Source organism: Pseudomonas frederiksbergensis, assembly GCF_017114915.1.
GTDB lineage: Bacteria > Pseudomonadota > Gammaproteobacteria > Pseudomonadales > Pseudomonadaceae > Aquipseudomonas > Aquipseudomonas frederiksbergensis_I.
The window spans coordinates 1-57,671 of sequence record NZ_JAAUOE010000019.1; the positions used below are offsets into that span (position 1 = coordinate 1).

General features: G+C 60.0%; 51 protein-coding genes (1 of these 51 running past the window's edge). 23 read left to right on the forward strand and 28 right to left on the reverse strand.

Going from position 1 to position 57,671, the window contains the following annotated elements:
• Together HCU66_RS15075 and HCU66_RS15080 are read left to right on the forward strand one after the other, a co-directional pair.
• Positions 1-486 (forward strand): cbb3-type cytochrome c oxidase subunit I (locus HCU66_RS15075; protein ID WP_205889228.1); only part of this gene is annotated, 486 nt, incomplete at its 5' end.
• Positions 487-501: 15 nt separating this feature from the next.
• Complete coding sequence (locus HCU66_RS15080; protein WP_205889229.1) at positions 502-723, forward strand: cbb3-type cytochrome c oxidase subunit 3; 222 nt, start codon at positions 502-504, stop codon at positions 721-723.
• Positions 724-861: 138 nt separating this feature from the next.
• On the opposite strand, the gene HCU66_RS15085 is transcribed toward HCU66_RS15080, so the two are convergent.
• Positions 862-1,356 (reverse strand): hypothetical protein, encoded by a 495-nt coding sequence (locus HCU66_RS15085; protein WP_205889230.1) that lies wholly within the window; start codon positions 1,354-1,356, stop codon positions 862-864.
• Positions 1,357-1,456: 100 nt separating this feature from the next.
• Positions 1,457-1,975 (reverse strand): GNAT family N-acetyltransferase, encoded by a 519-nt coding sequence (locus tag HCU66_RS15090; protein WP_205889231.1) that lies wholly within the window; start codon positions 1,973-1,975, stop codon positions 1,457-1,459.
• Positions 1,976-2,176: 201 nt separating this feature from the next.
• On the opposite strand from HCU66_RS15090, the gene HCU66_RS15095 reads away from it, so the two are divergent.
• The 3 genes from HCU66_RS15095 (at position 2,177) to HCU66_RS15105 (ending at position 3,525) form a co-directional block, all read left to right on the forward strand.
• Complete coding sequence (locus HCU66_RS15095; protein ID WP_205889232.1) at positions 2,177-2,506, forward strand: Ig-like domain-containing protein; 330 nt, start codon at positions 2,177-2,179, stop codon at positions 2,504-2,506.
• Between the two features lie 471 nt (positions 2,507-2,977).
• On the forward strand, positions 2,978-3,262 hold the full coding sequence (locus HCU66_RS15100) for a DUF3077 domain-containing protein (protein ID WP_205889233.1): 285 nt from the start codon (positions 2,978-2,980) through the stop codon (positions 3,260-3,262).
• The gene (locus HCU66_RS15105; RefSeq protein WP_205889234.1) at positions 3,259-3,525 is read left to right on the forward strand and encodes a short-chain dehydrogenase; all 267 of its coding nucleotides are present in this window, start codon (positions 3,259-3,261) and stop codon (positions 3,523-3,525) included. The genes HCU66_RS15100 and HCU66_RS15105 overlap by 4 nt, the downstream gene beginning before the upstream one ends.
• 123 nt (positions 3,526-3,648) lie before the next feature.
• On the opposite strand, the gene HCU66_RS15110 is transcribed toward HCU66_RS15105, so the two are convergent.
• Together HCU66_RS15110 and HCU66_RS15115 are read right to left on the reverse strand one after the other, a co-directional pair.
• A complete protein-coding gene (locus HCU66_RS15110; protein ID WP_205889235.1) occupies positions 3,649-4,626 on the reverse strand; it encodes a LysR family transcriptional regulator in 978 nt (325 codons plus the stop codon).
• Positions 4,627-4,723: 97 nt separating this feature from the next.
• The gene (locus HCU66_RS15115) at positions 4,724-5,164 is read right to left on the reverse strand and encodes a carboxymuconolactone decarboxylase family protein (protein WP_205889236.1); all 441 of its coding nucleotides are present in this window, start codon (positions 5,162-5,164) and stop codon (positions 4,724-4,726) included.
• Positions 5,165-5,369: 205 nt separating this feature from the next.
• Between HCU66_RS15115 and pdxR the strand changes: the two genes are divergently transcribed.
• From pdxR to HCU66_RS15135, 4 genes are all read left to right on the forward strand, one after another.
• Positions 5,370-6,803 (forward strand): MocR-like pyridoxine biosynthesis transcription factor PdxR, encoded by a 1,434-nt coding sequence (pdxR, locus tag HCU66_RS15120; protein WP_205889237.1) that lies wholly within the window; start codon positions 5,370-5,372, stop codon positions 6,801-6,803.
• A gap of 123 nt (positions 6,804-6,926) precedes the next feature.
• The gene (locus HCU66_RS15125; RefSeq protein ID WP_205889238.1) at positions 6,927-7,220 is read left to right on the forward strand and encodes a putative quinol monooxygenase; all 294 of its coding nucleotides are present in this window, start codon (positions 6,927-6,929) and stop codon (positions 7,218-7,220) included.
• Positions 7,221-7,462: 242 nt separating this feature from the next.
• The gene (locus HCU66_RS15130; RefSeq protein WP_205889239.1) at positions 7,463-7,882 is read left to right on the forward strand and encodes a cupin domain-containing protein; all 420 of its coding nucleotides are present in this window, start codon (positions 7,463-7,465) and stop codon (positions 7,880-7,882) included.
• A gap of 224 nt (positions 7,883-8,106) precedes the next feature.
• Entirely contained in the window at positions 8,107-8,772 is a 666-nt protein-coding gene (locus HCU66_RS15135; protein ID WP_205889240.1) for a GIN domain-containing protein, read from the forward strand.
• A 28-nt stretch (positions 8,773-8,800) separates the two neighbouring features.
• Here the strand turns inward: HCU66_RS15135 and HCU66_RS15140 are convergent, their stop codons facing one another.
• Genes HCU66_RS15140 through HCU66_RS15160 form a run of 5 tightly spaced genes read right to left on the reverse strand, consistent with a single transcriptional unit; the run spans position 8,801 to position 16,111 of the window.
• Positions 8,801-10,174 (reverse strand): sensor histidine kinase, encoded by a 1,374-nt coding sequence (locus HCU66_RS15140; RefSeq protein ID WP_205889241.1) that lies wholly within the window; start codon positions 10,172-10,174, stop codon positions 8,801-8,803.
• Positions 10,167-11,579 (reverse strand): sigma-54-dependent transcriptional regulator, encoded by a 1,413-nt coding sequence (locus HCU66_RS15145; RefSeq protein WP_205889242.1) that lies wholly within the window; start codon positions 11,577-11,579, stop codon positions 10,167-10,169. Before HCU66_RS15145 ends, HCU66_RS15140 begins: the two co-directional genes overlap by 8 nt.
• A 48-nt stretch (positions 11,580-11,627) precedes the next feature.
• A complete protein-coding gene (locus tag HCU66_RS15150) occupies positions 11,628-14,057 on the reverse strand; it encodes an ADOP family duplicated permease (RefSeq protein WP_205889243.1) in 2,430 nt (809 codons plus the stop codon).
• A gap of 1 nt (position 14,058) precedes the next feature.
• Entirely contained in the window at positions 14,059-14,778 is a 720-nt protein-coding gene (locus HCU66_RS15155; RefSeq protein ID WP_205889244.1) for an ABC transporter ATP-binding protein, read from the reverse strand.
• Positions 14,779-14,821: 43 nt separating this feature from the next.
• Complete coding sequence (locus tag HCU66_RS15160) at positions 14,822-16,111, reverse strand: efflux RND transporter periplasmic adaptor subunit (RefSeq protein WP_338136427.1); 1,290 nt, start codon at positions 16,109-16,111, stop codon at positions 14,822-14,824.
• A gap of 394 nt (positions 16,112-16,505) precedes the next feature.
• On the opposite strand from HCU66_RS15160, the gene HCU66_RS15165 reads away from it, so the two are divergent.
• The gene (locus HCU66_RS15165; RefSeq protein WP_205889246.1) at positions 16,506-17,069 is read left to right on the forward strand and encodes a helix-turn-helix transcriptional regulator; all 564 of its coding nucleotides are present in this window, start codon (positions 16,506-16,508) and stop codon (positions 17,067-17,069) included.
• A 95-nt stretch (positions 17,070-17,164) separates the two neighbouring features.
• Here the strand turns inward: HCU66_RS15165 and HCU66_RS15170 are convergent, their stop codons facing one another.
• Positions 17,165-22,072, reverse strand: a complete 4,908-nt coding sequence (locus HCU66_RS15170) for an NAD-glutamate dehydrogenase (RefSeq protein WP_205889247.1) — start codon at positions 22,070-22,072, stop codon at positions 17,165-17,167.
• Between the two features lie 514 nt (positions 22,073-22,586).
• Here HCU66_RS15170 and HCU66_RS15175 point away from each other — a divergent pair.
• From HCU66_RS15175 to HCU66_RS15220, 10 genes are all read left to right on the forward strand, one after another.
• Positions 22,587-22,940 carry a hypothetical protein gene (locus HCU66_RS15175; protein ID WP_205889248.1) on the forward strand — a complete coding sequence of 118 codons (354 nt, stop codon included), beginning with the start codon at positions 22,587-22,589 and terminating at the stop codon, positions 22,938-22,940.
• A 270-nt stretch (positions 22,941-23,210) separates the two neighbouring features.
• The gene (locus HCU66_RS15180) at positions 23,211-24,170 is read left to right on the forward strand and encodes an AAA family ATPase (RefSeq protein WP_205889249.1); all 960 of its coding nucleotides are present in this window, start codon (positions 23,211-23,213) and stop codon (positions 24,168-24,170) included.
• 5 nt (positions 24,171-24,175) lie between these two features.
• Positions 24,176-25,120, forward strand: a complete 945-nt coding sequence (locus HCU66_RS15185; RefSeq protein WP_205889250.1) for a DUF58 domain-containing protein — start codon at positions 24,176-24,178, stop codon at positions 25,118-25,120.
• Positions 25,117-25,611 (forward strand): DUF4381 domain-containing protein, encoded by a 495-nt coding sequence (locus HCU66_RS15190; RefSeq protein ID WP_205889251.1) that lies wholly within the window; start codon positions 25,117-25,119, stop codon positions 25,609-25,611. The genes HCU66_RS15185 and HCU66_RS15190 overlap by 4 nt, the downstream gene beginning before the upstream one ends.
• Positions 25,604-26,698, forward strand: coding sequence for a vWA domain-containing protein (locus HCU66_RS15195; RefSeq protein ID WP_205889252.1), 1,095 nt, complete (start codon positions 25,604-25,606; stop codon positions 26,696-26,698). Before HCU66_RS15190 ends, HCU66_RS15195 begins: the two co-directional genes overlap by 8 nt.
• Positions 26,695-28,431: a tetratricopeptide repeat protein gene (locus HCU66_RS15200; protein ID WP_205889253.1), complete on the forward strand. Its 1,737-nt coding sequence runs from the start codon at positions 26,695-26,697 to the stop codon at positions 28,429-28,431. Before HCU66_RS15195 ends, HCU66_RS15200 begins: the two co-directional genes overlap by 4 nt.
• Positions 28,428-30,068: a BatD family protein gene (locus HCU66_RS15205; protein WP_205889254.1), complete on the forward strand. Its 1,641-nt coding sequence runs from the start codon at positions 28,428-28,430 to the stop codon at positions 30,066-30,068. The genes HCU66_RS15200 and HCU66_RS15205 overlap by 4 nt, the downstream gene beginning before the upstream one ends.
• Positions 30,069-30,348: 280 nt before the next feature.
• Positions 30,349-31,593, forward strand: coding sequence for an exonuclease SbcCD subunit D C-terminal domain-containing protein (locus tag HCU66_RS15210; protein ID WP_205889255.1), 1,245 nt, complete (start codon positions 30,349-30,351; stop codon positions 31,591-31,593).
• On the forward strand, positions 31,590-35,231 hold the full coding sequence (locus tag HCU66_RS15215; RefSeq protein WP_205889256.1) for an AAA family ATPase: 3,642 nt from the start codon (positions 31,590-31,592) through the stop codon (positions 35,229-35,231). Before HCU66_RS15210 ends, HCU66_RS15215 begins: the two co-directional genes overlap by 4 nt.
• A complete protein-coding gene (locus HCU66_RS15220; RefSeq protein ID WP_205889257.1) occupies positions 35,228-35,833 on the forward strand; it encodes a glutathione S-transferase in 606 nt (201 codons plus the stop codon). Before HCU66_RS15215 ends, HCU66_RS15220 begins: the two co-directional genes overlap by 4 nt.
• 175 nt (positions 35,834-36,008) lie before the next feature.
• Here the strand turns inward: HCU66_RS15220 and HCU66_RS15225 are convergent, their stop codons facing one another.
• The 9 genes from HCU66_RS15225 to HCU66_RS15260 all read right to left on the reverse strand — a co-directional run bounded on the left by HCU66_RS15225 (position 36,009) and on the right by HCU66_RS15260 (position 42,926).
• Positions 36,009-36,266: a hypothetical protein gene (locus HCU66_RS15225; protein ID WP_205889258.1), complete on the reverse strand. Its 258-nt coding sequence runs from the start codon at positions 36,264-36,266 to the stop codon at positions 36,009-36,011.
• The gene (locus HCU66_RS15230) at positions 36,263-36,475 is read right to left on the reverse strand and encodes a hypothetical protein (RefSeq protein ID WP_205889259.1); all 213 of its coding nucleotides are present in this window, start codon (positions 36,473-36,475) and stop codon (positions 36,263-36,265) included. Before HCU66_RS15230 ends, HCU66_RS15225 begins: the two co-directional genes overlap by 4 nt.
• Before the next feature lie 115 nt (positions 36,476-36,590).
• A complete protein-coding gene (locus HCU66_RS27315; protein WP_277397061.1) occupies positions 36,591-36,716 on the reverse strand; it encodes a hypothetical protein in 126 nt (41 codons plus the stop codon).
• 206 nt (positions 36,717-36,922) lie between these two features.
• Entirely contained in the window at positions 36,923-37,102 is a 180-nt protein-coding gene (locus HCU66_RS15235; RefSeq protein ID WP_019650041.1) for a hypothetical protein, read from the reverse strand.
• A gap of 155 nt (positions 37,103-37,257) precedes the next feature.
• Complete coding sequence (locus tag HCU66_RS15240) at positions 37,258-38,427, reverse strand: lactonase family protein (RefSeq protein WP_205889310.1); 1,170 nt, start codon at positions 38,425-38,427, stop codon at positions 37,258-37,260.
• A complete protein-coding gene (locus HCU66_RS15245; protein ID WP_205889260.1) occupies positions 38,420-38,716 on the reverse strand; it encodes a DUF5629 family protein in 297 nt (98 codons plus the stop codon). The genes HCU66_RS15240 and HCU66_RS15245 overlap by 8 nt, the downstream gene beginning before the upstream one ends.
• 252 nt (positions 38,717-38,968) lie before the next feature.
• Positions 38,969-40,549: an aldehyde dehydrogenase (NADP(+)) gene (locus HCU66_RS15250; RefSeq protein ID WP_205889261.1), complete on the reverse strand. Its 1,581-nt coding sequence runs from the start codon at positions 40,547-40,549 to the stop codon at positions 38,969-38,971.
• A gap of 10 nt (positions 40,550-40,559) precedes the next feature.
• Positions 40,560-41,552 carry an AraD1 family protein gene (araD1, locus tag HCU66_RS15255; RefSeq protein WP_205889262.1) on the reverse strand — a complete coding sequence of 331 codons (993 nt, stop codon included), beginning with the start codon at positions 41,550-41,552 and terminating at the stop codon, positions 40,560-40,562.
• A 51-nt stretch (positions 41,553-41,603) separates the two neighbouring features.
• Positions 41,604-42,926, reverse strand: a complete 1,323-nt coding sequence (locus tag HCU66_RS15260) for an MFS transporter (RefSeq protein ID WP_205889263.1) — start codon at positions 42,924-42,926, stop codon at positions 41,604-41,606.
• A 193-nt stretch (positions 42,927-43,119) separates the two neighbouring features.
• Here HCU66_RS15260 and HCU66_RS15265 point away from each other — a divergent pair, with 193 nt between their 5' ends.
• Together HCU66_RS15265 and HCU66_RS15270 are read left to right on the forward strand one after the other, a co-directional pair.
• On the forward strand, positions 43,120-44,856 hold the full coding sequence (locus HCU66_RS15265; protein WP_205889264.1) for an IlvD/Edd family dehydratase: 1,737 nt from the start codon (positions 43,120-43,122) through the stop codon (positions 44,854-44,856).
• Between the two features lie 200 nt (positions 44,857-45,056).
• Entirely contained in the window at positions 45,057-45,776 is a 720-nt protein-coding gene (locus tag HCU66_RS15270; protein WP_059403515.1) for a FadR/GntR family transcriptional regulator, read from the forward strand.
• A gap of 79 nt (positions 45,777-45,855) precedes the next feature.
• Here the strand turns inward: HCU66_RS15270 and HCU66_RS15275 are convergent, their stop codons facing one another.
• The 8 genes from HCU66_RS15275 to HCU66_RS15310 all read right to left on the reverse strand — a co-directional run bounded on the left by HCU66_RS15275 (position 45,856) and on the right by HCU66_RS15310 (position 56,183).
• Positions 45,856-48,240 (reverse strand): efflux RND transporter permease subunit, encoded by a 2,385-nt coding sequence (locus HCU66_RS15275; RefSeq protein WP_205889265.1) that lies wholly within the window; start codon positions 48,238-48,240, stop codon positions 45,856-45,858.
• A gap of 28 nt (positions 48,241-48,268) precedes the next feature.
• Complete coding sequence (locus tag HCU66_RS15280; protein WP_205889266.1) at positions 48,269-49,336, reverse strand: WD40/YVTN/BNR-like repeat-containing protein; 1,068 nt, start codon at positions 49,334-49,336, stop codon at positions 48,269-48,271.
• 332 nt (positions 49,337-49,668) lie between these two features.
• On the reverse strand, positions 49,669-52,326 hold the full coding sequence (gene pepN / locus HCU66_RS15285) for an aminopeptidase N (protein ID WP_205889267.1): 2,658 nt from the start codon (positions 52,324-52,326) through the stop codon (positions 49,669-49,671).
• Positions 52,327-52,336: 10 nt separating this feature from the next.
• On the reverse strand, positions 52,337-53,167 hold the full coding sequence (locus tag HCU66_RS15290) for a DUF2797 domain-containing protein (protein WP_205889268.1): 831 nt from the start codon (positions 53,165-53,167) through the stop codon (positions 52,337-52,339).
• Positions 53,164-53,424, reverse strand: coding sequence for a YeaC family protein (locus HCU66_RS15295; RefSeq protein WP_019579318.1), 261 nt, complete (start codon positions 53,422-53,424; stop codon positions 53,164-53,166). The genes HCU66_RS15290 and HCU66_RS15295 overlap by 4 nt, the downstream gene beginning before the upstream one ends.
• Before the next feature lie 31 nt (positions 53,425-53,455).
• The gene (locus HCU66_RS15300; protein WP_205889269.1) at positions 53,456-54,325 is read right to left on the reverse strand and encodes a rhomboid family intramembrane serine protease; all 870 of its coding nucleotides are present in this window, start codon (positions 54,323-54,325) and stop codon (positions 53,456-53,458) included.
• Complete coding sequence (locus tag HCU66_RS15305; protein ID WP_205889311.1) at positions 54,322-55,296, reverse strand: metallophosphoesterase; 975 nt, start codon at positions 55,294-55,296, stop codon at positions 54,322-54,324. The genes HCU66_RS15300 and HCU66_RS15305 overlap by 4 nt, the downstream gene beginning before the upstream one ends.
• Positions 55,293-56,183: an NAD(+) kinase gene (locus HCU66_RS15310; RefSeq protein WP_007988608.1), complete on the reverse strand. Its 891-nt coding sequence runs from the start codon at positions 56,181-56,183 to the stop codon at positions 55,293-55,295. Before HCU66_RS15310 ends, HCU66_RS15305 begins: the two co-directional genes overlap by 4 nt.
• A 112-nt stretch (positions 56,184-56,295) precedes the next feature.
• On the opposite strand from HCU66_RS15310, the gene HCU66_RS15315 reads away from it, so the two are divergent.
• Entirely contained in the window at positions 56,296-57,246 is a 951-nt protein-coding gene (locus HCU66_RS15315; protein WP_205889270.1) for a DUF1853 family protein, read from the forward strand.
• Positions 57,247-57,407: 161 nt separating this feature from the next.
• Here the strand turns inward: HCU66_RS15315 and HCU66_RS15320 are convergent, their stop codons facing one another.
• Positions 57,408-57,671 carry the 3' end of an NADPH-dependent FMN reductase gene (locus tag HCU66_RS15320; protein WP_205889271.1) on the reverse strand. It continues 297 nt past the right edge of the window, so the window shows 264 of its 561 coding nt (coding positions 298-561); its start codon lies beyond the right edge, outside the window; it ends in the stop codon at positions 57,408-57,410.

Here is a 57,671-nt window from a genome sequence, read left to right on the forward strand (position 1 = left end):
CTGGCCTTCTACGGCATGTCGACCTTCGAAGGGCCGATGATGGCGATCAAAACGGTCAACGCCCTCTCTCACTACACTGACTGGACCATCGGCCACGTTCACGCCGGCGCCCTCGGTTGGGTGGCAATGATCACCTTCGGCGCCATCTACCACATGGTCCCGAAAGTCTTCGGACGTTTACAGATGCACAGCGTGCCGCTGATCAACCTGCACTTCTGGCTGGCGACCATTGGCACCGTGCTGTACATCGCCTCGATGTGGGTCAACGGCATCACCCAGGGTTTGATGTGGCGCGCGATCAATGACGACGGCACGCTGACCTATTCGTTCGTCGAGGCGTTGCAGGCCAGCCATCCGGGGTTCATCGTGCGGTTTGTCGGCGGGGTGTTCTTCCTCAGCGGCATGCTGCTGATGGCCTACAACGTGTGGCGTACAGTGCGGGTTGCAGACGTGAAGATGGCTGAACTTGAAGCACAGTTCGCCTGAGGCAAGGAGCCTGACATGATCGAGATCGCGTTGAATCTATTGGGTGTGTCGGGGCTGTGGCTGGCGGTCGAGTACTGCCTGAAACACCAGACGGCCGAGAGCCTGGAGGATGCCAGCCTGATACCGTTTGCCGATGATCCAGAAGTGGCGCGGCGGGTGGAATTGGCCACCGGCAAGACCGTGAAGGCGGTGGCGCCGGAAGAGGCGAAGCCAGGCTGGGGCAACCTCGAGGTTTGATGATCGTTCCCACGCTTGATGATTGATGATCGTTCCCACGCTCCGCGTGGGAATGCAGCCCGGGACGCTCCGCGTCCCATTGGAACGCGGAGCGTCCCTTGAGGCATTCCCACGCAGAGCGTGGGAACGATCATCGCTTCAGTTGCGCTCGCGAGGAATCAGGCCCTGCAGTTGCTGCGCCAGGAAATTCGCATCAAAGGCAAAGATGTCCGGGTCTTTCAGGCCATTGGTCTTGCGCCATTGCCAGGCGCTGGACGGTGGCAGGCACACCAGCGAAATGCTGCCATAGCGCGCCGCGGTCAATCCCATCACCGCCAGGGAAATCTGCCCGCCCACGCCCATCACATCCGGCACAAACTCCACCGGTTTGCCGGCGATGACGATGCTCAGTTTCTCGGTCTTGAACGTCGACGTCTCCACCGGCACGCTCGGCCCGGACGCGACATACGCCTCGCGGCTCACTTCCAGCAGGTTCGGCGCCAACACCGGTGCCAGCCACTGCTGGATCTGATCGAACAACTCCCCAATGCGCGTCGCCCACACGGCCGATTGCGCTTCGAACAGTTGCTTTTTGTGCGCTTCGCTTTCTGCGTAGTGGCGAAGCATCTCGCCCAGTTGCTGTACGTCGTCCATTGCGGTGTTCCTTTGGTTGAAGCGGTGCTGCGGACTTTGAGCATGGCAGATGCCGGCCGCTCGCGTGCGGCAAAGGTGCGAACGGTTACCTGAACTCGACTCAAATCTTGGTTGGAGGCCGCAGCCGCGCCATGCTCAGCGTATCCACCCATTGCCCGTCACGCACTGCGTAATCGCGAAACAGGCCTTCGGTTTCAAAGCCAAACTTGCGGTAGAGGCCAATGGCCGCTTCATTGTCGGCGTACACCGTCAATTCGACCCGATGCAGATTCATCCAGTTGTCGGCGATGTCCAGCACCGCCGCCAGCAGTTTCGAACCGACGCCTTTACCCTGCCACGCTGCAGCGACGCCCATGCCAACACTGCCGGCGTGGCTGCGGCGAATCCGTGAGTATTGTTCCAGGCCGATGTTGCCGATCACCGAGCCCTGATGCAGCGCCACCAACTGCACCACTCGCTCGTTATCCGGCGCCAGGCGTTTGCGCCAGACCTCGGTGGACTGAAACGGCATTTGCAGCACCTGACGGGTGATGGCCGGGTCGTTGTAGAGCGCGGTGATGCCGTCGATGTGGGATTCGTTGAAGCGTTCGAGGTGAATGGCAGGGTCGTGGTTGGGCATGGCGGGTTCGTCCTTGATCGAGATGTGGCCGAACACTCTAAACCGCACGCCCACTGTGTGGCGACAGCCATTGCGGATGCGCCCCCCGGCCATGTCTACTGCGCAACCACTCGTCGCAACTATCAGATCTGACAGTAGCTAGCGCTTCCATCGCCGTTATTTCATGGCATCTCCAAAACAGCCCTTACAGGAGTTACCGCCATGACCACCCCCGAATCTTCCGAAAACCTCACTCGCGCCCTGGAGCTGATACCAAAGATCACCTCGGTGAGGGACGCCAAAGGTGTTGAGATCCCTAACGGAGCAATCACCAAGGATAAGACCGTCACGCTCTTTGGTACCGCCATGGAGAAGCAGAGTGTCGATATTTTTGATGGCACGACCTCAAAAGGGGTTGCAACCGCCGATAGCAATGGTGAATGGGCCCTTACGGTGATGGGGCTGTCGGTAGGCAATCATATTTGCACGGCCAGAGCGCGTTATGGCAATGGGCAAGTGTCGGCTGCGCGAACCTTCACCGTGACCAGTTAAAACTGATTGCTTGCTCCCGCTGGCCGCAAAGCGCCTCCAATCCCTGAGTACCCGGTTTATCTGATACACCGAGTCGAAGGGTTCTGGGGTTACCGCAACCCAACAGGGGCAAGCCCCAATGCCGGTAAGTTAAGAGCGCAAACTTGTGTGCGAGCTTGCTCATCACAAATGAGCGGGGGTCAGTCGAGGAGCACCGGTTGACTGCCCTGCCCTCACTCCCTATCCTCGCGCCTGTCACGACTCATTCGTGATCGGGTTTGACGGCCCGCATTTTCTTACGACGCGCATAGCCTTTCTCTGCTCGAGCACGCTTGTGCCCGCTGCATTTCTTTATGGCGACTGTGCGCGGGGCACCTTCGGGTGCGCCGGTGTTCGTGAGAGCCGGTCCGTCAACCCACGCACAGTTGCCACCCAATTTCGTTTGACGGCGATTTTCGTGGCAGCTCTTTTGAATCTCACGGAGCTTCAACCATGACGGAACCAACCACAAAATCCACCCCCTTCGCCCGCTGCGACCATACCGACCACCACCTCTTCGCCGTCCAACCCGGCATCCCGCTGCTCGACGCCCTGGAACACGCCTCGGTCTACCTCAGCTGCGCCGAAGCCCTCGCCCATCAAGCCCCCACCGCCACCCGCCCGGAACACAGCGCTTCGCTGCGCTGGGCCAGCCAGCAGATGCTCGGCACCGCGCGGTCGCTGGTGCAGGCCTCCATCGACGGTTTGCACAGTGCGCAAGCAGGCGGTGAAGCATGAATCCGCACATGCCGATGACTCACAATGAGGGTGATACTCCAGTGTTGCTGGTCGCCACCCAGACGCCGCTGGATCTGCTGCACCGCAGTGCCGCCAGTCGCTTTCTGGCGGTGACGCAGATGATGGAAAGCCTGGCCAACCTCGACATCACCCGCGCCAGTGGCGCCGACGTGCAGCAACTGGCGCAGGCGGCGGCGATGTTGTTACGCGATGGCTGTGATGTGATGGATGTGCTGGGGCGGCGGATTCGGGCGCGGGTCTGACGAAAGCAAAATCAAAAGATCGCAGCCTTCGGCAGCTCAGGGGTTGTGTGAACCCGTCATTGCGCGGGTGTACGCAACCTCTGTAGGAGCTGGCGAAGCCTGCGATTTTTTGATGTTACAAGGCTACTCAAACCACTCCCGCCGCTCATTGAAGGTGTTGTGGATCAGCTCGACGATCCCCTGCACCGCGACCTCATGCCGAGAGTCGGCATTGACCGCCATCCACACCTGGCGTTGCATCGGTTGGTTGAACAGCCCAGGCAACGCCAGCAGCCCTCGATCGAATCGGCTCATGTAGTGCGGCAGCAAACCGATGCAGGCGCTGCAACGGATCATCTCCAGCATCAGCTCATAGGAATGCAGCTGCACCACCCCCGCCAGACGCTGCTCCACCAAGCTGTTCCATGGTCGAAAGTTGTCGACATGGCGGTCATGCTGCCATTGCACCAGCATGAAATCGGCCAGATCGCCCAGGCTGTCCGGGCGGGCCGCGACTCGTGAGTAGCGTTTGGCGATGTGCGGCAGATAGTCCAGCCGTGCCAGACGCTGGGGTTCGCTGATGGCGAAACTGGGGCCGGGCGATGGCGAATCGGTGCCCGCCAGCCACACCACCACATCGGCGCTGATCGCCCGCAGGGATAATTCACTGTCCAGGGAAATGATGTCCAGGCGCACACTGGCGTTGCGCCGCAGCAGCGAGACCAGGTCGCGACCGAGGATGTCGTGCAGGATCGACTCGGCCACGGCCAGACGAATCAGGGGCTGTTCGATCACCGGCAAGTCGCGTTCACGGGCCAAAGCCATCAACTGCGCCTGAAGCTGCAATCCGTCGCGACTGAGGGCAAAACCAGTGCCCGAATGGCTGAACAGCGAACACTGCAGTTGCGCTTCAAGTTGCGCCAATTGTTTACGCAACCGGGTCGACTTGATGTTGAGGCTGCGGGCCGCTTGCATGAAACAGCCGCAACGGGCGCTGACCCGGAAAGACTGCAACAGCACCGGATCGACGCCGGCTACCCGTGAATACGAGAATTTGTTGTGTTCTACGGGCCTGCGGTACTCGGCCACGTTCTGACGCCCGGTAAGTTCCATGAATGACATTAATGACTCCCTGTCGATCTGTCCTTGAGCGTTTCATCCTGCTGAGCGTTCATGAAGCTGATGTGACAACCGGGCAAAAACCCCATCAAACCATTAATCAGTTGCTGGGCGTTTGCCGAAAACTCACCGCCAGCCGGTTCCAGCTATTGATAGTGCTCACGGCCATCGTCAGGTCGACCAGTTCGCCTTCGCTGAACTGCTCCCGGGCCACGGCGTAAACATCGTCTGGCACGTGGCTTTGCGCGAGCAGGGTCACCGCTTCGGTCCAGGCCAGGGCCGCCCGCTCCCGAGGGCTGAAGAAGCCGCTGTCGCGCCAGACCACGATCGCATACAGCCGCCGATCGCTCTCGCCGAAGCGGCGCGCGTCCACCGAGTGCATGTCGGTGCAGAAGGCGCAGCCATTGAGCTGCGAGGCACGGATTTTGATCAGGTTCAACAAGGCGGGTTCGATGCTCAGGTTGCTGGTCAAGGCCTCCATGGCGATCATCGCTTTCATCGCTTTGGGCGAGGCGCTGTAGTAATCCAGACGGGGGTTCATGGTCGGGCCTCGTGGAGCGGATCGGTGCCTCCACAGTAGGCGCTGATTCATGGGTGTTACAGAGCCAATTCAGCGAAAAAGCCATGGACCGCCCGGCATCAGGCCAATCGCGGTTTTTTCGCCCACGCAACTTCTGCGCAGCCGTTCATGCGGGTAATCTGGCGCGACGCACAGTCGCCTCAGCCACCCCAGGAGCCCCGCCGGTATGGAACTTCATGTTGTCATCAACGGCCGCAAGGACCTGACGGGCCAGTTGTACCGGCAACTGCGCAGCGCCATCGAATCCGGCCGCCTGGCAGCTGGGACGCAGCTGCCGCCCAGCCGCTTGCTGGCCGAACAACTGGGGATTTCGCGCAAGACCATTTCCGACACGTACGCGCAACTGACCTATGAGAACTTCCTCACCGGGGTGATCGGCAAAGGCACGTACGTCAATGCCCGGCCGGCGAAAATCGTCCGCAAACAGAGCCATTCGGAGTTAGCCAGCTTTGATGTCATCGAGAGCTGGCGCAGCCTGCCGATGTACTTGCGTCACCCGACACTGGAAGGCTCGCTGCGTTACGATTTCATCGGTGGCGCCACTGGCAAAGGCCAGTTCCCGCAGGACGACTGGCGCCGCTGCACCTCCCACGCTTTGCGTCAGATCGCCGGTTCCAAAGGTTTCTACAGCCTGCCCGAAGGCCTGCCAGCCCTGCGCAATGCGATTGCCCGGCACATCGCGTTTTCCCGCGGGGTCAATTGCCAGGACGAAGACGTGGTGGTGTGCAACGGCGCGCAGCAGGCGCTGGACCTGATTTCCCGGGTATTGACCCAGCCGGGCAGCCTCGTGGCCATGGAAGATCCCGGTTACCCGCCGGCGCGCCTGTTGTTCGCGAGCCATGGCGCGACGGTGATCGGTGTGCCGGTGGATGCGCAAGGCATTCAGGTCGAACACATTCCCGATGGCACCCGGCTGATTTACGTCACCCCGTCCCACCAGTTCCCCTTGGGCATGCCCATGAGCCAGGCCCGTCGCGAAGCCCTGCTCGAGCGCGCCCACGAACTGGGGGCGATTATCATCGAAGACGATTACGACAGCGAATTCCGCTATGAAGGCCGGCCCACCGACTCGCTGCAAAGCCTGGATGAGCGCGGCATCGTCGCCTACGTCGGCACGTTCTCGAAAACCCTGTTGCCGGAGCTGCGGCTCGGCTACGCGATTTTGCCGCCTGCGATTCTCGAAGCGGTGATCCGCGCCAAACAACTCACCGATATGCACACATCGACCCTGCCCCAATGGGCGCTGGCCAAGTTCATCGCCGAAGGCTGTCTGCTCAAGCACATTCGCCGCTGCCATACGATCTACGCCGGGCGCCGTGAACGGATCCTGGCGCGCATGGCGGGCGACCTTTCGCCGTGGTTCGAGGCGGTGCCGACCACGGCCGGGTTTCACATGGCGGTGCTGTGCAAGGTGCCGGTCGATATTCCATTGGTGATCGAACTGGCGAAAAAAGTCGAAGTGGGGCTCTATGCCCTGGACGGCTTCTTTTACCAGCAAGCGCCACGGGCCGGGCTTTTCCTGGGGTTTGGGGCGATCGAAACCCTGGACATCGACATCGCCCTGGACCGTTTGCGGGACATTTTGCAGCAGGTCGGCTGAGGGATTGGTCTGCGGCTTTATCGGGCGATTGGCTATTGGCGGTCCAGGGGTGCAGGCCTATCCTGATTACGCGTGATCCCTCAATGAGCAGGATTCGTCCGGCCTGATTCAGGAGTGTGAGCAATGTCCAACGAAGTGTTCAACACCGTAAAAGTGCAGGCCGCCCCCGGCTGCTCGGACGAACTGGGCAAGCAACTGCAAAAGATTGTCGACACCCTGCGCGAACTGCCGGGCTGTGATTCCTATATGGTCGACCGCTGCCCCGAGGACGACACCCGCTGGACGGTCAGCGCCCGCTGGCAATCGGAAGCGGCCATGCAAGCGCATTTCAACCGCCCCGAAGTGCAAGGCTTTATCGGCCTGATCGACAGCCAACTGGCCAACGCCGTCGACTTCAACAGCTTTCCGATCGTCTAAAACAACATCTCTCTGACTGACTGATCGTTCCCACGCTCTGCGTGGGAACGCAGCCAGGGGCACTCCGCGCCCCCAAATGCGGACGCAGAGCGTCCGGTGAGGCATTCCCACGCAGAGCATGGGAACGATCAATGCAGACCTTCTTGATTGGTCCCCTCACCTTCCGGAAAATTGGCCGTTTGATTGCCCGATAGCGCGGCTTACTGTGGTCCCTGACGACTCACCACCATAGGTAATCAACCATGAATGCACTTCGTTTTTTTGCCGCCTCTCTCACCGCCCTGGCCCTGAGCATCTCAGCCTCGGCATTCGCCGACAAAACCGCCTCCCCTTCGGAAAAAGTCACCATCCTGCAGGACCAGATGCTGAAAAACGCACCCGGCAAAAAAGCCTTGATGATCGAAGTCGATTACGAGCCGGGGCAATCGTCCATCGCCCACAAACACCAGGGCACGGCCATGGCCTACGTGTTGTCGGGGGAGATCATTTCTCAAGTCAAAGGTGAAAAAGCGATTACCTACAAGGCCGGCGAGTTCTGGTACGAACCGGCCGGCTCGGAACATCTGGTCTCGAAAAATGCCAGCACCACAAAGCCTGCCAAGCTGTTGGTGTTCATGGTGTTGGCCCCGGATGAGAAGGTGTTGATTCCTTTGGAGAACTGATGGCTGAGGCGATGCTGATGCCCCGTCGCGAGCAGGCTCGCTTCCACATTAATTTTGCGGTGCAATCTCAAGCAAATCTCAGTGTCCGCCTGGGATATGATCACTCTTACGACGTTTAAAGGGCTGTCAAATTCACACCCTGCTGGCCCCCCAGGTGTGCCAGCGTTTGTCTTTGGCCAACGCCTGAAGGAATCGCTATGTCTCTGGTGAAATAAGGAAGTTATATGAACAACATGAATACGATGAAGCTGATGCTTGCGCTGCTGGCCAGCACGACCGGTTACTCTGCACTGGCCGCAGAGAAAACCTTTCCGCTGAACGCCTTCAGCAGCGTTGAAGTCCGACAGGGTATAAACCTGTCCATCAAATGCGCTGCAACGTCTTCCATGGTGGTCTCAGGCTCTGCGGGTACGTTGGATAAGCTCCAGGTGACCACGAACAATCAGGCGTTATTGCTCGTCAATGACGCAGCGGAAAATGATCGCTTCGTCTCCCATTCCCTGGATATCACGCTGTATACCAGCAAGCCACTGACGGGGCTGACAGGGAAAGCAGGGATAAAAATCGTGGCACCTGCGTGTGCCGTCGATCAGTCCAAACTGACGGTGGCAGGCAGCATGGGCACTGACATCCAGATCGAGGGTAAGACGGGTGAGCTGGTCCTTGATCTGGCAATGGGCGGCACCTTCAACAAAAAACCGCTGCCCTTCACTGCGCAAGTGGCGAATGTGCGCATGAGCATGGGGGCGGAATCATCCCTGTGCCATATTCCACGGATCAACGGCAGCCTGTCCGCCGGCGCACGGATGTCTGTCAGCCCTTCCGCTCAGGTCGATACCGGCGCCACGGGCTCTTTCGCCAGCGAAATTTCAACCTCTGACTGTTCATAACCGGTAGGTGCAAACAGACCAATCTCAGTTAGATGGCAGCCAAGCTGCCATTGAACAGACTGTCTTTGCCTTCGATCAACTCAGGGGATTGCAGCGGTAAATTGATGGTGACTTTGCAACCGGTCTGCTCATGGCGATTTTCCAGAGACAAGTAGCCGCCGTGGCTTTCGGCAATTTGTCGGCACAAGATCAGGCCGATGCCGGTGCCATTGGGTTTGGTGGTATAGAAAGGTACAAACAGATTTTTCGGGTTAGTCAGCCCCACCCCACGATCAAGGATGGTGATCAATAAGCGCCCCTTCTCCTCGGCCCACTCGATATCAATACTGTCAGCGCTGCTGCCCATCGACTCATCGGCATTTTTGATCAGGTTGATCAACAACTGATGGATCTGTACCCGATCGAGGCTGGCCATCAGCGGACGCGGCCCGTTCAGGGTAATCACACGGTGGGAGAACAGCAGCGGCAACTCGGCCACCAGGGCAGTCAAATCCACCCGTTCCTTCAGCGCGGGCGCCAGTTTGCTCAACTGCCTGTAGCTGCTGATAAACGCGATCAGCTCGCGTGCCCGCCGATTAATCAGATCGATGCCCTCGGTAAAACCGGGAGGCAGATTGTCAGAATGATGTCGGTAATGTTGTTGCAACATTTGGCTGATGGACGCGATGGGGCTGAGGGAGTTGTTGATTTCGTGGCTTATCACACGCAACAAATCTTGCCAGGCCTTCTGTTCTTCCTGACGCAGCATTTCGTCAACATCACTGACAAACAGGAGCACGTTCTGGACACCGTCCACCATGTACGTGTCACTGGTCACTTTGTAACGACCCGGTCGCCCTTCAAAGTCGGACACGACGGGATGCTCTGTGTTGGCATTGTGCAAAAGATTGTCCAGCTGCCAGCGACTGGCCGTATCGCCAATCAGCTTTTCCAGCGATGTTCCCAACATGCGGGAAGCTGCGCTATTACACCAGATCAGGCGATGGTTGCCGTCCAAGGCAAAGATGGCAACGGTGATATTGGAGATCACTTTTTGCAGCAGAAAATCCATCTCGCGCTGCTGTTGGCGATGGCGTGACAATTGACTGGAAATATCATTGATTTGCTCAATGACCCCCTCAAAAGCCCCTGCCCCATTGCTCACCCCGCGCAGGCTGAAATCTTCCTGCTCAACCGCTTCCAGCAAGTTGGAGATGACGTTTATTTTGTAAATCAATTGCTGAAAAAAGTGATAGCAGAAATAGACCATCGTCATGCAAAGGACAAACAGGGTGAAAAACTTAAGGTAAATGGACTGGTGCGGAAAAAGCCAAAGCAACAGGTAAGCAATAATTCCGCCTACCGGCGCCAGGCTGCACAGCAGCAGATGACGTACTTCAAATGAATGGAAAAGCTTACTCATGGCAAACTTTTAGTTTCTCAAGCCGGCGATAAAAAGCACTGCGGCTGAGCCCCAGCGATTCCGCAGCCTTGACCGCATTGCCGTCATATTGACGCAGGCGCTGTAATAGTAAGGTCTCTTCGGCTTCGGCCAGCGTGCACACGGCTGTCGATCCCGGCGACGAGTCAGTGACCGGACGCACCGCACTCTGAGATGACACCGAAAACGGCAGGCAGAGGTCTTCCAGATCAATCACATTGGCGCGACACAGCAACACGGCGCGTTCCAACAGGTGGCTAAGCTCTCGAATATTTCCCGGCCATGAATAATCAAGCAGCCCTTGGCGTGCCTGGGGCAATAATACTGGCCGGGGCTTGTTGTATTTACGCGCAAAACGTTTGAGGAAGCGCTCAGTCAGCGGCTCGATATCTTCCAGCCGTTCGCGAAGCGGCGGCAGCTGGATTTGAATCAGGTTCATGCGGTACAGCAGATCCTGACGGAACCGCCCCTCTGCCACGGCCTTGTCCAGGTCGGAATTGGTGGCGGCGATGATCCTGCATTGAGTGGTCTGGGTACGCGAAGATCCGACGCGCTCAAACTGCCGCTCTTCCAGCACCCGTAACAGTTTCACTTGCTGTGTCAGGGGCAAGTTACCGATTTCATCGAGGAACAGCGTCCCCTTGTCCGCCAATTCAAAGCGGCCGATACGGTTTTCCCGCGCGTCGGTAAAGGCGCCTTTTACGTGGCCAAACATCTCGCTTTCAAATAGCTGCTCGTTAATACACCCCATATTCACTTCGACGATACTGTGTTCGGAGCGCGAGGAAATCTGGTGGATATAACGCGCGAGCAGGCTTTTACCGGTGCCATTTTCTCCCAGGATCAGAACGCTGGTATCGGTCACCGCCACCTTTTCCACCAGGCTGATCAGGCGTTTCATCGCCGGTGAGCGGACAACCCATTCGCTGTCCATATCATCTTCGAGCGCCAGTTTGAGCAGCTTGTTTTCTTCGCGCAGGCAATTGCCTGAACGACGCGCCTGACTCATGGTAATTTGCTGCTCAACGATGCTCAGCAAACGCTCATTATCCCAAGGCTTTTGAATAAAATCGGCCGCCCCACCCCGCATGGCGTTGACAATGATGTCGACGCTTCCCCACCCCGTCATCGCGACAGCCGGCAAGCAATCATCGAACTTCTTCATCTCGGCCAGCAACTGCAACCCTTCCATGCCTGACGTGGTGTCTTTCTGAAAGTTCATGTCCATCAATACCAGATCAACAGGCTTGGCGGACAAATGTGCAAACAGGCGATCGGCCTGGGTTTCCAGGGTCACGTCGTACCCTTGCATGCGCAACAAGATATCGAGGCTGGTCAGGATTCCCGCGTCATCGTCTATAACAAGGATGTGTTTTTTATCGTTCATTTCAAGCATCCAGCTTGGAGCGCCGTGCCCGGAGAGCACGGCGGTCGTTTATTCATAACGAATCGCGTCGGCGGGCGACATATTGGTTGCCCGTCGGGAAGGAAGCCAGACCGCCAGCGCCACAACCAGCGTAATCATCAGCGCCACCATCCAGAACAGGAGCACAAAAGGAGTGTTTCCGTTACCCAGAACGCGCGTCAGTTTGGGAGCAACAAAGAATGCCAGAGGCAAGCCGATGATAAGGCCGATCAATAACTGCTTGCCGCCCTGGATCATAAGCATACGTAACAAATTACTTTCAGTGGCTCCCATGGCCATCCGTAAGCCAATCTCCTGGGTACGCTGATTAATCAAGTTGCACATCACCGCATAAATACCCGTTGCAGCCAATATCATCGCCACCAGGCCGAACAACATGAAAAGATTGGCAATAAAATGCAAGCCAGCGGTATTACGGGCCAAGCGTTCATTCAACGTCTGGATCTGATTGACGGAGAGATTGCTGTCCACCTGACGGACCGCATTGATCAGAGCGGGCCCGACCGTTTCAGGACGCGGGGATCGCAGCACCAGCATCAATGAGGACGCGGGTTGCTGCTCCAAAGAGCGGTACACCGTGGCGCGGTGACGGAATGTGCTGAAAGGCCGCCCATGAATAACGCTGGGCACCACGCCTACTACGTTGTACCAGCGCTGGTCATCGGTATCGCGAAAACGCAGGCGCTTGCCAATCACATCACGCTCTCCCGGCCAGAACTGTTCGGCAAAGGACTGGCTGACGACGACCACCTGTTGTGAGTCCTGAGTATCGCCGTGGGCGAATTCCCTGCCCGCCATGGGGGTAATACCCATCGCCGACAGGCTACCCGGCATGACCTGCACATCATTGACCATCGGGTAAGACCAGCGCTCGTTCCTGTTGTTGGTCGACGAGTCTACATCCACCTGGCGCGGCACGGTGAACTGGCCCACGGCACTGGTGGTCAATGCTGCGCTTTCAACCCCGGGAATCGCAGCAGCAGCGTCCTGCAGGCGCTGGTAAAACAGGATGCGGCTTGCATCATCAGGGTAATTATTAGCGTTGAGGTGGATTTGCGCGGTCAGGTAGTTACTGGTGTCGACACCGTAATCAGCGCGGGTCGCCTGGTAGACCAATAATGCGAACAGCGCACTGATACACAGGATTAAGCAGGAGAGCCCCACTTCAAAGATAACCAGGATCCGCGAAACCCGACCTGCGCCACGGCTCTGCGCGCCACGGGTGCCATCACGCAGCACATCATTGAAATTGCCACGGACGATTTTCCAGGCCGGCAATGCACTGGTGAGCACAGCCGTGATGATCACCAGGACAAGGGCATTGAGGACCAACACATTATCGAGTGACAGCTGCCACCAGAAAGGGATTTTATTGGGTACGAAACCAGGCAGTATCGTGTTGGTTATCTCCAGCCCCCATGCAGCCAGCAGGACCGCCACTGCACCGGACAAAAAACAGATAAATAAGCTTTCCAGCATCATTTGCATGACCAGGCGGCCTGCGGGAGATCCCAGCGCGACCCGGATCGCGATCTCTTTGGAACGCTCGGTCGTTCTTGCCAACAATAGATTTCCGACGTTACAGCAAGCCAATAGCAGCACAAAACTGACGGCAAGCATCATGACGATAAAGATCGGCATGGTCTCCTCCCCCATGAAGTTTTCCTGGAACGTCAGTACTTGGGCGGTAAGCCCTTTATTACTTTCCGGGTGCTCCAGCGCCAGTGACTGCATCACTCTATTGAGGTCGCGGTTGGCATCCTCAAGGGTTGCACCGGGCTTCAAGCGCGCATACACGGACACTTCCGGAGCGCCTTTACGCACCAGGTACTGCGAAGGCTCAAGCTGTGAAGGCAGCCACAGGTCATGGAAGAAGGGGAAGGCAAAATTTTGCGGCATGATGCCGACGATACGGGCAGGTATGCCGTTGATCCTGATATCGCGGCCAATGAGTTGCGCATCGGAAGCAAAGTAGTTCTGCCACATTGCGTAGCTGATCACCGCGACAGGCTCGGCCCCTGACCGAACATCTTCCTGATTCAGCACACGCCCTCGAAATGGCTGAACAGCTGCATAAGAGAACATTTGCGCGGTGTTTCTGATGGCCATATAGGAAACGGCCTTGCTGCCATCACTGAGATCCGCGCGCTCGGCGTAGAAATAACCCATATCCTCAAGCTGGGTAGAGCGCGCCTTGATATCGCTATAGTCCATGAAGTTCAGCCCGGAATCGCTCAGGCTGACACCATTGACGGTCGGATTGACCAGCACCATGCTTTTTCCGTCCGGGTAAGGAAGCGGAGTGAACATAATGGTATTGATCACCGAAAACATATACAGGGTCAGCGCCAGTCCACAGGACATGATCAGCACGGTGACAAAAGTGAAGCTGGGGCTTTTCAGGAGCAACCGCAAGGCATAACGAATGTCAAAAAGCACCTTATGCTTCCTTCACCAAGGTCAATTGCCGAGCCGGTTCCCCATCGCCGACAACCTTTCCGTCAGACAGGACAATACTGCGCTGGGCACGCTCAGCCGAGCGAGGATCGTGGGTCACGATGCAGATCGTGGCACCTTCCTGATGCAACGTATCGAGGATATTCAACACCGCTTCGGCGTTGTGCGAATCCAGGTTACCGGTGGGTTCGTCCGCAAGCAGGATAGATGGATTACCGACAATGGCCCGGGCCACCGCGACGCGCTGCTGCTGCCCGCCGGAGAGTTGTGAAGGATAGTGACGGCTACGGTGGGACATATTGACCTTGGCCAGGGCCTCGGCGACCCGCTGGTGCCGTTCAGGCTTGGAAATGTCGCTGCGGTAGGTCAGTGGCAGTGCGACATTTTCTTCAATGGTTAAATCGCTGATGAGGTTGAACGACTGAAAGATGAAGCCGATGTCTCGATTACGCACCTGCGCCCGCTGTTTTTTGGAGATATTTTCGACCTTGTGGCCGGCCAACTGATAAGTGCCGCTCGACGCCGTATCCAGCAGCCCCAGGACTGAGAGCAGCGTCGATTTCCCACAACCTGAGGGCCCCGATATGGCCACGTACTCGCCCTTGGAAATGGTGAGTGTGATCTTGCTGAGCGCATGGGTTTCGATTTCATCGGTCAGGAAAATTTTGTTTACGTCAGTCAGTTCTACCAAAGGTTCCATCATTACTGTCTCCAGGGCATTGTTCCGTTAGCCGGCGCGAGCTGCATCAGTTGGCAATTTCAATCTGATCGGCACCCTGCCAGGCGGTGCTGTCACTGAGAATTATTTTGTCGCCAGCCTTGAGCCCGCTGGTGATCTGAATGTAGTCAGCAGAACCCTGCCCGAACGCCACTTTCATCTTGGTCGCTGAACGGTCTTTGTCATCCAGCCGGTAGAGCATAGAGGGCAAGTTATTCTGCGCGAACGGCGGGCGCTCGACATACAACGAATTATTGATTTTCGTCACCGCGATCAATCCATCGACACTCAGATCAGGACGTGCCTCCTGTGGCAGCGGCTGATTGAACGTCACATCCACCTTGACCGTTCCGTTAGTCACCGCAGGATCGACCCTGGATAACACCCCGGTAAACCGGCTGCGCCCTGTGTTGATCGTGACGGCCTGCCCGACCGCGAGATCGCGCGACTGCAATTCGGGCACTTTGAGCTCGGCATACAGCTCTTTCTCTTTGGCAAGTCGCGCAATATCACTGCCTACCGTTACCCGCTGTCCGACCTGGACCTTCACATCTTGCAAAATGCCATCTATCGGCGATTTAACCTTGAGCGAATCAACCTCCTGCTGATTCAAAGCAACCAGAGACTCCAATTTATTAAGGCGCATAAAGTTCGCCTTTATATCCGCCTCGACGCTGAGCTTAAGCGTCCTTAACCGTCGTTCTTCAAAACCGACCTGCTGAGTATACTGTTCAGTCAGAATGCGCGTGGTTTCATATTCCAGCCTTGGCACGGCCAAAATGTATTTTGTCTGGGCAGCAAGACGCAGTGTAGATGCAAGTAATCGACTCTTCGCGTCCATCATTAACGCCTCTTGATTGAGAATTTTATTTTGCAGTTCGGCATTTTTGGCCTCGGTTTCTGCTCGGCGTGCATTAAGTTCCAGCTGGCTCTCCTGAAGCCGCTGTTCGAGCGTCGGATTACTCATGACAACCAGCAACTCTCCCTTGCTGACTTTCATCCCCGCCTTATAAATGACCTCTTCCACCCGAGCGTCAACGTTCGCCGCCACCCAGTTGATGTCCCACGGTAAAAGCACTCCATTGCCACGTACCTCAACGGCGAAATCACCATACTTGACTTCCGCAAGCGTCACGCTGCTACGGGCAACCTGATAAGGCGAGAACCGATAGTTATAGATAATCAGCAACAGCACCAGAAAAAAGATGCCACCAGCAATGGCCTTACTGTGCTTTTTCAGTGGGCGCTTATTTCCCGGCTGCGGGATCGAGATATCCATGACAGTACCAATGTTAACAATTGGAATAATCAACAGCACATTCCATGCCAAAATAAAAAATGCATGCAACTATTTGATAGTTAAGCAATAAAAAAATACAAACAGCACGTGAACTACTTGATGTCAGTGACGGGGCATCTCATTTTCGGAACGACAGAAAAACGTGCATTCCTTATGAGCTGATGTCTATGGGCAAACCGCACAAAAATCAGCAATCCCAATAATGGGACGCAAGATAACAGCCTGCGAAAAAACTTTTCAAAAATGGGATTTCACTTTCCCTAAATCGAGAAACGCATAAAAAACACTTAACAAACAGCTATTTGAAGCCGCTAAAAATCTGGCATAGCAATTGCCTATTCATGAGTGAGTCAAAAGCCTATCCCAACAATAAAAAACCTTCGCCAATTGAGCGCTGCAGAACGGAGTCTGTATGTGGGATCTTAAAATCTCGAATGCTGAAAAGACCCTCTTTACACAAAAAATAAAGGACGACCTGTATAAACGTCATTTTGAGACCCATGGCAAACATGCACATACAGAAAAAGCGCTGTGCATTGTCACAGTGATAACCTACATCGTAGAGAATATTTCAGAGGAGATTACCTTGGACGACCTGGAAAAAATCTGTGGTAAAACCCGATTTGATATTTGTCGAATGTTCAACCTGTTTTACGACGTAACACCGATAAAGTGGATATGGAGAGTCCGACTGGCGCTGGCAAAGGCGTTTATTCATCTGGCCCCGGAATGGTCATTAACCGATATCAGCTACGCCTGCGGTTTTTCCTCCCTGCCGCATTTCTCTCGAAGCTTCAGTAAGACCTATAATGAAACACCGCTAAAACTCAAACAATACGTAATGAAGTCGACCAGACAGAAAGCAAAGAAAGAATCTTCTGAGTATGACTTTATCTTTGGCGTGCAAAGAAATGTTTTCTCACGCAACATGCTGCTCAACAACATCAACTCATTACAATCAATAAAAATCAGCTGAATACGCACGAACTTCAGGTCGCTCGTACAATCGATAAGGAATCAAAAAAAAAGCCCCGTCTCTCTCAAGACGGGGCTTTTTCATTCAGCGCTCGATCAGGCGGCCGGCTCCAGCTCGGCGCCCGCAGTGCTGGTAGTTGCAGCGGCAGGCACCACCGCTTGACCACTCAACGCCACATCCAGCAGTTCGCGGTTGGCCACCGCGTACATGGCGTAGTCAGTGCCGCTGGCGGCACGGATTTCCACCAGCATGGCGCGCCAGCGTTCGATCATGCCTTCGTGCTGCTCCATCCACAGCTCCAGGCGTGTTTCCACGTCCTGGGTGCCGTCGCCCTGTTGCAGGACCGAGATGGTGATCGCACGTTGTTGCCAGTCGACGTCATCGCGGAACGCTTCACGGGCCAGGGCCTGCCAGTTGTTTTCAACCGGCAAGGCACTGATCTGTTGCAGGTACCAGGTGATGTCCAGCGCACTGCCCACGGCGAAGTAGGCCTTGGCCACATCTGCTGGGTCCTGGCCGGTCACGTCGGAGGCTTCGATGATCGGCAGCAGGGTGTACAGGTGCGTGGTGCCAGCCACCATGCGTGCCAGCAACTCCGGCACACCGGCTTCGACGTACGCCTGATAACGAGCCTGCCAGGTTTCGCGGATCTCGCCACTGAGCAGTTCGTCAAGCTTGAGGCCCAACTCCTTCAGGTGCGGACCGAAATGCGCGACGTCACGGGCGGCGTTCTGCTCGTTGCGGCGGGCACGCAGGAACCAGCGCGTGGCGCGACGGCCCAGACGCATCAGCTCGTCCATCAGCTCCAGTTGCACATCAGCGGAGACCAGGTAGTCCAGGGACTCGATCTGACGGAACCAGTGCGGGAGGTGGAAAATGTCACGCACGATCACATACGCACCGGCCACGTTCGCCGGGCTCATGCCGGTGGACTCTTTGAGTCGTTGAACGAAGGTGATGCCCATGTGGTTCACCAGATCGTTGGCGATCTGGGTGCTGACGATTTCGCGCTTCAGACGGTGACGGCGCATGGCGGCAGAGAACTTGCTGACCAGCGTCGGCGGGAAAGCGGTTTCCATGTCGCGGGTCAGATAGTCGTCGTCCGGCACCAGGGAGTTGAGCAACTGCTCCTTGAGGTCGATCTTGCTGTAGGAGATCAGCACCGACAGCTCGGCACGGGTCAGGCCATGGCCTGCCGCGACGCGCTCGTTGATCGCGTCTTCCGACGGCAGGAACTCGATGGCGCGATCCAGCTTGCCACGGGCTTCCAGATCGTTCATCAGGCGCTTGTATTCAGCGATCCGTGGCAAGGCACGACGGGCCGCCAGCGACAGTGCCTGAGTCTGCTTGTAGTTGTTACCCAACACCAGACCACCGACTTCGTCGGTCATGCTCGCCAGCAACAGGTTACGTTGCTTGTCGGTCATGTCACCGGCGTGCACGACTTCGTTGAGCAAGATCTTGATGTTCACTTCGTGGTCGGAGCAGTCCACGCCACCGGCGTTGTCGATGAAGTCGGTGTTGGAACCGCCACCATTGATTCCGAATTCGACGCGACCCAGTTGGGTCATGCCCAGGTTACCGCCCTCGCCCACGACTTTGCAGCGCAGTTCGTTGCCGTTCACGCGCAGTGCATCGTTGGCCTTGTCGCCGACATCGGCGTGGCTTTCGCTGCTGGCCTTGACGTACGTACCGATACCGCCGTTCCACAACAGGTCCACCGGTGCCTTGAGCAAGGCATTGAGCAGCTCGGTCGGGGTCAGCTTGTCGGCCTGAATGTCGAAGCGCTCTTGCATCTGCGGAGAAATCGCGATGCTTTTCGCGCTACGGGAGAAAATCCCGCCGCCTTCGGACATGATGCTGGTGTCGTAATCCGACCAGGCCGAACGCGGCAGGTCGAACAGGCGCTGACGCTCGGCGAAACTGCTGGCAGGTTCCGGGTTCGGGTCGATGAAGATGTGCAGGTGGTTGAATGCAGCGACCAGTTGCAGCTTGTCGGACATCAGCAAGCCGTTACCGAACACGTCACCGGCCATGTCGCCGACGCCCACCACGGTGATGCTGTCTTCCTGAACATTGATGCCGCGCTCGCGGAAGTGGCGTTGAACGCCGACCCACGCGCCTTTGGCGGTGATGCCCATTTTCTTGTGGTCGTAACCGGCCGAACCACCCGAGGCGAAGGCGTCGCCGAGCCAGAAGCCGTAGTCGATGGCGATGCCGTTGGCGATGTCGGAGAAGGTCGCAGTGCCCTTGTCCGCCGCCACTACCAGGTACGGGTCATCGTCGTCATGACGCACGACGTTGGCCGGCGGTACCAGCACGCCGTCCTTGAGGTTGTCGGTGATGTCCAACAGGCCCGAGATGAAGATGCGGTAGCAGGCGATACCCTCGGCCGCGATCTCGTCACGGCTGCCGCCCAGTGGCAGGCGACGCGGCAGGAAGCCGCCCTTCGCACCCACGGGCACGATGACCGAGTTCTTCACTTGTTGGGCTTTTACCAGGCCCAGGACTTCGGTGCGGAAGTCTTCTTCACGGTCGGACCAGCGCAGACCGCCGCGAGCCACATTGCCGAAGCGCAGGTGCACGCCTTCGACGCGCGGCGAGTAAACGAAGATTTCGAACTTCGGAACCGGCTTCGGCAGCTCTGGAATCTGGTGCGGGTTGAACTTGAAGCTGAAGTAGGACTTGTTCTGACCGTGCGCATCGGTCTGGTAGAAGTTGGTGCGCAGGGTCGCTTTGATCAGGTCCAGGTAACGACGCAGGATGCGGTCTTCGTTCAACACCTGGACATCGTCCAGAGCGCTCAGAATCGCGTGTTCCAGACGTTGTTGCTTGTCTTCCAGATCGTCACTGCCCAGCTTGCGCGCCAGGTAGAAACGGGTCTTGAACAACCGGGTCAACTCGCGAGCGATGTCGGTGTGGTTGTTCAGGGTGCTGGCGATGTAACCCAGGTCGAAGCCCAGACGGATCTGCTTCATGTAACGGGCGTAGGCACGCAGCAGCGCCACGTCGCGCCATGGCAGGCCGGCGGTCAGCACCAGACGGTTGAAGGCATCGTTCTCGGCATCGCCACGCACGATGTGGACGAAGGCGTCCTGCAAGGTGTCGTTGAGTTGCTGGATGTCGAGTTCCAGGCCTTCGGCGGCGGTGAATGCGAAGTCGTGGATCCAGAATTCGCGGCCGCTGTTGTGGCGCAGGCGATACGGGAATTCACCCAATACGCGCAGGCCGAGGTTTTCCAGGATCGGCAAGACGTCGGACAACGCCAGCGGGGTGTCGGCGTGATACAGCTTGCAGTGCAGCTGTTGTTTGCCGGCCTGGGTCAACGGCTGGTAGAAGCTCATCACCAGCGGATTTTTTTCGCTCAGGCTCAGCAGGTGCTGCATGTCGACCACTGCCGAGTGGGCGGCGAAACGCTCGCGGTAACCGGCCGGGAAGCCTTTCGGGAAGTCGGCCAGCACATTGGTGCCCTGGGCTTCGCCGAAGCTCTCGATGACCAGACTCGCGTAGTCGTCCTGCCAGCTGCGGCAGGCCTGCACCACTTCTTTTTCCAGCAGAACCGGATCGATGTCCAGACGGTTCTTCGGGTCGACCCGCAGAATCAGCTGCACACGGGCCAGCACGGACTCAGAGAAGAAGGTCCAGAACTCGCAGTCGGACGCTTTCAGGCGATCCATCAGCACTTGCTGGATCTTCTGACGCACTTCGGTGGAGTAGATGTCGCGCGGCACGTAAGCCAGGCAGTAGCAGAAACGGCCGTAAGGGTCTTTGCGCAGGAACACGCGGATCTTGTTGCGTTCCTGAATCTGCACGATCGACATCACGGTGGTGAACAGCTCGTCCACCGGGGTCTGGAACAGATCGTCGCGCGGCAGCACTTCAAGGACCTGGGCCAGTTCCTTGCCCAAGTGAGCCTTGGCCTGGAAGCCCGAACGCTTTTCGATCACCTCGACCTTGCGGCGGATGTAAGGAATGACCCGCACGCTTTCGCCATACACCGACGAGGTGTACAGGCCCATGAAGCGGCATTCCTTGATGACGTTGCCATTGGCATCGATCTGGCGGATCGACACGTAGTCCGGGTACGCCGGACGGTGGACACGGCTTGGGTGTGCCGCCTTGGCAAACGACAGCGGCGTCGGTTCGCGCAGGTAGTTCACGGCATAGTCTTCGATGCGCAGGTCATCGACGGTCAGGCCGGCGCGCAGCAGTCGGGTCAGGCCCAGGAACGAGTCCTGGTCATATTCGATGTAACCGCCTTTCTGATCCTCGCCAACCTGGAACTCTTCGTAGCCCAGGAAGGTGAAGTGGTTGTCCACCAACCATTCCAGGAAGCTCTTGATTTCGGATTTTTCGTCGGCGTCGACGATGAACTGGCTCTTATCGATGCCTTCGATCATCTCCTGGACCTTGGCTTTCATCGGTTCGAAATCGGCGACCGCGACGCGGACTTCACCGAGAACCTGCTCCAGCTCTTTGGTCAGGACATTCAATTCGGCCGTGTTGGCGCAACGGTCGATTTCCAGGTACATCAGCGATTCTTGCAGAATGCCTTCGCCCTGGGTGCCCTTGGGCAGGATTTCCAGCAACTCGTCCTTGCTGCCGCGACGCACGCTCAGCACGGTGGTTTGCAGGGTATGGATGCTGTAACCGCGACGGTTCAGCTCGGTACGCACCGAGTCCACCAGGAACGGCAGATCGTGGTGCAGCACTTCGACCGCGGTGTGGGTCGACTGCCAGCCGTGGCGTTCGTAATCGGGGTTGTAGACGCGCACTTGCGGATGCGCGTGATCGAAGCGCTCAAGCAGGCGCCACGCAGAAAGGGTGCAGCCGGCGAGGTCGGACAACCGACGCTGGGTCAGCTCGTCGAGGGAAATAATGCCGAAGAATTGTTCAGCGAACAGCGCCACTTGTGGCAGTGCCTGTTCACTGATGTGCTGCGCCAGTGCCGCTTGCAGTTGGTGCTGGAAGTCGGCTTTGCTGGCTGCGGTGAAGAACGCCATCTGTGGTACTCCGCTTGGGCTTGTTATTGATGGAAGCGTCGCGTGCAAAACCCCTTTCGGGGCAATCCGTCACCCTGTTCCTGATTCTCGGGCAGAGGAAACAGGACGACAGTTGGGTGAAGCTGGACGAGACACTCAGGTCACATTCACCTTCCATGAATGGGCATCTGCAAAACCGACTGTCGGGGCTACCATCGCAGCCATCGTCAATGCCTTTACGGGTGCTCATCCGTTGCGCAGCTTAACGAGTGCGGCAAGGGCCGTGCTTGCAGCGCTGCGACATATTCGGTCATCGGCACGTAACTGGCGGCATGTGCCTCGAACAACACTAGCAGTCGCGCAGGAAAATGGGGGGTTTATGCCCGGATTTACGGCACCTGCGTACCAGAAATGACTCGGAACGCATCGGATGTTCACGACACATCCTCTGACACTCAGCCGAGCAGAAATTCCCGGGGGCTGGCAGAATCACCCCTTATTACGTTCACCACGCTCGCCGAGCCAGGATTTTTCCATGCAAATGACAACCGACCTCTTGATCGTCAACCCGTGCGATGAAGAAGAAGACAAGCTGGCCATGCTTTGCTGCACCGGTGCCGACGGCGAACTGTTCCTGATGAGCCGTTTTCCGGACGAGGACGAGCTGGAAATCATCTTCCACGACAAACCTTCGGCCCTGGATGGCGTGAAAGTCACCCTCGGCCCCGACCGCCTGCTGATCGAAATCGCCGCCGTGGACGCCGATGCGCTGAATGGCAATGATTCGCTGGAAATCCTGCACAGTACCGATGCCAGCGATCTGGCCGAGGTGGAAGAAACCTTGCAGAACATCCTCAAGGGAATTGGTACTTACATCAGCGAAATCTGATGGTGGTTGAACGGGCGCCCTCGCGGTTTTGAGGTGATCGTTCCCACGCTCTGCGTGGGAATGCAGCCTGTGACGCTCTGCGTCACGATTTCAAAGCAGGACGCAGAGCGTCCGGTGATGCATTCCCACGCAGAGCGTGGGAACGAGCGCTAATCCGCACATTTCTACAAAATGCCGTTAGTCGCCGCCCCCCGCGATGGATTAAAGTAACGCCCCCAGCCTTGGCGTTACTCGAACGTCTTCGGTCACCCTTTCCAGGAACAGTCATCGATGGAACATCGTGAAGCGCTGCTCGCGCTGCGAACCTTTCTTTCAACGCAGATTCTCGGCCAGGAAAAACTCATCGAGCGCTTGCTCATCGCCCTGCTCGCCGACGGTCACATGCTGGTCGAGGGCGCTCCGGGGCTGGCCAAGACCAAGGCCATCAAAGAACTCGCCGAAGGTATCGAAGCACAGTTCCATCGCATCCAGTTCACCCCCGACCTGCTACCAGCCGACATCACCGGCACGGAAATCTATCGCCCGGAAACCGGCAGCTTCGTGTTCCAGCAAGGCCCGATCTTCCACAATCTGGTGCTGGCGGACGAAATCAACCGTGCCCCGGCCAAGGTCCAGTCGGCCCTGCTCGAGGCCATGGGCGAACGCCAGGTCAGCGTCGGACGCAGCACCTACGAGCTGTCGCCGCTGTTCCTGGTCATGGCCACGCAAAACCCCATCGAGCAGGAAGGCACCTACCCGTTGCCCGAAGCCCAGCTCGACCGGTTCCTCATGCACGTGAAAATCGGCTTCCCTGACGCCACCGTCGAACGGCGGATCCTGCAACAGGCCCGTGGCGAAGCGCTGCACGGCGAAACCAAGCCCGAACGCCGGGTCAGCCAGCAGGCGATCTTCGCCGCGCGCAAGGAAATCCTCGGTTTATACATGGCCGACGCCGTGGAGGAATACCTGGTGCAACTGGTCATGGCCACGCGCATCCCGGCCAGGTTCGACCCGGAAATGGCCGAATGGATCGCCTACGGCGCCAGTCCGCGCGGCTCCATCGCCCTGGACCGTTGCGCCCGGGCCCACGCCTGGCTGGCCGGTCGCGACTTCGTCAGCCCGGAAGACATTCAGGCGGTACTGTTCGACGTGCTGCGCCACCGCATCATTCTTTCCTTTGAAGCCGAAGCCGCTGGCATCGACCAGGACCGGGTGGTCCAGCGGATTCTCGACGTTGTAGCCGTCGCTTGACCCCGATGAACGCCCTCCTGCCGCCCGAGCCGGGCATCCGAATCAGCCTCGCCGAGCTGATCGAGATGCGCCATCGCGTGCGCGAAGTGCAGCTGTTTTCCACACCGAGCCAGCGCAGCCCGCTGATCGGCCTGCACCACTCCAAACTGCGCGGGCGCGGCGTGGATTTCGATCAGGTGCGGGTGTATCAGGCCGGCGATGACGTGCGCAGCATCGACTGGCGCGTCACCGCCCGGACCCAGGAACCGCACACCAAGCTGTTCCATGAGGAACGCGAGCGGCCGATTTTCATCATGGTCGAACAGAGCCGGCGGCTGTTTTTCGGCTCCGGGCTGATGTTCAAGTCGGTGGTCGCCGCGCAGGCCGCGAGCCTGATTGGCTGGGCCGCGCTGGGGCATAATGACCGGGTCGGCGGGCTGGTGTTCGGCGACAACGAACACTACGAAATCAAGCCACGACGCAGTAAGCAGAGCCTGCTGCAATTGCTCAACCGGCTGGTGCGGGTCAATCAGTCGCTGCACACCGACCGCGAGCCGGACCGCGACGCCTTCGGCATTGCCCTGCGCCGCGCTCGGGAAGTGTTGCGTCCCGGCAGCCTGGTGATCGTGATCTGCGACGAACGCGCCTTGTCCGACAGTGCCGAGCAGCAACTGAGCCTGTTGTCACGCCATTGCGACCTGTTACTGCTGCCGGTGTCCGATCCGCTGGATCACGCCCTGCCCGCCGCCGGCCTGCTTCGTTTTGCCGAACGCGGTGCGCAACTGGAACTCGACACCTTGAATTTCGACTTGCGCCAGGCCTATCGCGCCCAAGCGGAAGCGCGCATCGACCGCTGGGAGCTGCTGGCGCAGAAGCTGCGGGTATTGCTGATGCCGTTGAGCACCCAAAGCGAAATGGTTGAGCAATTGCGCGAATACCTGAACCCACAACGCCCGGGTAAAGCTCGATGAGCAGCCTCGATCAACTGCAACCGCTGATTTCCCCGCCACCGATCGGCTTCTGGCCGCCGGCGCCGGGCTGGTGGCTGTTGCTGATATTACTGCCGCTGATCGGTTTCGGCCTGTGGCAGTTGCGGCGTTTCATTCCGGACAAACGCCCGATCGTGCGCGCCGAACAACCGCTGGACCCGGTGCGTCTAGCCGCCCTGGCCGAACTCGCCCTGATGCCCAAACCCTACGACGGCGCCCCCGCCGGCGCCTGGCTGCAGCAACTCAACGGGTTGCTCAAGCGCTTGTGCCGCACCCATTACCCCTACAGCCAGAGCCATACCCTTAACGGCCGCAAATGGCTGGCGTTCCTCGACAACCGCTGCCCGGCCGCCGGCCTCACGCGCTGGATGGTGCTGGTCGAAGGCGCCTACAAACCCGAATGCAAACTCGACGACAAGGCCATCGCCGGCCTGACCCAAGCCGTCGACACCTGGATTCGCAAACATGTTTGAGTTCGCCTGGCCGTGGATCTTCGCCCTGCTGCCGCTGCCCTGGCTGATGCGGGCGCTGCTGCCGGTGGCCGACAGTGGCGAACCGGCGCTCAAAGTCAGTTTCCTCAGCGACCTCGAAGGCCTCGCCCGCCGCCGCGCCCGAGCCAACCTGCCGACCTGGCGCCAGCAAGCCCCGTTCATTCTGCTGTGGCTGTTGCTGCTGATCGCCGCGGCGCGCCCGCAATGGCTCGGCGAACCGCTGCCGATTGCCGCCAGTGGCCGCGATTTGCTGGTGGCGGTGGACGTGTCCGGCTCGATGGACTTCCCCGACATGCAGTGGCAGGACGAAGACGTCAGTCGCCTGTCACTGGTGCAGCATTTGCTCGGTGACTTTCTCGAAAGTCGCGACGGCGACCGGGTCGGATTGATCCTGTTCGGCAGCCAGGCCTATCTGCAAGCGCCACTGACCTTCGACCGGCACACCGTGCGGGTGTGGCTCGACGAAGCGCGGATCGGCATCGCCGGCAAGAACACCGCGATTGGCGATGCCATCGGCCTGGCCCTCAAACGCCTGCGCCAGCGTCCGGCACAAAGCCGCGTGCTGATTCTGGTCACCGACGGCGCCAACAACGGTGGCGAAATCGATCCGCTGACCGCCGCACGCCTGGCCGCCAATGAAGGGGTGAAAATCTACCCGATCGGTATCGGCGCCGATCCGGAACAAAGCGGCACCCTGGGTTTGCTGGGGATCAACCCAAGCCTGGACCTCGACGAACCGGCCTTGAAAGCCATCGCCGAAGCCACCGGTGGCCAGTACTTCCGTGCCCACGACGGCCAGGAGCTACAGGCGATCAAGAGCGCCCTCGACAAACTCGAGCCGGTGACCCAGCAACCTACGCAGGCCCGCCCGGCCCAAGCGTTGTATCACTGGCCGCTGGCGATGGCGCTGCTGTTGAGCATGCTGTTGGTGATCCGTGAGCGCTGGCCGGATAACCCATTGCAACGTCTATTGACCAAGAAGCTGTTTACCAAAGAACGGTTTCTGCATACGCAACTGCCCGAATGGCGTCAGCGGCTCAAACGCCTGCGTCTGCGGAGGCGCCGATGATTGCTCTCTGGCCGTACTGGTTCCGCCCCTGGTGGCTGTTATTGCTGCCGTTACTGGGCTGGTTGCTCTGGCAACTCTGGCACCGGCAAAAACGCGCCGGCCGTTGGCAAATGATTCTGCCGCCGGCGTTCCATGCCGCGTTGCTCAGTGGTGGCAGCGGTCGCGAGAGCAGACTGCCATGGGTCGCCCTGGGCCTGGCCTGGGTGCTGACCGTGCTGGCCCTGCTGGGGCCGAGCTGGCAGCGGGTTGAACAAACCGGGCAGAAACCCGCCGATCCGCTGGTGGTGTTGCTTGAGCTGACCCCGGAAATGCTCGCCACCGACGTTGCGCCGAATCGACTGGAACAGGCCCGGCGCAAACTGTTCGACCTGCTGCAAAACCGCAGCGACGCGCAGACCGCCATCGTCGTCTACGCCGGCAGCGCCCACACGCTGGTGCCGTTGTCGGATGACCTGTCCACCAGCCGCAACCTGCTGGACGCACTCAAGCCGTCGCTGATGCCCCAGGCTGGTCATCGCGCCGATCTGGCGGTGGCCAAGGCCCTGGCGCTGCTGGATCAGGGCGCCTTGGGCCAGGGTCGGATCCTGCTGATCGGTTCATCGCTGACGGAACAGGAACGCCAAGGGATTCGTCAGGTGCTGGGCGACAAGTCCACACCGTTTCTGATGCTCGGAATCGGCACCGCCGAAGGTGCGCCAGTCGCCCAGGACGACGGCAGTTTCCTCAAGGACGATCAGGGTGCGATTCTGGTGCCGCATCTGGACGGCCCCAGCCTGAAAGCCTTTGCCAACGGCGTGGGCGGACGTTATCGCCAGGCACGCCTGGACGATGCCGACCTGCGTGGTCTCGGCCTGTTCGATAGCCCGCGGGACTTGCGCAACGACGGCCAGACATTGCGCCTCGACACCTGGGCCGATCAGGGTTACTGGCTGCTGCTGCCGCTGTTATTACTGGCCGCCTGCGCCGCACGCCGCGGCTGGCTGTTCTGCCTGCCGCTGCTGTTTCTGTTGCCGCAACCGAGCCATGCCTTCGATTTCGAAGACTTGTGGCTGCGGCCCGACCAGCAGGGCCTGCACTTGCTCCATCAAAAGCGCCCGGCCGAGGCCGTGCAGCATTTCGAAGATCCGCAATGGCAAGGCGTGGCGCTCTATGAAGCCGGCGACTACAGTGGCGCCGCCCAGCGGTTTGCCCAAGGCAACGACGCCCACGCCCACTACAATCGGGGAAACGCCCTGGCCAAAAGCGGTGAACTGGAAGCGGCGCTGGATGCTTATGACCAAGCCCTGGAACGGCAGCCGGATCTGCGCCCGGCACTGACCAACAAGGCGTTGGTGGAAAGCCTGCTCAAGCAGAAAAGCGCAACGCCGCCCGCCGAGCCGGACAAAACCGCCGAGGGCGAAAGCGAAACCATGCCCCAGGAGCCGCCACCGGGCAGCGCCACCCAACCGAGCGATGGCGAGCCGAAAGCCGACGCCCGACAGCCCACGCCAGACGCCGAGCAGTCGCCTACGGCACCGCCGCAACCGGGCGCCAATGAAGTCCCGGGCAGCGAGTTGGGGGATGAACAAAGCACCACGCCACCGCGACGCCCGGCCAGCGACAGCCTCGAAGGCGAACAGCTGCAGGCACTGGAGCAATGGCTGCGCAAAATCCCGGATGACCCCGGTGAACTGCTCAGGCGCAAATTCTGGTACGAACAGCAACAACATCAGGATCAGGGAAAAACTCGATGACCCGCTTCACCGCCCTCTTGCTGACACTGTTTTTCTGCACCGCTCAAGCCCAGGCTGCGGCGCTGGTCGCCAGTGTCGATCGCAGTCACCTGAATTCCGGGGAGACGGTCGAACTGACCCTGGAATCCAGCGACGCGACACAGTTCGGCAAACCCGACCTGACTGCGTTGGAGCCGCTGTTCGAAGTGCGCGGCACCCGTCAGGTCAACCAACTGAACACCCTCAATGGCAATGCTCAAGCGACCACCCGCTGGATCATCACCCTGCTGCCCCGGCAGAACGGCAGCGTGGTGATTCCGTCGCTGCAACTGGGCGAGGCGCAGAGCCAACCGATAACCGTGCAGGTGATCGAAAGCGAAACCCAGGACAACAGCAACACCCTGGCACCGGTGTTCATCGATGCCAGCCTCGACCAGAACAGCGTCTATGTACAGGCTCAGGCGGTCCTGACCTTACGCATTTACCATTCCGTGTCGCTGTTCGACGACAGCAGCCTGACCCCGTTGCAGATTCCCGATGCACGCATCGAACAACTGGGCGAGTCGCGCACCTACGAGAAAGCCATCAACGGCCTGCGTCATGGCGTGATCGAAATGCGCTACGCGATCTACCCGCAGCACAGCGGTGTGTTGACCATTCCGGCGCAGGTGTTCAGTGCCACACCGGTCGATACCCAGCAGTCCCAGGACGCAACGTCCCAAGGGCCAAAGCCGGGTAAGCTGATGCGGGTCAGTTCCGCCGAGATCCCGCTGACGGTCAAGGCCAAACCCGGCAGTTATCCAGCCGATGTTCCCTGGCTACCGGCCCGCAGCCTAAGCCTGAGTGAAAGCTGGAGCCCGGAGCCGGATCATGCGCAGATTGGCGACTCGCTGACCCGCAGCCTGACCTTGAGCGCTGAAGGCCTCGCCAGTTCCCAACTGCCACCGTTGCCCGCCACCGAGATCAACGGCCTGCGGCGCTACCCGGATCAACCGGTGCTGGGTAACCAGAGCAGCGATCGCGGCTTGATCGGCAGTCGCGAGGACCGTGAAGCCCTGGTGCCGACCCGCACCGGCGCCATTGAGTTGCCGAGCGTCGACGTGGTCTGGTGGAACACCTTCGAGGATCACCTGGAACACAGCAGCCTGCCGGCCCGCACGCTGCAAGTGGCGAGTAATCCAAGCCTGATCGTCGACACCCCGACGGGCAGCCCCCAGGGAATGTCCGGCGCCACCCGCGAAGCCCTCTGGTGGTGGAAACTCAGCACCGCGATGCTGGCCTGCACCACCCTGCTGGGTTTCGGCCTCTGGTGGCGCGCCCGCTCGCAACCGGCGATCCTGCGGGTGGCGCAGACCGGCCCGAGCCCACGCACCCTGCTCGACGACCTCAAACGCACCTGCCAGGCCAACGACTCCCATGCCACCCGCCAGGCCCTCGATGCCTGGGCCCGGCAACAACCGGAAACCCTGGCCGACATGGCCGCCCGCTTCGTGCCGCTGTCCGATGCCCTCGACGGCCTGAACGGCGCGCTCTACAGCGAAACCGGGCAGTACTGGCAGGGCGAAGATCTCTGGCGCGCGATTCGGGCGATTCCGACCGCCGAAGGGGTTCAAGGCGTGGTCGGCGACAGCGGGTTGCCGCCGCTTTATCCCAAATAACCCCGTTCAATGGGATGAAGGGGCTTTCTGTGGCGAGGGGCGCCCCAATGCCAGTCAGTTAAAGCGCAGCACCTGTAGGAGCGTGGCTTGCCCGCGAAGAATGCACCGCGGTGTTTCAGGTATTACGCGTCATCGTTCTTCGCGGGCAAGCCACGCTCCTACAGGATTTTCTACAAAATCAGTACCTGGCCACATCCCAGGTGTTTGCCAGTAAACTCTCCCCTCTTTAGCCGCCATCATTTCCCCGCGGCCATCACCTTATTTTGTTGCGGAGTACGCCTTGCGTCTGTTTCACACCTCCGACTGGCACCTTGGGCAGAACCTGCACGGCCAGGAGCGCGATTTCGAGCACGCCTGCTTTCTCGACTGGCTGCTGCGTCAGCTGAAGCTGGACCAGCCTGATGTGCTGCTGATCGCCGGCGATATCTTCGACACGGTCAACCCGCCGGTCAAAGCCCAGGAACGCCTCTACGATTTCATCGTCAGCGCCCACGAACAGCAACCCTTGCTGACCATCGTGATGATCGCCGGCAACCATGACTCCGGTTCGCGAATCGAACTGCCGGCGCCGTTGATGCGGCGCTTGCGCACCCATGCCCTCGGGCGCGTGCTATGGCTCGATGATGGCCAACTGGATGCCGAACGGCTGTTGCTGCCGTTGCCGGATGCCAGCGGCGAAATCGCCGCCTGGTGCCTGGCCCTGCCGTTCCTGCGCCCCGCCGAAGTGACCGGTGCGCATTTGGGCGACAACTACCTGCGCGGTATCGGCCAGGTTCACGAATGGCTGATCGAAGCGGCCAACGCCAAGCGCAAACCGGGCCAGGCGCTGATTGCCATCAGCCATGCGCACATGGCCGGCGGGTCGGTGTCGGAAGACTCCGAACGCAGCCTGATCATCGGCAATGCCGAAGCCCTGCCCGCCAGCCTGTTCGGGCCAAGCATCAGCTACGTCGCCCTCGGGCATTTGCACAAGCCGCAGAAGGTCAACGGTGAAGAACGCATCCGCTACAGCGGCTCGCCGATCCCGTTGTCGTTCTCCGAGATCGGTTATCAGCATCAGATACTCGACATCAAACTGGATGGCGAAACCCTGGTCAGTGTCGAATCGAAACTGATTCCCCGGCCCGTGAACCTGCAACGCCTTGGCCCCGCGCCGTTGGCGGACATCCTGCTGCAACTGGCCGACCTGCCCAACATCGACCTGCTCGCCGACATCCAGCGCCAGCCGTGGCTGGAAGTGCGGGTGCGTCTCGACGAACCGCAACCGGACCTGCGCCATCAAGTGGAAACGGCCCTGCAGGGCAAAGCGGTACGGCTGGTACGGATTGCCGCCGAATACGCCGGCAACGGCCGCCGCGACGGTATCGATGACGGCGCCACCTTGATCGAGCTGGATCAACTGACGCCGCAGGAGCTGTTCAGCCGCGCCTGGCAGGACAACTACGGCAGCGAGGTCGACGAACAAACCCTCAAGGACTTTGCCGAGTTGCTGCAAGACGTGCAGATGGAGAGCGAACAGCCATGAAAATCCTCGCGATCCGCCTGAAGAACCTCGCGTCCCTGGCCGGGCCGTTTGAAATCGACTTCACCGCCGAACCCTTGGCCAGTGCCGGCCTGTTCGCGATCACCGGGCCGACCGGTGCCGGTAAAAGCACCCTGCTCGACGCCCTGTGCCTGGCACTGTTTGGCGCCGTGCCGCGCCTGAACAACACCGGGCGCGATGCCAAGGTGCCGGACGCCGATGGCGAAATCGGCACCGGCGACCCGCGCACTCTACTGCGTCGCGGCACCGGTGAAGGCTATGCCGAAGTGGATTTCGTCGGCATCGACGGTCGCCGCTATCGTGCTCGCTGGGAGGCCAATCGCGCCCGGGAAAAGGCCGGTGGCAAGCTACAAGCCAGTCGCCAGAGCCTGCGTGACATCGATCAGGATCAATTGCTGGCCAGCCAGAAAGGCGAATACAAAACCCAGCTCGAAGCCGCGCTGGGCCTGAACTTCGAACAGTTCACCCGCGCCGTGTTGCTGGCCCAGAGCGAATTCAGCGCGTTCCTCAAGGCGGACGACAACGACCGCAGCGAACTGCTGGAAAAGCTCACCGACACCGCGCTCTACACCCGCCTCGGTCGCCGCGCCTTCGATAAGACCAAAGAGGCTCGCGAAGCCCACAAGCTGTTGCAGGATCAGGCCACCGGGGTCACGCCACTGTCGCCCGAAGCCCGGGCTGAACTCGACGAGCGCTTCAATGACGCGCAGCAACAACTCAAGACCCAGCAGGCGCAGCTCAAACAGTTGGAATTGCAACACACCTGGCTCAAGGGCCTGCGTGAGTTGCAGGAGGCGCAACAGAGCGCCACCGAGCAACTGCACTCCGCCCAGCAACGCTGGGACAGCCTGACCGATGAGCGCGTGAAGCTGACTCGCCTGGAGCAACTGGCTCCGCAACGGCATCAGTTCGCGCGCAAAACCGAACTGAACGCCCAGCTCTCACCGCTGACGGCGCAGATTCAACAACAGACTCAACAGCAAACCGAACTGAACGCACGTCAGGTTCAGCTCGAACACAGCCTGAGTGCTGCGCAAACGGCGCTGGCCGAGGCGCGAAGCCAACACAGCCACAGCGCGCCACTGCTGCGCCAGGCCTTCGAAGAGCAGAGCACCCTCGCCCGTCTGGTCAAGGACACCCGCCTCGGCACCGACCTCAAGCAGCAGGCAGAATTGGCCTGCACTCAGGGCCAGGTCACGATTCAGGGTTTGCTCGACCAGCAGAAACAAGTCGCCGAGCGCTTGCAGCGGATTGCCGTCGAACTTGAGCAGAGCGCCCATCTGTCACCGTTGAGCGATGCCTGGAACGCCTACCGCGATCGCCTGCAGCAACTGATGCTGATCGGTAATCGCCTGAACAAGGGCCAGGCCGAACTGGGCGCTCTGGAACAAAGCGCCGCCCGCGCCGCCGAGGAGCTGACCACACAGCGTCAGAGCCTTGAGGTGCTGTACAAAGAGGCCGGTGCCGAACCCGAAGCCGTGGCCGAGCAGATTCAGCTCCTCGGCAGCCTGCTACAGGACAACCGCAAGCAACTGCGGGCGATTGAAGAGCTGACTCGACTGTGGGCCAGCCAGCAGGAATTGGACAAACGCGGCGCCGAGCTTCAGCAGCGCCAACTCGCAGCCCAGCAAGACCGCGATCGTCTGACCCAGGCTGGTGTGCAGACCAAGGCCGAGCTGGCCGTCGCCGAACAGACCCTGACCGTCACACGAGAACTGCTGGAACGTCAGCGTCTGGCGCGCAGTGCCAGCGTCGAAGAACTGCGCGCGCAGTTGCAGGACGACCAACCATGCCCGGTCTGCGGCAGCCCGGACCATCCCTATCATCAACCCGAAGCCTTGCTGCAAAGCCTCGGCCGCCATGATGAAAGCGAACAGGCCAACGCCCAGAAAGCCGTCGATCTGCTCAAGGAAAAGCTCACGGACCTGCGCGCCGAAGTCGGCGGTTTGATTGCCCAGCAAAAAGAACTGCTGCAACAGCAAGAGCAGCTCGCGACTCAGCAACAAAGCCTGGCGCCGAGCCTGGAAGCGCACCCGCTGTCTGCTCAACTGTTGGCCCAGGACGCCAGCAAACGCGATGCCTGGCTGACCCAACAAAGCAGCCAGTTGAACCAAAGCATCACCCAAGACGAACAACGGCAAACCGCCCTGCTCACCCTGCAACAGGACGCTGCGCGCCTGGCGCAGCAACTGCGCAGCGCCGAAGCGGCGAACCAACAGGCGACGCAACACCTGCTCAACCAGCAACGGGAATTGAGCAGCGATCGGCAACGCCTGGACGAAGAACTGAGCGCGTTCAGCACCCTGCTCCCAGCCGATACGCTGGAGGCGTTGCGCAACGAACCTGCGGCAACCTTCATGCAACTCGACCGGCAGATCGCCCAGCGTCTGCAACAACTCGACCAGCAGCGCGATGAACTCGGCGAACAGCAACAGCGCCAGCAGACACTGGACAAAGAACAGTACCAACAACAAACCCGCACCCAGCAACTGGACGCCGCGCAGCAGCAGTTCATGGTACTGGCCGCGCAGCAACAGGCTTGCCAGGAGAAACTGACGCAACTGCTGGGCGAACACGCCAGCGCCGAACAGTGGCAGCAGCAACTGGATCAGGCCGTCGAACAGGCGCGTAGTGCCGAAGCGACGGCCAATCAAGAACTGCAAAGCGTGCGCACGGGCTTGGTGCAATTGGCCGCCGAACTCAAGGCGCAGCAAGAACGCTCGCTGGCCCTGGAAACCGAAGACCGCGAGCTGAGCGACAAGATCGCCGACTGGCGCGCGCAGCATCCCGAGCTGGACGACGACGGCCTGGAAGATCTGCTGAGCGTCGACGACCAGCAGGTCAGCGAACTGCGTCAGCAATTGCAGCACAGCGAAAAAGCCATCGAGCAAGCCAAGGTGTTGTTGCAGGAGCGCGATCAACGCCTGCTCGATCATCAGGCCCAGCACAACGGCAATCTGGATGCCGAGCAATTGGCCACGGCGCTGGCCGAGCTGCAAAACCTGTTCGCCGCCAGCGAACACCGTTGCGCCGAATTGCGCGCCGAACAGGCCGAGGATCAGCGTCGACAGAACGCCAATCAGGCGCTGGCGCAGCAAATCGCCGACGCCTACGCCGAGTACCAACGCTGGGCACGCTTGAGTGCGCTGATCGGTTCAGCCACCGGCGACACCTTCCGCAAAATCGCCCAGGCCTACAATCTCGACCTGCTGGTGCATCACGCCAACGTTCAGTTGCGGCAACTGGTGCGGCGCTATCGCCTGAAACGGGGCGGCAGCATGCTCGGGTTACTGGTGATGGACACCGAGATGGGCGATGAACTGCGTTCGGTGCATTCGTTGTCCGGCGGCGAGACGTTCCTGGTATCGCTGGCCTTGGCACTCGGTCTGGCGTCGATGGCATCGAGCACGTTGAAAATCGAATCGCTGTTCATCGACGAAGGCTTCGGCAGCCTCGACCCCGAATCCCTGCAACTGGCCATGGACGCCCTCGACGGCCTGCAAGCGCAGGGACGCAAGGTCGCGGTGATTTCCCACGTGCAGGAAATGCATGAACGGATCCCGGTGCAGATCCAGGTCCACCGCCAGGGCAACGGCCTGAGTACCCTGGAGGTGAAATGATCACGCTGTATTCATTCCGCCGCTGCCCCTACGCCATGCGCGCTCGCATGGCCCTGCGCTATTCGGGCGTTGCGGTGAATATCGTCGAGGTCAGCCTCAAGGCCAAACCGACCGAAATGCTCGCACTGTCGAGCAAAGGCACGGTGCCGGTGCTGAGCGTGAACGGCCGGGTGATCGATGAAAGTCTGGAGATCATGCGCTGGGCGCTGGCGCAGAACGATCCGCAGGACTGGTTGCTCAAGGATGACCCGCAAGGACAGCAACGCAGTGCAGCGCTGATCGAAGAGAACGATCAAGTGTTCAAGGTGCACCTCAATCGCTACAAATACGCCGAGCGTTATCCCGGGCAGCCGATGACGTTTTATCGCGCCGAGGGCGAGGTGTTCTTGCGCAAGCTGGATGAGTTGCTGCGGGGGCGCGACTACTTGCTGGCCGAGCACCCGAGCCTGGCGGATGTCGCCTTGATGCCGTTCGTGCGGCAATTCGCCCACGTGGATCGCGAGTGGTTCGGGCAGACGCCTTATGGGCGATTGCAGGGCTGGTTGCAGCGGTTCGTCGAGTCAGAATTGTTCACGAGTGTGATGCAGAAGCAGCCTTTGTAGCAGCTGCCGAAGGCTGCGTTCGGCCGTAGCAGCTGCCGAGCGTGCGAGGCTGCGTTCGGCTGCGGAGCAGTCGTAAAACCAGAGCATGCGGTGCATCAGTCAGACCGCATCAGCCGAGTTTACGACTGCTACGCAGCCGAACGCAGCCTTCGGCAGCTGCTACAGGTGAGGGGAATCAGGTCAACACCGAGCACATCCCCAACGCCGAGCAATCCACCTGGAATGGCCCGAAGAATTCGCCATTGGATTTGCTCGGCGGATTACCCACCAGCAGCTCCAGGGCCTTGGCGGTCTGGATGTTGTGGGCGATGTTGTGGTTGCATTCGATGGCCCGTGCCACCGACCCCGCCGAGCCTTGCCCGACCCCCAACAACGAAGCGCCATTGGTCATGAACGCCAGGAAGGCGATAACCCAGAGTCTGCGCCCTTTCATGCCTCCACCATTCCCGCCACGTCGACGTGATCGCCCCGCACGTTTTGAGCGCGGTGTTCGAACTGGACGGCCGGATAAGCGACCTCAATCGGTGCTTGAAGGCTGTGTTGCGATTGAGTCGAAAGGCTGACAACCAACACCATGGCCACGTAAAGACCGATGGCCAGGTAGGCGCCGTGCTTGGCAGAAGTGAGAATTGCGCTGGCCATGGTGTTCTCCGTGGGCATGTTTCAGTGCCCACAGAATCGATCAAAAAACAGAAGATAACTAGCGACCTTTCTGCATAGTAGCTATCAGTTTTATTGATCATGAAACCAGCGTGTTTCAGTCCTCGATAAAACTCATCAAGCGCTCGCGGGCCGCATCCGGTTCGCTGGGAACGGGCTCTGCAGCCGACAGAATCGGGGTGGAATAGAGAAACAGGAGAACCACTGCCAGACGCATCGCCATGCTGTCGATCCTTTTAGAGAAGGAGTCAAAAAATCAGCGTCAAATTTAAACGCATGGCCATGTGATATCAAGCACTACATTGATAGCAATATGATGCTGTCGTAAACGCGTTATGCAGGAGCGACATCACTTCGGGACTTTTCGACACTTTACAGGTCGATCGGCAAGTGACTTCGCTCCTGCATAAAAGGTGCAGGGCTCAGATCTCAGTGTTGGGTTTTGTGATCCAGCGCGGCGTAGAAGTTGGCGCTCTGTTGCAGGTATTTCTGGGTGTAGCTTTGGGTGTGGGATTTTTTGTCGCTGATTTCAACGTTGGCGCTGGCTGGCAGAGCAACAGTGGCGGAAATAGCGGAAGCGGCGATGACGGAGAAGAGATTGAAGTTCATGGCGGTATTCCTCGATTCAGTTGGCTCACTTGCCCGGTGGGGCCGTGAAGCAAACTTAACTGCCGAGGGTCGACGCCTTGAAATGCTTTGTAGCATTAGCCGATATCAGCCTCATTAATAGAAGGTTGCAGGCCCCATCAATCGGGGCCTACGGCCTATTGACGCTGCAGGAACTTGAGATCGCTGGGGGCATCTATCGGCAGTTTTTGCACGGTTTTACCCAGCAGACCGGTCTTGGTGTCGCGCTCGACGACGACAATCTGGTTGCTCTTCTGGTTGGCAATCAGCACGAACTTGCCACTCGGGTCGAGGCTGAACTCGCGCGGGTGATCGCCGTCCACTGAACGACGCTGCAGCTCCTTGAGATGCCCGGTCGCCGGGTCGATGGCGAACACCAGCAATTGGTTAGCGGTGCCACGGTTGCTGACGTAAAGGAACTGGCCATCGGCCGAAGCGTGAAGCGCAGCCGCGGCTTTGCCCGATGTGGGCAGCCCCGCCGCCAGATCGACCAACTGCGTCTGCTCGAGTTTGCCGTCCTTGTAGTCGAACACCGCCACCTGCGCGCTCATTTCCAGGGTCAGCCAGGCGTGTTTGCCATCGGCGCTGAACAGCAAGTGTCGCGGCCCGCTGCCGGGTGGCAACTGGACGGACGCGGGTTTGGCGGCGGTCAACGGCCGTTCCGGGTTGGCCTTGGGATCGAACCGATAGACGAAGAGCTTGTCCGCCCCCAGATCATTGGAAAACACATATTGACCATCCGGCGAAGAAACCACCGAGTGCACGTGCGCCGACATTTGTCGCTCGGGGTTGACCCGGCTGGACGGATGACTGCTCATCTGCACCACCGGTTTGAGCATGCCATCGGTGCCCACCGGTATCACCGCCAGGGTGCCGCCCGGGTCTTGCGCCACCGAGTAATTGCTGACAAACAGATGGCTGGCATCGCCGCTGACGCTCGAATGCGTCGGCTCGTTGCCCAGGGTTTGCACCTGATTGATCAGGCTCAGTTCATGGGTTTTCGGATCGATCGCATAACTGCTGACGCGACCGACCGGATCGGCCTGGCCCGGGCCGTTTTCGTTGACCGCGAACAGGCGATGTTGATCCTTGGACACGGTCAGCCAGGACGGGTTGGCGCTCTTCACCACTTGCAGGGGCTTGGCGCCGATCTGCCCGGTGCGGCTGTCGAAACTCAGTCGATAAATCCCCTGACTCTGGCCGGCGGTGTACGACCCCACCAGCAAGTCGTAACCGTCCACCGGGGCCGCCTGCACGCCCATCGCGCCGACGCTGCCGGCCATCAACAGCGGCCAGAGGTTACGCATCCTCATTCGTTTCGTCCTCGTCGTCCTGACCGCCGAACGCTTCCATGGGGACCAGCCGGTGTTCGCCGGAATCACCGGTAATGATCCAGCTCTTCAAGTCGGGATCGAACGTCGCTGCCTTGATCTGCGCCATGCTGAACGCCCAGCGCTTGAGCGCCCGACCGTCCATGCACTCGATGTGCAGGTTATCGTCTTCATCGAGGGAGAAGTCGAACGCGTGCAACCCGTCGATCTCCAGCATGTCGCAGTGTTCGAGGGCGTTGAGCAAGGTGTCGTTTACGGCAGTCATGGCAGTCAATCTTTGAATGGGAAAGACGCAATGATAGCTCATCACACCGCAATGATCGTTCCCACGCTCCGCGTGGGAATGCCTCAACGGACGCTCTGCGTTCGGCTGTTGATGTGACGCGGAGCGTCACGGGCTGCATTCCCACGCAGAGCGTGGGAACGATCAGTTAAAGACTTTGTGAGTGCTGCGCACTCAAACGGGGGCAAGCCCCCTCGCCACAGTCAGTTCCCACAGGGGGATTGCGTTCAGCCGTTAGAGGGCATCTCGCGATGGTTTGCCATCGACCAGACGCTGAATACGCAGCGGGTTGCCATTCTTCAGCGCTTCCGGCAGCAGGTTGTCGGGGTAGTTCTGGAAGCACACCGGGCGCAGGAAACGGTCAATGGCCAGGGTGCCCACCGAAGTGCCGCGGGCATCGGACGTCGCTGGATAGGGTCCGCCATGGACCATCGCGTCGCAGACTTCCACACCGGTCGGATAGCCGTTGATCAGGATCCGCCCGACCTTCTGTTCCAACAAGGGCGTCAGCTCACCAAAGCGTTCGAAGTCCGCCAACTCACCGATGATCGTGGCCGTCAACTGCCCGTGCAGACCGTTCAATGCGGCACTGAGTTGCGCCTGATCCCCCACTTCGACGAGCACCGTGGTTGGGCCGAACACTTCCTCTTGCAGCACTTCATCACCATCGAGCAACAGGCTCACATCCGCCTTGAACAATTGCGGCTGCGCCTGATTGCCTTGTTGTGGATTACCGGCCAAGTGCTCGATTTTCGGATGCGAAAGCAGCTTGTGCAGGCCTTTGCCATAGCTGCTCAACGTGCCGGCATTGAGCATAGTTTGCGCCGGCTGATCGCCGATCAACCCGGCCACCTGTTGCACAAACGCGCTGAACTGCGGCGAACGAATGCCGATCACCAAACCCGGATTGGTACAGAACTGCCCACAGCCCTGCACCACCGACGCCGTGAGGTCACGGGCGATCCTTTCCGCACGAGCTTCCAGCGCTTGAGGCAACACGATCACCGGGTTGATGCTCGACATCTCGGCGAACACCGGAATCGGTTGCGCCCGTGCCGCGGCCATGTCGCACAGCGCCCGGCCACCTTTCAGTGAACCGGTAAAACCGACTGCCTGAATCGCCGGGTGTTTGACCAGCGCTTCACCCACTCCACCGCCGTAGATCATGTTGAATACACCGGCCGGCATGGCGGTTTTCTCGGCGGCGCGGATCACCGCGTCGGCCACCCATTCTGCGGTTGCCATGTGGCCGCTGTGGGCCTTGAACACCACCGGGCAACCGGCGGCCAAGGCTGAAGCGGTGTCGCCCCCCGCCGTGGAAAACGCCAACGGAAAGTTACTCGCGCCAAACACCGCTACCGGCCCCAGACCGATACGGTACTGACGCAAGTCCGGACGCGGCAGCGGCTGGCGTTCCGGTAGCGCCAGATCGATCCGCGCGCCATAGAAATCACCACGCCGCAGCACCTTGGCGAACAGACGCATCTGGCCGCTGGTGCGACCGCGCTCGCCTTGAATCCGTGCCGTCGGCAGCGCGGTTTCGCGACAGACCACGGCGACGAACTCATCACCCAAGGCATCCAGCTCATCGGCAATCGCATCGAGGAATTGCGCGCGTCGTTCAGCGCTCAGGCTGCGATAGGCCGGGTAAGCAGCGGCGGCAGCCTTCGCGGCGGCGTCGACTTCCTCAGGCGTGGCCTGATAGAAATCGTGGGGCAAGGCCTCGCCAGTGCCGGCATCGACGCTCTGGAGTTTGACGGTACCGGCGGCGCTGCGCTGGTCGCCGATGTAGTTGTGGCCAAGAATTCGGGTCATGGTTCTTTCCTTAAAGAGTGCCGATGGTGCCGGGCTCGAACACCGCGTCAACCGGTGCAATACCGTTGTTCAACGGTGCGCCGAACTCGGCCTGACTGATCTCGAATACGTCACCCGGTCGGGTACGAATGCCGTCGGCAAAGGACAGGGTCGCGGTGCCGAAGAAGTGGATGTGCACGTCGCCGGGGCGCAGGAACTGGCTGTACTTGAAATGGTGATACTCGAGGTTTTCCAGGCTGTGGCACATGTTCGCTTCGCCACTGAGAAACTCGTTCTGCCACAGCACCTCACCGTCGCGCAGGATGCGGCTGGTGCCTGCCAGATGCTCCGGCAGTTCACCGACCCGAAGTTCCGGGCCGTAACTGCAACTGCGCAATTTCGAGTGAGCCAGGTACAGGTAATTCTTGCGTTCCATGACGTGATCGGAAAACTCGTTGCCCACCGCGAAACCGAGGCGATACGGTTTGCCGTCGTGGCCGATGACATAGAGGCCGCTGAGCTCTGGCTCTTCCCCGGCATCTTCGGCAAAGGGCGGCAACGGGAACGGTTGGCCCGGTCGCACGACGATGCTGCCATCGCCCTTGTAGAACCATTCCGGTTGCACACCAGCCTGGCCAGTGACGGGTTTGCCGCCCTCCACGCCCCACTTGAAGATGCGCATGGTGTCGGTCATCGCCGCTTCGTCGCCGGCCTGCTGATGCATTTTGTCCCGGGCCGAAGCACTACCCAAATGGGTCAGGCCGGTGCCGCTGACCAGCATATGCGCCGGATCCGGGTGATCCAGCGGCGGCAGGATGCGCAGCTTGGCCAGCAGTTCGGCATAGTTGTGGCTGATGCCCAGCCCCAGGACTTGAACCTGTTGCTCAAGATTGACCCCCGCCTCGATCGCCGCCAGCGCCAGATCCCGCACCGTGTGCGCGTCCTGCACTTCGCGCACCAGGCCGTCTTCGACCACGCCGACGCGGCGTTCGCCGTTACTCAATTCGAACTGAACCAAACGCATGAACTTTCTCCTGTTAATGCAGAATTTCAAAACACCACCGCCCATTGAGTGTCAGGTACGGGTCGCGCCCCGGGCGCTGGCCGCGAACTGCTCGGCCGGCAGCGCATGCTTGCGCTCCAGCAGGCGATACACCACGCCGGTCAGGATCAGGCCGAACACCATCACGCAGGACAGGAAGTACAGCCCCGACGCCAGATTGCCGGTGTATTCCTTCAGCGCACCGATCACGAACGGGCCGATGTAGCCGCCGAGGTTGCCCACCGAGTTGATCAAGGCGATCCCCGCCGCCGCACTGGCACCGGCAAAGAAGCGACCCGGCAAGGTCCAGAACACCGCCGTGCAGGAAAACAGCGCGAACGCCACCAGGCACAGCGCCGCCAATTGCAGCACCGGCACCGACAGCCAAGCGCTGAGAAACAGGCCGATGGCGCCCAGCACATACAACACCGCCAGATGACCGTAGCGATCATTCAGGCGGTCGGAACTGCGCGGAATGATCAGCAAGCCGATGATCCCGAAGATGTACGGCACCGACGACACGAACCCGGTCACCAGGTCGGTGCCACCAAACTGTTTGATCAGGGTCGGCAGCCACAGACCCAAGCCATAGATACTCAGGGTCACCGGCAGATAGAACAGCGCCAGCAGCAACACGCGTTTGTCTTTCAATGCATGAAGTGGATTGCCGTGACGGGTCTGGCCGTATTCGGCGAGGTCTCTTTTCAGTTCACCGGTCAGCCAGTCCTTCTCGGCCTGGTCCATCCATTTCACCTGTTGCGGGCCGTCCGGCAGATAACGCAGCACCGGCCAGGTCAGCAGGATCGCCGGCATACCGATGACGATAAACAGCCACTGCCAGCCGTGCAGGCCAAGGATGCCGTCCATGCCGAGCAAACCGCCGGACACCGGGCCGGTGATCATCATTGCGATGGGCTGAGAAAGGATGAACAACCCAAGGATCTTGCCGCGATGGCGCACCGGAAACCATTGGGTGATGTAGTACAGCACGCCCGGAAAGAACCCCGCTTCGGCCGCGCCGAGCAGAAAGCGCATCACATAAAAGCTGTTCGGTCCCTGGACGAACGCCATGCCGATGGTGATCGCGCCCCAGGTGACCATGATCCGCGCGAACCAGCGTCGGGCGCCGAAGCGGTCGAGCATCAGGTTGCTGGGGATTTCCAGCAAAAAGTAACCAATGAAGAACAGCCCGGCGCCCAAGCCGTAAGCCGCGTCACCCAGGCCAATGTCGGCGCCCATGTGCAGCTTGGCGAACCCCACGGCGGAGCGATCCACATAGGCGATCAGGTACAGCAGGATCAGGAAGGGAATCAGTTTCAGCGTGATGCGACGAATAAGCCGCAATTCCTGGCTCATGAGTTCGGTCTCCGATTGTTGTTGTTATAGAACCTAGGGGGCCGCCTCTCGCCGAAAATCGCCAGGGCCATCCCTCCGTTGAAAACGACTATATAGTAATACTATTTAACCAACAACACTTCCAAACAGTCAGAATTGCGCTTATGTTACGCCGTAGCTCGAACAATATAGTCATACAATAAGAGAACCGATCATGTCTGATAAGAAACCCACCCTGCGCTCCGCCCAATGGTTTGGCACCGCCGACAAGAACGGCTTCATGTACCGCAGCTGGATGAAGAATCAGGGCATCGCCGACCATCAGTTCCATGGCAAGCCAATCATCGGCATCTGCAACACCTGGTCGGAACTGACCCCGTGTAACGCGCATTTCCGCCAGATCGCCGAGCACGTCAAACGCGGGGTGATCGAAGCCGGCGGTTTTCCTGTGGAATTCCCGGTGTTCTCCAACGGCGAATCGAACCTGCGCCCCACCGCCATGCTCACTCGCAACCTGGCGAGCATGGACGTCGAGGAAGCGATTCGCGGTAACCCGATCGATGGTGTGGTGTTGCTCACCGGCTGCGACAAAACCACCCCGGCGCTGCTGATGGGCGCGGCCAGTTGCGACGTGCCGGCGATCGTCGTCACCGGCGGACCGATGCTCAACGGCAAGCACAAAGGCCAGGACATCGGTTCGGGCACGGTGGTTTGGCAGCTCAGTGAACAGGTCAAGGCTGGCACCATTACCCTCGATGATTTCCTGGCGGCCGAGGGCGGCATGTCGCGCTCGGCCGGTACCTGCAACACCATGGGCACGGCCTCGACCATGGCCTGCATGGCCGAAGCACTCGGCACTTCCCTGCCCCATAACGCAGCGATTCCGGCGGTCGATGCGCGCCGTTATGTGTTGGCGCACATGTCCGGCATGCGCGCAGTTGAAATGGTGCGCGAAGATTTGAAACTGTCGAAGATCCTGACCAAGGAAGCCTTCGAAAACGCCATTCGGGTGAACGCTGCCATCGGAGGTTCAACCAACGCGGTGATCCACCTCAAAGCCATCGCCGGGCGCATCGGTGTCGAGCTGGACCTGGATGACTGGACCCGCATCGGTCGCGGCATGCCGACCATCGTCGACCTGCAACCCTCCGGGCGTTTCCTGATGGAAGAGTTCTACTACGCCGGTGGCTTGCCCGCGGTGCTGCGTCGCCTCGGCGAAGCCAACCTGATTCCCTATCCGAACGCCCTCACCGTCAACGGCAAAACCCTCGGCGAGAACACCAAGGACGCGCCGATTTACGGCCAGGATGAAGTGATCCGCACCCTCGACAACCCGATCCGCGCCGACGGTGGCATCTGCGTATTGCGCGGCAACCTGGCGCCGCTGGGTGCGGTGCTCAAGCCCTCCGCCGCGAGTGCCGAGCTGATGCAGCACCGTGGGCGTGCGGTGGTGTTCGAGAACTTCGACCTGTACAAGGCGCGGATCAACGATCCGGAACTGGACGTGGATGCCAATTCGATTCTGGTGATGAAAAACTGCGGGCCTAAGGGTTATCCCGGCATGGCCGAAGTCGGCAACATGGGCTTGCCAGCGAAGCTGCTGGCCCAGGGCGTGACCGACATGGTGCGAATTTCCGACGCACGCATGAGTGGCACCGCGTACGGCACCGTGGTGTTGCATGTGGCACCGGAAGCCGCCGCCGGCGGACCTCTGGCGGCGGTGAAGGAAGGCGATTGGATCGAGCTTGATTGCGCCAATGGACGTTTGCATCTGGATATTCCGGATGCCGAACTGGCCGCGCGCATGGCCGACCTGCAACCGCCGCAACAGTTGCTGGTAGGCGGCTATCGTCAGCTGTACATCGACCATGTGTTGCAGGCGGATCAGGGCTGCGACTTTGACTTCCTCGTCGGCTGTCGTGGGGCCGAGGTGCCGCGTCACTCTCACTGACCCTTGCGCCGATCGTTCCCACGCGCAGCAAAGGAATGCCTCAAGGGACGCTCCGCGTCCTCGCGCGGAAAGTGACGCGGAGCGTCACGGGCTGCATTCCTTTGCTGCGCGTGGGAATGATCATCAAAGGGCTGGATCGCCCACCGCTCGCGCCTGCTATCATGCGCGGCACCCCATTGCTCAGGACCGCGCCGTTCCCCATGGATTACCGCAAACCCTCCGACCGCAAAAGCATGCACTCGCGCATCGTCCAGGAACTGGGCATGCAGATTGTCTCGGGACGTTTCAAGCCAGACGACAAACTGCCCGCCGAAGCCCTGTTGTGCGAGGAATACGCGGTCAGCCGGCCGGTCCTGCGCGAAGCCACCCGAGTGCTGGTCGCCAAGGGCCTGGTGTATTCCCGCCCGCGGGTCGGCACGGTGGTCAAGCCGCGCCGGGAATGGCACATGCTCGACCCGGACGTGTTGCATTGGTTGATGCAAAGCAGCCCGCAAAATGAGTTCTTCAGCCTGCTGACCAGCGTGCGCAGCATCATCGAACCAGCCGCTGCTGCGCTCGCCGCGCAGTTCGCCACCGATGAAGACATCGCCTCCATCGGTGAAGCCTACCAACGCATGGAAGCGGCACCGACCCCTGAAGCCTTGCTGCAACCGGACCTGGATTTCCATAGCCGCATCGCTGACGCGACCCACAACGACCTGCTGGCGAACCTGTGCAATATGTTGTCCGTGGCGATTGCCGAAGCCTTGAAGCACTCCAATCAGCGGCCGAATCTGCATGAGCTGGCGCTGCCACGGCACAAGGCGATTCTTACGGCGATCGAGAATCGCGATGCGCTGGGTGCGCGGCATGCGACGCTGGTGCAGCTGGATGATGCGCGCAGTGCGCTGAATGTGGTGCTCGGTACCGATCCCTCGTAAAGCAAAGCCTGCGATCTTTTGATCTTCACAAACAACAAAGCCGCAACCAAGGTTGCGGCTTTTCTGTTTCTGCCAGAGGTCAGTGAGCAAACAGCGAGTTGCCCTTCTGCCCTGCCAGTTTCTCTGGCTTGATCAGGAACCGCGCCAGCGCTGGCAGCAGCCACAACGCGCCGAACATGTTCCAGAGCAGCATGAAGGTCAGCATCAGGCCCATATCGGCCTGGAACTTGATGGCCGAGAAGATCCAGGTGCACACGCCGATCGCCAGGCACAAACCGGTGAACAGCACGGCTTTACCGGTGGACTTCAGCGTCTGGTAATACGCCTCTTGCAGCGGCAGACCGGCACGCAAGAAGCTTTCCAGACGGCTGTAGATGTAGATCCCGTAATCCACGCCGATCCCCACCCCGAGCGCCACCACCGGCAAGGTCGCGACTTTCACGCCGATGCCCATGAACGCCATCAGCGCATTGCCGAGGACCGAGGTCAGCACCAGCGGCAACACGATGCACAAGGTCGCCGCCCAGGAGCGGAAGGTGATCATGCACATGGTCGCGACGCAGATGTACACCAGCACCAGAATCGTCAGCTCGGAACGCTTGATCACCTCGTTGGTGGCCGCCTCGATCCCGGCGTTACCGGCGGCGAGGATGAATTCCAGGCCTTCCTTGTTGTTGTCCTTGGCGAAGTCCTGCACCGCATGGACGGCGCGGTCCAGGGTTTCGGCCTTGTGGTCGTTGAGGAACACCAGCACCGGCGCCAGGGAGCAATTGTTGTTGTACAGGCCATCGGCACGGGCGATGGAGTTGTTCAGCACGTCCGGGTTGCGCGACAGGGTTTCCCATTTCAGGTTGCCCTCGTTCATGCCCTTGATCATTTGCTTGGACACGGTCACCAGGGAAATCGCCGACTGCACGCCCTCGGTGTTCTGCATCTTCCACATCAGTTCGTCGATCGGCGCCATGGCCTCATAGCGCGAGCAACCTTCGGACTTGGTCTTGACCATCACCACCAGCACGTCGGAACTGGTGGAGTAGTTGTTGATGATGAAGCTGTTGTCCTTGTTGTAACGCGAGTCCGGACGCAGTTCCGGCGCACCCTGGTCAAGGTCGCCGATTTTCAGGTTCTGGCTGTACCAAAGGCCACCGCCGAAGGCGATCAGCGCCAGGGCAATGGAGATCGGCGCAACTTTCGGGCTGGCAAAGTTCGACAGCAGACGCCAGAACGGATGCTCGCGGTGCGCGTCTTTCTTGCTGCGCTCGACGGCGCGTTTGCTGATACCGACGTAGGAAATGGCCACCGGCAGCAGGATCAGGTTGGTGAACACGATCACCGCCACGCCGATGGACGCGCCGATGGCCAGTTCGCGAATCACGCCGATGTCGATGATCAACAGCGTGATAAAGCCCACCGCATCCGCCAGGATCGCGATCATCCCCGGCAGGAACAGCTGGCGGAATGTACGCCGCGCCGCAGTCAGTGCGTTATCCGCCTCGCTGGACTGCAAGGCGATACCGTTGATTTTCTGCACGCCGTGGGAAATCCCGATGGCGAAGATCAGGAACGGCACCAGCATCGAGTACGGGTCAAGCCCGAAGCCGAAGAAGTGCATCAAGCCCAGCTGCCAGACCACCGCCACCAGCGTCGTACTCAACACCGCCACGGTGCTGCGCATGCAGTGGGTGAACCAGTACAGCAGGATCAGGGTAATGACGAAGGCGACGCCGAAGAACATCACCACCATGACCAGCCCATCGATCAGGTCGCCGACTTTCTTGGCGAACCCGACTATGTGGATCTTCACGTTGGGGTTCTGGGCTTCGAACTTGTTGCGGATCTTGTCTTCGAGTTCGTGCGAGAACTTGCGGTAGTCCAGCGCCAGCAACTTGCCCTGGTCCTGCGGGTCCGGGTAGGACTCCAGCAGCGGGATGTCGACGATGCTCGACTTGAAGTCGTTGGCCACCAGCCGCCCGACTTGCCCGGACTTGAGCACGTTGTTGCGCAGCAGGTCGAGGCTCTGCTGGGAGCCGTTATAGCTCTGGGGAATCACTTCACCGCCGGCGAAGCCCTCCTCCGTCACCTCGGTCCAGCGCACGCTCGGGCTCCACAGCGACTTGAGGCCGGAACGGTCGACGCCGGAGATGTAGAACACCTCGTCGTGGATCTGGCGCAGGGTCTCCATGTATTCCCTGGAGAAGATGTCGCCATCGGTGGCTTCCACGGAAATCCGCACCGTGTTGCCCAGGTTCGCCAGATCGTTGCGGTGCTCCATCATTTTTTCAATGAACGGATGCTCGAGCGGGATCATTTTTTCGAAACTGGTGGACGGCCGGATCAGCGTCGCCTGCCAGAACAGGAAAATACTGACCAGCAGGCAGATGACAATCACCGCCGGACGGTTGTTGAAGATCAGGCGTTCCAGAAACGTCGCCTTGTCCTGTTGAGGAGTGCTTAAGGATGTCATAGACCCGCCTTCTTATTATTTGCCCGGCTCATTTGGACGACCCGTTTTTTCCATTCTCTGTGCCCGTTGGCGAAGTGACGCGAACGCCGCCCTGGCCTGCCAGAATCAGATTACCGTCGCCCGCCGCCGTGACCGCCGAGACGGAGATGCGATCCGGGCGGTTGAAGACGCTGAAGGTTTCGCCGTCGTCGCTGCTGCGAATGACGCTGCCGCCGTTGCCGACAATCACGATGGAACCGTCGTCGAGCAGCGTGGCGCCGGACAGGCCGAACTCCAGCGCACCACGGGCAGCCTTGAGTTCGACCTGCTCCCAGGTGCTGCCGAAATCCGTGGAGCGGTAAAGATTGCCCCGCAAGCCGTAAGCCAGCAGCGTGGCCGGTTGCGCGGTGCCGATCACACCAAACAGCGAGCCTTCGTACGGGCCTTCAAGCTTTTCCCAGGTCTGCCCCTCATCGGCGGAGCGGAACATGCTGCCCTGCTCGCCGACGACGAAAATGCCGGAATCCTTGACCGCGGCAATGGCGTTGAGGTGGTACTGATCTTCGTTGTCCAGGCGGTCGCTGACGTCTTCCCAGTGCTTGCCGCCGTCGGTGGTTTCCAGCAGGGCACCGTAAGCGCCCACGGCAAAACCGCTGTTGACGTCCTTGAACCAGACGTCGAGCAGCGGCGATTCGCGCCTCAGGTCTTCGAATTGTTTGGTCCAGGTGACGCCGCCGTCTTCGCTGGCGAGGATCTGCGCGTCATGGCCGACGGCCCAGCCGTGTTTGTCATCGACAAAAAATACCGCCGTCAGCAGTTGCCGGGTCGGCACCTTGGCCTGGGTCCAGGTCGCGCCCTGGTCATCGGAATAGAGGATGTGCCCGCGATCGCCGACCGCCACCAGGCGCTTGCCGGCGTGTACGACATCGAGCATCAGGCCTTTGCTGGCCTTGGCGGATTCAACGGAATAAACCACATCGGAGGCTGGCGCGGCAGCGGCCAGCACAGGTGCCGACAGCACGGCACAGCCCAACAGCGAGAGCGCTGTAGCCAGCAACGCGAACCTGCGTAACGCCGGCGGGCGGCAAATACTCACACCCATGACAGGCTCACTCATAGACCTTCCCCCTTTATTATTGTTAGGTCGTTCAACCTTTCAGGGCGCCGTAAGGGGTGCTTACCGGGATTGCCCTATTCAGAAGCATAGTCCTGAAGCCCGCAATCCAGAGCCCCTACGGAAGCTGGGCTTATCCTATCGGGGTTTGGAAAGCTCTGACAATCGACACCACGTTATCTTTTGTTAACCGGGGGGGATACTCAGAAAGATCGTTCCCACGCTCTGCGTGGGAATGCATCCCGTGACGCTCCGCGTCACAGCTTCAACAGCGGACGCAGAGCGTCCATGGCGGCATTCCCACGCGGAGCGTGGGAATGATCAGGTGAGTAAGGTCAGGCCAGGCTTTTGCTGACCACTTCGTACACGTCGCTGGACAGCTGCCCCGAAGCGAGAATCCGCTCCAGTTCGCCTTTCATCAGCGCCTGACGGGCGCTGTCGTACTTGCGCCAGCGGGTCAACGGCGCCAGTTGGCGAGAAGCGATCTGCGGATTGAAGCCGTTGAGCTCAATCACCAGATCCGCCAGGAAGCGATACCCGGAACCATCCGCCGCGTGGAAGTTGATCAGGTTCTGCCCGGCAAACGCGCCGATCAGTGCGCGCACCTTGTTCGGGTTCTTGATCGTGAACGCGTGGTGTTGCATCAAGGCTTTGACCCGTTCCAGAGCACCCGGCAAGGTGCTGCCAGCCTGGACGCTGAACCACTGATCCATGACCAGCGGATTGTCCTTGAAGTGTTCGGCGAAGCTCGCCAATGCCTTGGCTTTCTGCTCTTCGAACGGCGAATTCACCAGCACTGCCAGCGCGGTCAGGCGCTCGGTCATGTTGTCGCAGGTGTCGAACTGTTCAAGGGTTGCCGCCAACACTTGCGGCTTGCCGCTGAGCATCAGGTACGACAGCGCAATGTTCTGCAGGGCGCGACGGGCGAAATGCTCGGCCTCGGCCACATACGGCGTTTGCTTCGAGAGATCGCGATTGGCCTGATAACGCAGCCACAATGCCTCGAACAAACCTTCAGCCAATTGCTTACGGGCAAATTCGCGAGCTGTGTGAATAGCCTCGACATCCGCCACTTCACTGATTTCTGTCAGGTACGCTTCGCTCGGCAGCGAAAGCATTTCGGCGACCATGGCCTGATCCAGCGACTCGTCGGACAGCACGGTACGCAGCGCCGCAACCAAACGCGGATCCAGCACCAGCGCCTCGCCCTTCTGCTGCTGTTCGATCAGCTCTTGCAGCACCTGCACCGACAATTGCTGGCCGGCATCCCAGCGGTTGAAACCGTCGCTGTCGTGCTGCATCAGGAACATCAACTGATCGCGGTCGTACGGGAAGCTCAGTTTCACCGGGGCCGAGAAGCCGCGCAGCAACGAAGGCAGCGGCTTTTCAGCCATGTCGACGAAGGTGAAGGTTTGCTCGGCTTCAGTCACCGAGATCACCCGAGACGTGCCTTGAGCGCTGGCTTCGCCGGACAGACGCAGTGCAATCGCCGCGCCTTTCGAATCAAGCAGCCCCAGCTCCACCGGAATCACGAACGGCAGTTTTTCCACCTTGTCCGGCGTTTCCGGGCAGCTCTGGCGGAAGGTCAGGCTGTAGGTTTTCGCCGCGGCGTCGTAGGACTCGCTCACCGCCAGACGCGGTGTCCCGGCCTGGCTGTACCAGCGCTTGAACTGGGCGAGGTCGATGCCATTGGCATCTTCCATGGCCTTGATGAAGTCGTCACAGGTCACGGCCTGGCCGTCATGGCGCTCGAAGTACAGGTCGCTGCCTTTGCGGAAACCGTCAGCGCCGAGCAAGGTGTGGATCATGCCGACCACTTCCGAACCCTTTTCGTACACGGTCAGGGTGTAGAAGTTGGAAATCTCGATGAAGCTGTCCGGGCGCACGGCGTGGGCCATGGGGCCGGCGTCTTCGGCGAACTGGTGGGTGCGCAGGTACGCCACGTCCTGGATGCGTTTGACCGTGGCCGAGTTCATGTCGGCCGAGAATTCCGAATCACGGAACACGGTGAAGCCTTCCTTCAGCGACAGCTGAAACCAGTCGCGGCAGGTCACGCGGTTGCCCGACCAGTTGTGGAAGTATTCGTGGGCGACGATCGCCTCGACCCGCTGGTGCGCGGCGTCGGTAGCGGTTTCGGCGCGGGCCAGCACGGCGCTGGAGTTGAAAATGTTGAGGCCCTTGTTCTCCATGGCGCCCATGTTGAAGTCGTTGACGGCGACGATCATGAAGATGTCCAGGTCGTACTCGCGACCGTAGACCTCTTCGTCCCAGCGCATGGACTTCTTCAGGCTGTTCATGGCGTGCTGGCACTTGTCGATGTTTTCTGGCTCGACGTAGATGCGCAGCGCCACGGAGCGCTCGGTCATGGTGGTGAAGGTGTCTTCGACGCACCACAGATCACCGGCCACCAGCGCGAACAGGTAGGCAGGCTTCTTGAACGGGTCTTCCCAGGTCGCCCAGTGCCGGCCGTCTTCGCCGGGACCTGAGGCAATCGGGTTGCCGTTGGACAGCAGCACCGGATAGCTGTGCTGCTCGGCGACCACCGTGGTGGTGAACGCACTCATCACATCCGGGCGGTCGAGGTAATAGGTGATCTTGCGGAAGCCTTCGGCCTCGCACTGGGTGCAGAACATGGTGCCGGACTTGTACAGGCCTTCCAGGGCGGTGTTGGTTTCCGGGTGAATCCGGACGCTGGTATCGACTGTGAAGCTTGTTTCGGTCGGGTGCAGGGTCAGGTGGTTCTCGGTCAGTTGGTAGTCGGCGGCGCTCAGCTCACGGTCGGCCAGTGTCACCGACAGCAGTTCGAGTTGCTGGCCGTCCAGCACCAGCGGCGGCAGGCCTGGACCACGTTCCGGATTGCGGCGCATCACCAGTTGCGCATGGACCAGGCTGTGGTCCTCGAACAACTCGAAGGTCAGGTGCGTCTCGTCGATCAGGTACTCGGGGGCCTGATAGTCCTTCAGGTAGATCATCTTCGGTTGTTCGGTGCGCATGCTGGAGTCCTTACTGATGCACGGCGAGCTGGTAGGCCGTGTATTTACGAATATTGATCACGCCGGTGTCGAAAATCAGGTACTGGCCCTTGATCCCCAGCAGCGTGCCTTCGGCAATCGGGTTCTTGTCCAGGTTGAAGCTGACAATCTTGGCCGGGTATTGCTCGACCGGATAGCGGATCTCGAGCGGTTCGACATTGGTAATGGTCTGGATTGCCTGTAGGCCAAATCGTTCCTGTAAACCGTGCAAACCTTCGGCGCAGCTTTCAAACAGCTGATCGCGAACCTGTATCAGGTCGACCGACACCGCATCGCCCTTGAGTAAAGCACGCCAGTTGGTTTTGTCGGCGACCTGGCTGCGGAACAGGTCTTCGACGAAGCCCGACTGCTGGCGGGTCGCGACGCGCATGATCGGCAAGGCCTGGCTGGCGCCCTGATCGAGCCAGCGGGTCGGCAACTGCGTGGCACGGGTAATGCCGACCTTGATCCCCGACGAATTGGCCAGGTACACCACATGGTCGGTCATGCAGAATTTTTCGCCCCACTCAGGCTCCCGGCAAGTACCGGCGTCGTAGTGGCAACGTTCCGGGCTCATGATGCAGATGTCGCACTGGGCCAGTTTGGTCATGCACGGGTAGCAGTAACCCTGGCTGAAACTGGTTTTGGTCTTGCGTCCGCAATGGGTGCAGTGGATCGCCCCCAGGTATTCCAGGCGCACCGTGGTGCCGATCAACGGATTGACCGGTACCTCGGCGTCGCCCAGACGAAAAGCGTACTGCACGTTCGGCCCGTCAAGGCGCGCCGACATTTTGCTGATTGCACCGCGGCCAATCTCGATCAATGGATGGCATCCGACTTGAACAGAATGTTTGGCACTTCGATCGACTTCGATGCGCACTCCTGCGGGCCCATGTAGCCGGTGCGCTCTTCTTCGGGCAGGTTTTGGATTTCCCAGGCAATCATCGCTTGCAGGGACAGTTCGCGCTGCTCGGCGGTGAGTTTGCCACCGTCGGACCATTTGCCGATTTCCACCGCCAGTTTCAGGCTCTGGTAGATATCCGGGGTGATGTTTTTGATCATTTCATTAAAAGAGGACATCAAGGGCTCCGCGCTCTTTATTCATAACTGTTTAGACGGCCAGTTTACGGCGGTTGTACAAACCGCCCAACAAACCGGTGAAGCATCCGATGATTAACCCGCTGACGTGGGCCGCGTTGGCAATCTCGCCGAAACCGATCATCGAGACCAGCCCCGACAGGCACACCAGCAACCACACCAGCATCATCGCCAACACCCCGCGGGGCAGGCGATACGCCGGGTTGGGCGACAACAGCTGGAAGATCCAGCAATGCCCGAGCAGGCCGTACAGCACCCCGGACAACCCGCCGAACAGGCTCGGGCCGCTGAAAAGGTATTGCGTATAGTTGGACACCAGGCTGAACAGCAACGTCAGGCCGATCAGGTTGATGCTGCCCTGACGCGACTCGATGCGCCGCCCCAGTTCCCAATACCACATGCCGTTCATGGCCAGGTGCAGGATGCCGAAGTGAATCAGCATCGGCGTCATCAGCCGCCACCACTGCCCCGCCTCCAGGCTGTCGGCCAGTGGCGTGAAATGGATGTAGTCACCGACCACGCGGAAATCGAGGAAGGTCAGCCAGCGCATCGTCTCGAGGTTTTCACCCAGCAGCGTCACCACGCCGACGATCAGGCTCAGCAACAGCACCAACGCCGTGGCCTTGCTGTGGCGCAACTGCTCGACGAAGCCCGGACGCTGCCGGGTTTGCGCGATCGGGATATCCAGTTGCTGATCCGGGTCGCCGGCCGGAAAGCGTTCGTACAACGAACGCACGTCTTCACTGATGCTGGCGGGCACCCACAGCACTTGCTCGCCCGCTTCTTCGCTGACCCGATGGGGCACTTGCATGCGCTGCAGCAGTTTGACGAACCCGCTCAAATCCACCGCCAGCGGCAGACGCAATACCGCAACCGCCGTCATTGCATCACCTCCGGCCGCTCGACATCGACCCAGACAAATTTATGCGGGTCGAGACGGGTTTCCTGATCCAGACGATAAGCGACCAGTTTGCCGTAGAGCACCGCGCTGTAATCCAGGCACGCCAGGTTCGGGCGGATCGGCGCCGGTTTACCACTGCGCCAGTAGTGGCCGACGAATAACAGCGGCTCATCGATGCCATAGCGCAGCAAGTTGTCTTTTTCGCTGGACGACAGTGGCGTACGGGCTACCGGCTCGGGCAAGGCGTCGGGCTGGAACACGATATCGCCGTAGGTTTGCGGGTCGTCTTCCCAGAATTTGGTGCGGAAGAACGAGCGCGTCAGGCCGTCGCCGCTGGTCATGGTCAAGCCGTGGGGCAAGCGCATGTCGGTGCCGCGCAACAGGCGATCGAACACGGTGCAGGCGAAACTGCCCGGCACCGCGCAGGCCTGGAGGAAGTGTTCATCGATGCAGCCGTCGGGGAACAACCCGCGCAACGGTTCGATCAGACTGGCGTCCCAGCAGGCATGCACCACGCGAAAACGCCCGGCATCGACGAACAAGGGCAGCTGGTAGAACCATTGCAGGAAGTCATGCCATTCCGCGGGATGATCTTCGAACTGGGTCAGGGTTTCCTGGAGCAGGCGCGCGTGGCGCGGCGTGTGTTCACGCACGAACTGCTGGCCACTGCCAGGCAGCGCCGGCGTGCTCCAGCCCAGGGCGTTGAATTCATGGTTGCCCATGATGCACAGCGCCTGGCCGGCCTCGACCATGTCGTGGACGATGTGCAGCGCCTCGCGAATCCGCGGACCACGGTCGATGATGTCGCCCAGGAACACCGCCATGCGCGACGGATGCCGCCAGACACCCGCCTGTTTGTGGTAACCGAGCCGGTCGAGCAAGTGCTCAAGGGTCAGAGCGCAACCGTGCACGTCACCGATCAGGTCGTAGCTACGCGCGGGATCGAGCATCAGTCGCCTCCACCACCCAACTTGCTGCCCCAGCCGAGCTTGGTCCGGCAGACTTCATAGTAGTTGTGGTCGAGCGGGTGAATCAGCCGCAACTTCTGCGCTTTCTTGCTGACGGTGATGGTGTCACCGGGCGCGCAGGTGAAGTGGTTCTGCCCGTCACAGGAGACTTGCGGGTAAATCTGCATATCTTTGGACACGACGATTTTCAGCTCACTGTTGCCATCGACCACAATCGGCCTACCCGACAAGGTATGGGGGTACATGGGCACAATCACAATAGCGTCGAGCTTGGGATGCATGATCGGGCCGCCCGCCGACAGCGCGTAGGCGGTCGAGCCGGTCGGTGTGGCGACGATCAGGCCATCGGCCTTTTGGCTGCAGACGAACTGGCCATCGATGTACAGCTCGAACTCGATCATCCGCGTCGACTTGCCGGGGTGCAGCACTACATCGTTCAGCGCATCGCCCTGGCCTATGGCCTCGGCGTGGCGCCGGACTTCGGCTTGCAGCAGGAAGCGGTTTTCCACCAGATAGTGGCCGTCGAGCACTTCGGCGACTTTGACTTCCAGCTCATCGGGGCGAATATCGGTGAGGAACCCCAGGCTGCCACGGTTGATGCCGAGCACCGGAATATTGTGCCGGGCCAATGCCCGGGCGGCGCCCAGCAGGCTGCCGTCACCACCAACCACAATCACCATGTCACAGACTTCACCGAGCATCTTGCGCGACGAGGTTTGCAGGCCATGGCCCGGCAGGACTTCGGCGATGGTGTCTTCGAGGATCACGTGCAGGTGACGATCGAGCAGAAACCGTTTCAGTCGGCGGACGGTATCCAGCACCTGAGAACTGCCCAGGCGACCGATGATGCCGATATTACGAAATTGCTCCATGGGGCCCCTAACGTGTGTGGCGGCGAAAAACACGATTATGGGCGAAAGCGCGGCGTAGACAAAACCCTTTCAGCCACAACGGTATGCTCGCGTTTCGGGCTATGCTCGCAAGATGATCCTATTTCCAGACTTGCTCCAGTTACCTCACCAGTTGCGCCACCCTGAAGTGCGCGACCTGGCCTGGGTCATCCTCGCGCCGCCGATGCTCAGCGTCACCCCGTGGCCACAGCGTCATCCCCTGGCTGGCAGCGATTGGGTGCAGGCCCCCGAGCGCCTGGAACACTGGCTCCGCCAACTGGACCGTGACAGTTACGACCTGCTGCACTGGCTGGCCCAGGCCAGGACCCGGCGCCTGGGTTTGTACTACGAACGGCTGTGGCAGTACGCCGTGCGGCACGCGCCGGGGATCGAGCTGATCGCCGCCAACATGCCGATCCGTCGCGAAGGCCATACCCTCGGTGAGTTGGACATGCTGCTGCGCGATCGCGATGGCGTGCATCACCTGGAACTGGCGATCAAGCTCTACCTCGGCCCGCAGAACGGTGACGGCCATGACACCGCGCAGTGGCTCGGACCGGGTTGTCATGATCGGCTGGACCGCAAACTGGAACACCTGAGCCGGCATCAATTACCGATTTCCGCGCGGGCGGAGAGCCGTGAGGTGCTGGCGTCGCTGGATATCCAACAGTTCAGTGCGCACCTGTGGCTGGGCGGTTATCTGCTCTATCCGTGGCCGGGGCAGGCCGAGCCACCGAGCGGCGCACACCCTCAGCATTTGCGCGGCAGCTGGCTGCATCAGAAGGACTGGGCGCAGTTTGTCGTGCAGCGTCCATTCGGTCGCTGGCAACCCCTGCCCCGCCATGCCTGGCTCGCACCGGCGCACTATCCCGAGGAGCAGACCTGGAACGCTGAACAGCTGAACGCATGGCTGAGTGACCTGGACCCGCTGGCACCGGCGCAATTGATGGTGCGACTGACGGAGAGTGCGAACGGGGATTGGGAAGAGGCCGAGCGGCTGTTTCTGGTGTCCGACCTTTGGCCGAATGTGCCGGGCAGTGGCTGAGTTTTTCGGCGCCTGCGAGGGCCTCTTCGCGGGCAAGCCTCGCTCCTACAGTTTTTTGTCGGTCGCAAAATGTGTGAACGACACTTATCTGTAGGAGCGAGGCTTGCCCGCGAAGGCGGCGGTACCGTCAACATGGATGTCGCCTGCCCCCCCGCACAAGGTCATAGCTTCTTATGCTGCTCGACCCACTGCGCATACGCATCGATGAATTTCTGCAGGAACGGCTTGAGCGACTCCGACAACTTGCCCGCTTCGTCGAATGCTGAACCGGCGCCGCCCAGGTAGGCTTCCGGCTGCTGCATGCACGGTACGTTGAGAAAGACCATGGACTGGCGCACGTTGTGGTTGGCCCCAAACCCGCCGACGGCGCCCGGTGAAGCGCTGATCACCGCGCCCGGCTTGCCGTCCCAGACACTCTTGCCATA

Excerpts from the sequence above, each read along its gene's own strand:
- HCU66_RS15140 (WP_205889241.1), bottom strand. The coding sequence starts at position 10,174 with ATGAGTAAGCTTTTCCATTCATTTGAAGTACGTCATCTGCTGCTGTGC.
- HCU66_RS15245 (WP_205889260.1), bottom strand. The coding sequence starts at position 38,716 with ATGACTGCCGTAAACGACACCTTGCTCAACGCCCTCGAACACTGCGAC.
- HCU66_RS15225 (WP_205889258.1), bottom strand. The coding sequence starts at position 36,266 with ATGAAAGGGCGCAGACTCTGGGTTATCGCCTTCCTGGCGTTCATGACC.
- HCU66_RS15280 (WP_205889266.1), bottom strand. The coding sequence starts at position 49,336 with ATGAGTGAGCCTGTCATGGGTGTGAGTATTTGCCGCCCGCCGGCGTTA.
- HCU66_RS15310 (WP_007988608.1), bottom strand. The coding sequence starts at position 56,183 with ATGGAGCAATTTCGTAATATCGGCATCATCGGTCGCCTGGGCAGTTCT.
- HCU66_RS15170 (WP_205889247.1), bottom strand. The coding sequence starts at position 22,072 with ATGGCGTTCTTCACCGCAGCCAGCAAAGCCGACTTCCAGCACCAACTG.
- HCU66_RS15125 (WP_205889238.1), top strand. The coding sequence starts at position 6,927 with ATGTCCAACGAAGTGTTCAACACCGTAAAAGTGCAGGCCGCCCCCGGC.
- HCU66_RS15295 (WP_019579318.1), bottom strand. The coding sequence starts at position 53,424 with ATGTCCTCTTTTAATGAAATGATCAAAAACATCACCCCGGATATCTAC.
- HCU66_RS15090 (WP_205889231.1), bottom strand. The coding sequence starts at position 1,975 with ATGCCCAACCACGACCCTGCCATTCACCTCGAACGCTTCAACGAATCC.
- HCU66_RS15105 (WP_205889234.1), top strand. The coding sequence starts at position 3,259 with ATGAATCCGCACATGCCGATGACTCACAATGAGGGTGATACTCCAGTG.
- HCU66_RS15270 (WP_059403515.1), top strand. The coding sequence starts at position 45,057 with ATGGATTACCGCAAACCCTCCGACCGCAAAAGCATGCACTCGCGCATC.
- HCU66_RS15145 (WP_205889242.1), bottom strand. The coding sequence starts at position 11,579 with ATGAACGATAAAAAACACATCCTTGTTATAGACGATGACGCGGGAATC.
- HCU66_RS15080 (WP_205889229.1), top strand. The coding sequence starts at position 502 with ATGATCGAGATCGCGTTGAATCTATTGGGTGTGTCGGGGCTGTGGCTG.
- pepN (WP_205889267.1), bottom strand. The coding sequence starts at position 52,326 with ATGCGCACCGAACAACCGAAGATGATCTACCTGAAGGACTATCAGGCC.
- HCU66_RS15115 (WP_205889236.1), bottom strand. The coding sequence starts at position 5,164 with ATGAACCCCCGTCTGGATTACTACAGCGCCTCGCCCAAAGCGATGAAA.
- HCU66_RS15230 (WP_205889259.1), bottom strand. The coding sequence starts at position 36,475 with ATGGCCAGCGCAATTCTCACTTCTGCCAAGCACGGCGCCTACCTGGCC.
- HCU66_RS15085 (WP_205889230.1), bottom strand. The coding sequence starts at position 1,356 with ATGGACGACGTACAGCAACTGGGCGAGATGCTTCGCCACTACGCAGAA.
- HCU66_RS15220 (WP_205889257.1), top strand. The coding sequence starts at position 35,228 with ATGATCACGCTGTATTCATTCCGCCGCTGCCCCTACGCCATGCGCGCT.
- HCU66_RS15100 (WP_205889233.1), top strand. The coding sequence starts at position 2,978 with ATGACGGAACCAACCACAAAATCCACCCCCTTCGCCCGCTGCGACCAT.
- HCU66_RS15265 (WP_205889264.1), top strand. The coding sequence starts at position 43,120 with ATGTCTGATAAGAAACCCACCCTGCGCTCCGCCCAATGGTTTGGCACC.
- HCU66_RS15315 (WP_205889270.1), top strand. The coding sequence starts at position 56,296 with ATGATCCTATTTCCAGACTTGCTCCAGTTACCTCACCAGTTGCGCCAC.
- araD1 (WP_205889262.1), bottom strand. The coding sequence starts at position 41,552 with ATGCGTTTGGTTCAGTTCGAATTGAGTAACGGCGAACGCCGCGTCGGC.
- HCU66_RS15275 (WP_205889265.1), bottom strand. The coding sequence starts at position 48,240 with ATGACATCCTTAAGCACTCCTCAACAGGACAAGGCGACGTTTCTGGAA.
- HCU66_RS27315 (WP_277397061.1), bottom strand. The coding sequence starts at position 36,716 with ATGGCGATGCGTCTGGCAGTGGTTCTCCTGTTTCTCTATTCCACCCCG.
- HCU66_RS15095 (WP_205889232.1), top strand. The coding sequence starts at position 2,177 with ATGACCACCCCCGAATCTTCCGAAAACCTCACTCGCGCCCTGGAGCTG.
- HCU66_RS15215 (WP_205889256.1), top strand. The coding sequence starts at position 31,590 with ATGAAAATCCTCGCGATCCGCCTGAAGAACCTCGCGTCCCTGGCCGGG.
- HCU66_RS15185 (WP_205889250.1), top strand. The coding sequence starts at position 24,176 with ATGAACGCCCTCCTGCCGCCCGAGCCGGGCATCCGAATCAGCCTCGCC.
- HCU66_RS15250 (WP_205889261.1), bottom strand. The coding sequence starts at position 40,549 with ATGACCCGAATTCTTGGCCACAACTACATCGGCGACCAGCGCAGCGCC.
- HCU66_RS15205 (WP_205889254.1), top strand. The coding sequence starts at position 28,428 with ATGACCCGCTTCACCGCCCTCTTGCTGACACTGTTTTTCTGCACCGCT.
- HCU66_RS15165 (WP_205889246.1), top strand. The coding sequence starts at position 16,506 with ATGTGGGATCTTAAAATCTCGAATGCTGAAAAGACCCTCTTTACACAA.
- HCU66_RS15300 (WP_205889269.1), bottom strand. The coding sequence starts at position 54,325 with ATGACGGCGGTTGCGGTATTGCGTCTGCCGCTGGCGGTGGATTTGAGC.
- HCU66_RS15130 (WP_205889239.1), top strand. The coding sequence starts at position 7,463 with ATGAATGCACTTCGTTTTTTTGCCGCCTCTCTCACCGCCCTGGCCCTG.
- HCU66_RS15195 (WP_205889252.1), top strand. The coding sequence starts at position 25,604 with ATGTTTGAGTTCGCCTGGCCGTGGATCTTCGCCCTGCTGCCGCTGCCC.
- HCU66_RS15190 (WP_205889251.1), top strand. The coding sequence starts at position 25,117 with ATGAGCAGCCTCGATCAACTGCAACCGCTGATTTCCCCGCCACCGATC.
- HCU66_RS15135 (WP_205889240.1), top strand. The coding sequence starts at position 8,107 with ATGAACAACATGAATACGATGAAGCTGATGCTTGCGCTGCTGGCCAGC.
- HCU66_RS15155 (WP_205889244.1), bottom strand. The coding sequence starts at position 14,778 with ATGATGGAACCTTTGGTAGAACTGACTGACGTAAACAAAATTTTCCTG.
- HCU66_RS15175 (WP_205889248.1), top strand. The coding sequence starts at position 22,587 with ATGCAAATGACAACCGACCTCTTGATCGTCAACCCGTGCGATGAAGAA.
- HCU66_RS15260 (WP_205889263.1), bottom strand. The coding sequence starts at position 42,926 with ATGAGCCAGGAATTGCGGCTTATTCGTCGCATCACGCTGAAACTGATT.
- HCU66_RS15240 (WP_205889310.1), bottom strand. The coding sequence starts at position 38,427 with ATGCGTAACCTCTGGCCGCTGTTGATGGCCGGCAGCGTCGGCGCGATG.
- HCU66_RS15180 (WP_205889249.1), top strand. The coding sequence starts at position 23,211 with ATGGAACATCGTGAAGCGCTGCTCGCGCTGCGAACCTTTCTTTCAACG.
- HCU66_RS15110 (WP_205889235.1), bottom strand. The coding sequence starts at position 4,626 with ATGTCATTCATGGAACTTACCGGGCGTCAGAACGTGGCCGAGTACCGC.
- pdxR (WP_205889237.1), top strand. The coding sequence starts at position 5,370 with ATGGAACTTCATGTTGTCATCAACGGCCGCAAGGACCTGACGGGCCAG.
- HCU66_RS15235 (WP_019650041.1), bottom strand. The coding sequence starts at position 37,102 with ATGAACTTCAATCTCTTCTCCGTCATCGCCGCTTCCGCTATTTCCGCC.
- HCU66_RS15200 (WP_205889253.1), top strand. The coding sequence starts at position 26,695 with ATGATTGCTCTCTGGCCGTACTGGTTCCGCCCCTGGTGGCTGTTATTG.